Source organism: Salinimicrobium flavum (assembly GCF_042684505.1).
Taxonomy (GTDB): domain Bacteria; phylum Bacteroidota; class Bacteroidia; order Flavobacteriales; family Flavobacteriaceae; genus Salinimicrobium; species Salinimicrobium flavum.
The window spans coordinates 805905-863575 of the sequence record NZ_JBHULT010000006.1; the positions used below are offsets into that span (position 1 = coordinate 805905).

General features: G+C 41.6%; 59 protein-coding genes and 1 tRNA gene (2 of these 60 cut by a window edge). 12 read left to right on the forward strand and 48 right to left on the reverse strand.

Annotation, left to right across the window (positions count from 1 at the left end; genetic code table 11):
- A protein-coding gene (rpsI, locus tag ACFSTG_RS07100; protein WP_380750233.1) for a 30S ribosomal protein S9 crosses the window boundary here: on the reverse strand, positions 1-10 show its 5' portion. The gene continues 377 nt to the left of window position 1, outside the view; the window shows 10 of its 387 coding nt (coding positions 1-10); its start codon is at positions 8-10; its stop codon lies beyond the left edge, outside the window.
- On the reverse strand, positions 10-465 hold the full coding sequence (gene rplM, locus ACFSTG_RS07105) for a 50S ribosomal protein L13 (RefSeq protein WP_380750236.1): 456 nt from the start codon (positions 463-465) through the stop codon (positions 10-12). Before rplM ends, rpsI begins: the two co-directional genes overlap by 1 nt.
- Positions 466-817: 352 nt before the next feature.
- Here rplM and ACFSTG_RS07110 point away from each other — a divergent pair, with 352 nt between their 5' ends.
- A complete protein-coding gene (locus tag ACFSTG_RS07110; RefSeq protein ID WP_380750239.1) occupies positions 818-1420 on the forward strand; it encodes a hypothetical protein in 603 nt (200 codons plus the stop codon).
- A 296-nt stretch (positions 1421-1716) separates the two neighbouring features.
- Here ACFSTG_RS07110 and polA read toward each other — a convergent pair whose 3' ends face one another.
- Positions 1717-4548, reverse strand: coding sequence for a DNA polymerase I (gene polA / locus ACFSTG_RS07115; protein WP_380750242.1), 2832 nt, complete (start codon positions 4546-4548; stop codon positions 1717-1719).
- An 80-nt stretch (positions 4549-4628) separates the two neighbouring features.
- A complete protein-coding gene (locus ACFSTG_RS07120) occupies positions 4629-5600 on the reverse strand; it encodes a N(4)-(beta-N-acetylglucosaminyl)-L-asparaginase (RefSeq protein WP_380750245.1) in 972 nt (323 codons plus the stop codon).
- A 171-nt stretch (positions 5601-5771) separates the two neighbouring features.
- On the opposite strand from ACFSTG_RS07120, the gene ACFSTG_RS07125 reads away from it, so the two are divergent.
- Both ACFSTG_RS07125 and ACFSTG_RS07130 read left to right on the forward strand, forming a co-directional pair.
- The gene (locus tag ACFSTG_RS07125) at positions 5772-6995 is read left to right on the forward strand and encodes a metallophosphoesterase (RefSeq protein WP_380750248.1); all 1224 of its coding nucleotides are present in this window, start codon (positions 5772-5774) and stop codon (positions 6993-6995) included.
- Between the two features lie 84 nt (positions 6996-7079).
- Entirely contained in the window at positions 7080-7376 is a 297-nt protein-coding gene (locus ACFSTG_RS07130; RefSeq protein WP_380750251.1) for a thioredoxin family protein, read from the forward strand.
- On the opposite strand, the gene ACFSTG_RS07135 is transcribed toward ACFSTG_RS07130, so the two are convergent.
- The gene (locus tag ACFSTG_RS07135; RefSeq protein WP_380750254.1) at positions 7373-8038 is read right to left on the reverse strand and encodes a polysaccharide deacetylase family protein; all 666 of its coding nucleotides are present in this window, start codon (positions 8036-8038) and stop codon (positions 7373-7375) included. The two genes, ACFSTG_RS07130 and ACFSTG_RS07135, sit on opposite strands and share 4 nt — an antisense overlap.
- A 39-nt stretch (positions 8039-8077) precedes the next feature.
- Positions 8078-11347 (reverse strand): protein O-mannosyl-transferase family, encoded by a 3270-nt coding sequence (locus tag ACFSTG_RS07140; RefSeq protein WP_380750257.1) that lies wholly within the window; start codon positions 11345-11347, stop codon positions 8078-8080.
- A gap of 285 nt (positions 11348-11632) precedes the next feature.
- Here ACFSTG_RS07140 and ACFSTG_RS07145 point away from each other — a divergent pair.
- Positions 11633-11705, forward strand: a tRNA-Gln gene (locus ACFSTG_RS07145).
- A gap of 349 nt (positions 11706-12054) precedes the next feature.
- On the opposite strand, the gene ACFSTG_RS07150 is transcribed toward ACFSTG_RS07145, so the two are convergent.
- Positions 12055-12384, reverse strand: coding sequence for a hypothetical protein (locus ACFSTG_RS07150; RefSeq protein WP_380750259.1), 330 nt, complete (start codon positions 12382-12384; stop codon positions 12055-12057).
- A gap of 314 nt (positions 12385-12698) precedes the next feature.
- Between ACFSTG_RS07150 and ACFSTG_RS07155 the strand changes: the two genes are divergently transcribed.
- Positions 12699-14219 (forward strand): hypothetical protein, encoded by a 1521-nt coding sequence (locus ACFSTG_RS07155; protein WP_380750261.1) that lies wholly within the window; start codon positions 12699-12701, stop codon positions 14217-14219.
- 121 nt (positions 14220-14340) lie between these two features.
- On the forward strand, positions 14341-15705 hold the full coding sequence (gene hemN, locus ACFSTG_RS07160; RefSeq protein WP_380750264.1) for an oxygen-independent coproporphyrinogen III oxidase: 1365 nt from the start codon (positions 14341-14343) through the stop codon (positions 15703-15705).
- A gap of 76 nt (positions 15706-15781) precedes the next feature.
- Here hemN and ACFSTG_RS07165 read toward each other — a convergent pair whose 3' ends face one another.
- From ACFSTG_RS07165 to ccoS, 17 genes are all read right to left on the reverse strand, one after another.
- Entirely contained in the window at positions 15782-16165 is a 384-nt protein-coding gene (locus ACFSTG_RS07165) for a group III truncated hemoglobin (protein ID WP_380750267.1), read from the reverse strand.
- 10 nt (positions 16166-16175) lie between these two features.
- Positions 16176-16466 (reverse strand): hypothetical protein, encoded by a 291-nt coding sequence (locus ACFSTG_RS07170; protein WP_380750270.1) that lies wholly within the window; start codon positions 16464-16466, stop codon positions 16176-16178.
- Positions 16467-16590: 124 nt separating this feature from the next.
- Positions 16591-17187, reverse strand: a complete 597-nt coding sequence (locus tag ACFSTG_RS07175) for a Crp/Fnr family transcriptional regulator (protein ID WP_380750273.1) — start codon at positions 17185-17187, stop codon at positions 16591-16593.
- Positions 17188-17194: 7 nt separating this feature from the next.
- Positions 17195-17494 (reverse strand): thioredoxin, encoded by a 300-nt coding sequence (gene trxA, locus ACFSTG_RS07180; RefSeq protein WP_380750276.1) that lies wholly within the window; start codon positions 17492-17494, stop codon positions 17195-17197.
- A gap of 66 nt (positions 17495-17560) precedes the next feature.
- Positions 17561-18193: a YceI family protein gene (locus ACFSTG_RS07185; protein ID WP_380750279.1), complete on the reverse strand. Its 633-nt coding sequence runs from the start codon at positions 18191-18193 to the stop codon at positions 17561-17563.
- A gap of 101 nt (positions 18194-18294) precedes the next feature.
- Complete coding sequence (locus ACFSTG_RS07190; protein WP_380750282.1) at positions 18295-19569, reverse strand: acetyl-CoA hydrolase/transferase family protein; 1275 nt, start codon at positions 19567-19569, stop codon at positions 18295-18297.
- A gap of 13 nt (positions 19570-19582) precedes the next feature.
- Complete coding sequence (locus tag ACFSTG_RS07195; RefSeq protein ID WP_380750285.1) at positions 19583-20158, reverse strand: YceI family protein; 576 nt, start codon at positions 20156-20158, stop codon at positions 19583-19585.
- 71 nt (positions 20159-20229) lie between these two features.
- Positions 20230-21534: a hypothetical protein gene (locus tag ACFSTG_RS07200; protein ID WP_380750288.1), complete on the reverse strand. Its 1305-nt coding sequence runs from the start codon at positions 21532-21534 to the stop codon at positions 20230-20232.
- Between the two features lie 54 nt (positions 21535-21588).
- Complete coding sequence (locus tag ACFSTG_RS07205; RefSeq protein WP_380750291.1) at positions 21589-22179, reverse strand: YceI family protein; 591 nt, start codon at positions 22177-22179, stop codon at positions 21589-21591.
- Positions 22180-22559: 380 nt separating this feature from the next.
- Complete coding sequence (locus ACFSTG_RS07210) at positions 22560-23261, reverse strand: sulfite exporter TauE/SafE family protein (RefSeq protein ID WP_380750294.1); 702 nt, start codon at positions 23259-23261, stop codon at positions 22560-22562.
- Positions 23261-23707: a FixH family protein gene (locus ACFSTG_RS07215; RefSeq protein WP_380750297.1), complete on the reverse strand. Its 447-nt coding sequence runs from the start codon at positions 23705-23707 to the stop codon at positions 23261-23263. Before ACFSTG_RS07215 ends, ACFSTG_RS07210 begins: the two co-directional genes overlap by 1 nt.
- 20 nt (positions 23708-23727) lie before the next feature.
- Positions 23728-24030: a hypothetical protein gene (locus ACFSTG_RS07220; protein ID WP_380750300.1), complete on the reverse strand. Its 303-nt coding sequence runs from the start codon at positions 24028-24030 to the stop codon at positions 23728-23730.
- Positions 24031-24078: 48 nt separating this feature from the next.
- The gene (ccoG, locus tag ACFSTG_RS07225; protein ID WP_380750303.1) at positions 24079-25497 is read right to left on the reverse strand and encodes a cytochrome c oxidase accessory protein CcoG; all 1419 of its coding nucleotides are present in this window, start codon (positions 25495-25497) and stop codon (positions 24079-24081) included.
- A 14-nt stretch (positions 25498-25511) separates the two neighbouring features.
- A complete protein-coding gene (locus tag ACFSTG_RS07230; RefSeq protein WP_380750306.1) occupies positions 25512-26387 on the reverse strand; it encodes a cbb3-type cytochrome c oxidase N-terminal domain-containing protein in 876 nt (291 codons plus the stop codon).
- Complete coding sequence (locus ACFSTG_RS07235) at positions 26384-26569, reverse strand: CcoQ/FixQ family Cbb3-type cytochrome c oxidase assembly chaperone (protein WP_380750309.1); 186 nt, start codon at positions 26567-26569, stop codon at positions 26384-26386. Before ACFSTG_RS07235 ends, ACFSTG_RS07230 begins: the two co-directional genes overlap by 4 nt.
- A 6-nt stretch (positions 26570-26575) precedes the next feature.
- A complete protein-coding gene (ccoN, locus tag ACFSTG_RS07240) occupies positions 26576-28774 on the reverse strand; it encodes a cytochrome-c oxidase, cbb3-type subunit I (protein WP_380750312.1) in 2199 nt (732 codons plus the stop codon).
- A 9-nt stretch (positions 28775-28783) separates the two neighbouring features.
- Positions 28784-28960 carry a cbb3-type cytochrome oxidase assembly protein CcoS gene (gene ccoS, locus ACFSTG_RS07245; protein ID WP_380750315.1) on the reverse strand — a complete coding sequence of 59 codons (177 nt, stop codon included), beginning with the start codon at positions 28958-28960 and terminating at the stop codon, positions 28784-28786.
- Positions 28961-29141: 181 nt separating this feature from the next.
- On the opposite strand from ccoS, the gene nirK reads away from it, so the two are divergent.
- The 4 genes from nirK (at position 29142) to ACFSTG_RS07265 (ending at position 33015) form a co-directional block, all read left to right on the forward strand.
- Entirely contained in the window at positions 29142-30596 is a 1455-nt protein-coding gene (gene nirK, locus ACFSTG_RS07250; protein ID WP_380750318.1) for a copper-containing nitrite reductase, read from the forward strand.
- Positions 30597-30611: 15 nt separating this feature from the next.
- Positions 30612-31391, forward strand: coding sequence for a formylglycine-generating enzyme family protein (locus ACFSTG_RS07255; RefSeq protein ID WP_380750321.1), 780 nt, complete (start codon positions 30612-30614; stop codon positions 31389-31391).
- 9 nt (positions 31392-31400) lie between these two features.
- Positions 31401-32030, forward strand: a complete 630-nt coding sequence (locus ACFSTG_RS07260; RefSeq protein WP_380750324.1) for an SCO family protein — start codon at positions 31401-31403, stop codon at positions 32028-32030.
- Between the two features lie 178 nt (positions 32031-32208).
- Positions 32209-33015 carry a DUF7282 domain-containing protein gene (locus ACFSTG_RS07265; RefSeq protein WP_380750327.1) on the forward strand — a complete coding sequence of 269 codons (807 nt, stop codon included), beginning with the start codon at positions 32209-32211 and terminating at the stop codon, positions 33013-33015.
- A gap of 99 nt (positions 33016-33114) precedes the next feature.
- Here the strand turns inward: ACFSTG_RS07265 and ACFSTG_RS07270 are convergent, their stop codons facing one another.
- Together ACFSTG_RS07270 and ACFSTG_RS07275 are read right to left on the reverse strand one after the other, a co-directional pair.
- Positions 33115-35787 (reverse strand): cation-translocating P-type ATPase, encoded by a 2673-nt coding sequence (locus tag ACFSTG_RS07270; RefSeq protein WP_380750330.1) that lies wholly within the window; start codon positions 35785-35787, stop codon positions 33115-33117.
- 202 nt (positions 35788-35989) lie between these two features.
- A complete protein-coding gene (locus tag ACFSTG_RS07275) occupies positions 35990-36910 on the reverse strand; it encodes a GNAT family N-acetyltransferase (protein ID WP_380750333.1) in 921 nt (306 codons plus the stop codon).
- A gap of 228 nt (positions 36911-37138) precedes the next feature.
- Here ACFSTG_RS07275 and ACFSTG_RS07280 point away from each other — a divergent pair, with 228 nt between their 5' ends.
- Positions 37139-37348: a hypothetical protein gene (locus ACFSTG_RS07280; RefSeq protein WP_380750335.1), complete on the forward strand. Its 210-nt coding sequence runs from the start codon at positions 37139-37141 to the stop codon at positions 37346-37348.
- A 64-nt stretch (positions 37349-37412) separates the two neighbouring features.
- Here ACFSTG_RS07280 and ACFSTG_RS07285 read toward each other — a convergent pair whose 3' ends face one another.
- From ACFSTG_RS07285 to ACFSTG_RS07305, 5 genes are all read right to left on the reverse strand, one after another.
- On the reverse strand, positions 37413-38189 hold the full coding sequence (locus tag ACFSTG_RS07285) for an oxygenase MpaB family protein (RefSeq protein WP_380750337.1): 777 nt from the start codon (positions 38187-38189) through the stop codon (positions 37413-37415).
- 39 nt (positions 38190-38228) lie between these two features.
- Entirely contained in the window at positions 38229-39473 is a 1245-nt protein-coding gene (locus tag ACFSTG_RS07290) for a hypothetical protein (protein ID WP_380750340.1), read from the reverse strand.
- Positions 39474-39524: 51 nt separating this feature from the next.
- Positions 39525-39860 (reverse strand): potassium transporter KefB, encoded by a 336-nt coding sequence (locus tag ACFSTG_RS07295; RefSeq protein WP_380750342.1) that lies wholly within the window; start codon positions 39858-39860, stop codon positions 39525-39527.
- 74 nt (positions 39861-39934) lie between these two features.
- Positions 39935-40213: a winged helix-turn-helix domain-containing protein gene (locus ACFSTG_RS07300; RefSeq protein WP_380750344.1), complete on the reverse strand. Its 279-nt coding sequence runs from the start codon at positions 40211-40213 to the stop codon at positions 39935-39937.
- Positions 40214-40230: 17 nt separating this feature from the next.
- Positions 40231-40848: a hypothetical protein gene (locus ACFSTG_RS07305; protein ID WP_380750347.1), complete on the reverse strand. Its 618-nt coding sequence runs from the start codon at positions 40846-40848 to the stop codon at positions 40231-40233.
- A gap of 267 nt (positions 40849-41115) precedes the next feature.
- On the opposite strand from ACFSTG_RS07305, the gene katG reads away from it, so the two are divergent.
- Positions 41116-43377 (forward strand): catalase/peroxidase HPI, encoded by a 2262-nt coding sequence (gene katG, locus ACFSTG_RS07310; RefSeq protein WP_380750349.1) that lies wholly within the window; start codon positions 41116-41118, stop codon positions 43375-43377.
- Between the two features lie 62 nt (positions 43378-43439).
- Here katG and ACFSTG_RS07315 read toward each other — a convergent pair whose 3' ends face one another.
- The 17 genes from ACFSTG_RS07315 to ACFSTG_RS07395 form a co-directional block, all read right to left on the reverse strand.
- Positions 43440-43811, reverse strand: coding sequence for a DUF2255 family protein (locus ACFSTG_RS07315; RefSeq protein ID WP_380750352.1), 372 nt, complete (start codon positions 43809-43811; stop codon positions 43440-43442).
- 192 nt (positions 43812-44003) lie between these two features.
- The gene (gene rsgA / locus ACFSTG_RS07320; protein WP_380750354.1) at positions 44004-45071 is read right to left on the reverse strand and encodes a ribosome small subunit-dependent GTPase A; all 1068 of its coding nucleotides are present in this window, start codon (positions 45069-45071) and stop codon (positions 44004-44006) included.
- A gap of 120 nt (positions 45072-45191) precedes the next feature.
- Positions 45192-46661 (reverse strand): serine hydrolase, encoded by a 1470-nt coding sequence (locus ACFSTG_RS07325; RefSeq protein WP_380750357.1) that lies wholly within the window; start codon positions 46659-46661, stop codon positions 45192-45194.
- A gap of 144 nt (positions 46662-46805) precedes the next feature.
- Positions 46806-47150 (reverse strand): hypothetical protein, encoded by a 345-nt coding sequence (locus ACFSTG_RS07330; RefSeq protein WP_380750360.1) that lies wholly within the window; start codon positions 47148-47150, stop codon positions 46806-46808.
- Between the two features lie 13 nt (positions 47151-47163).
- Entirely contained in the window at positions 47164-47571 is a 408-nt protein-coding gene (locus tag ACFSTG_RS07335) for a hypothetical protein (protein WP_380750363.1), read from the reverse strand.
- Between the two features lie 163 nt (positions 47572-47734).
- Positions 47735-48439: a VIT1/CCC1 transporter family protein gene (locus tag ACFSTG_RS07340; protein WP_380750816.1), complete on the reverse strand. Its 705-nt coding sequence runs from the start codon at positions 48437-48439 to the stop codon at positions 47735-47737.
- Between the two features lie 142 nt (positions 48440-48581).
- Positions 48582-49088 carry a nuclear transport factor 2 family protein gene (locus ACFSTG_RS07345; protein WP_380750366.1) on the reverse strand — a complete coding sequence of 169 codons (507 nt, stop codon included), beginning with the start codon at positions 49086-49088 and terminating at the stop codon, positions 48582-48584.
- A 225-nt stretch (positions 49089-49313) separates the two neighbouring features.
- Positions 49314-49676 (reverse strand): hypothetical protein, encoded by a 363-nt coding sequence (locus ACFSTG_RS07350; RefSeq protein WP_380750368.1) that lies wholly within the window; start codon positions 49674-49676, stop codon positions 49314-49316.
- A 232-nt stretch (positions 49677-49908) separates the two neighbouring features.
- Positions 49909-50139: a putative signal transducing protein gene (locus ACFSTG_RS07355; protein ID WP_380750371.1), complete on the reverse strand. Its 231-nt coding sequence runs from the start codon at positions 50137-50139 to the stop codon at positions 49909-49911.
- Positions 50140-50235: 96 nt separating this feature from the next.
- A complete protein-coding gene (locus tag ACFSTG_RS07360; protein WP_380750373.1) occupies positions 50236-51333 on the reverse strand; it encodes a serine hydrolase domain-containing protein in 1098 nt (365 codons plus the stop codon).
- A 688-nt stretch (positions 51334-52021) separates the two neighbouring features.
- Positions 52022-52507 (reverse strand): DUF2306 domain-containing protein, encoded by a 486-nt coding sequence (locus ACFSTG_RS07365; protein ID WP_380750376.1) that lies wholly within the window; start codon positions 52505-52507, stop codon positions 52022-52024.
- A gap of 147 nt (positions 52508-52654) precedes the next feature.
- On the reverse strand, positions 52655-53269 hold the full coding sequence (locus ACFSTG_RS07370) for a hypothetical protein (protein WP_380750379.1): 615 nt from the start codon (positions 53267-53269) through the stop codon (positions 52655-52657).
- A gap of 222 nt (positions 53270-53491) precedes the next feature.
- Positions 53492-53923 carry a DUF3788 family protein gene (locus tag ACFSTG_RS07375; RefSeq protein WP_380750382.1) on the reverse strand — a complete coding sequence of 144 codons (432 nt, stop codon included), beginning with the start codon at positions 53921-53923 and terminating at the stop codon, positions 53492-53494.
- Between the two features lie 117 nt (positions 53924-54040).
- On the reverse strand, positions 54041-54946 hold the full coding sequence (locus tag ACFSTG_RS07380; RefSeq protein ID WP_380750385.1) for a CPBP family intramembrane glutamic endopeptidase: 906 nt from the start codon (positions 54944-54946) through the stop codon (positions 54041-54043).
- 312 nt (positions 54947-55258) lie between these two features.
- On the reverse strand, positions 55259-55918 hold the full coding sequence (locus ACFSTG_RS07385; protein ID WP_380750388.1) for a hypothetical protein: 660 nt from the start codon (positions 55916-55918) through the stop codon (positions 55259-55261).
- A gap of 354 nt (positions 55919-56272) precedes the next feature.
- Positions 56273-56935 (reverse strand): CPBP family intramembrane glutamic endopeptidase, encoded by a 663-nt coding sequence (locus ACFSTG_RS07390; protein ID WP_380750391.1) that lies wholly within the window; start codon positions 56933-56935, stop codon positions 56273-56275.
- A 124-nt stretch (positions 56936-57059) separates the two neighbouring features.
- Positions 57060-57671: the 3' portion of a LytR/AlgR family response regulator transcription factor gene (locus ACFSTG_RS07395; RefSeq protein ID WP_380750394.1), read on the reverse strand. The gene runs 225 nt beyond the window's last position; 612 of the gene's 837 nt are visible here — the last part of the coding sequence; its start codon lies beyond the right edge, outside the window; the stop codon is at positions 57060-57062.

A 57671-nucleotide genomic window follows, 5' to 3' on the forward strand; every position in this document is an offset into this window, starting at 1 on the left:
TAACTTCCATTACTTAAGATCGTTTAAGTTAATAGTTTTTGGTTTTTGCGCTTCCAGATCATGGGTTGATCCCGCAAAAACTCTTAGGTTACGGAAAAGATCAGCTCCAAGTTTGTTCTTTGGAAGCATTCCTTTTACTGCATTTTCGATAAGTCTCTCAGGACCTTTACCAAATAATTCCGAAGCAGTTAAACTTTTTTGACCCCCAGGATAGCCGGTGTGGCGAATGTACTCCTTAGAGTCCCATTTCTTTCCTGTTAAGTTGATCTTTTCAGCATTGATAACAATTACGTTATCTCCGCAATCAACGTGTGGGGTAAAATTCGCCTTGTACTTCCCTCTCAGTAGTTTCGCAACTATAGATGAAAGGCGGCCAAGGGCTTGTCCTTCAGCGTCTACAACAACCCAGTTCTTATTGACTGTAGCTTTGTTGGCAGAAACTGTTTTGTAGCTTAATGTGTCCACACTAATTAAATTTACTTAATAATTAAACATTCCATTCCCTGCATAAAACAGGGGTGCAAATGTACAATTATAAATTTATATTACAAATGGCAAATCATTAATTTGGAGGAGTAAAAGAATCTGATTTTCAGGCTGCTCCATTTTGGCTGAAAATCTCCGGTTTTGCTCCTGTTAACTTTCCGGAATTCTGCCCTGAATTGACCTGCTTCCCCACCTGTTCTTGTTCCCTTAATAGTCTATTTTATCGACGAAATACATGTAATACCGACTAATGGGAAAATAAGTGTTAAAAAATTATTAAAATAAATTTTCCTCTCCTACATTTGTACCCTCAAAATGAATGACTTAACCTATGAAGAAAATTTTACTTAATGCAGTGGCCGGAATTATGATGGCGCCACTTTTTATTGCATGCTCGGCAGATGAAATGAGCAGCGACGTTAATGAATTGAATGTTTCAGGAACCGCAAGCGGGGAGGATGTTCAGATAATGACCTCAGATCTGGTGGGAATCTGGAACATGTATTCCATGTCTTCTTTGGAAGACACCGTAGATTTTGATCAGGATGGAAATTACACCAATGATCTTTTAGAAGAAACAGATTGTTTTGATGCCATGTATTTCGATTTTGAAAATACCGGTAATGTGACAACCACCCAGTCCCGATTATTCTTTAGTGCTGCAACCGGGATGTTTTCCTGTCAAACCACAAAAAATTATTCTGCCACTTATAGTGTAGAGGAAGGGAATATCCTTACCATTAACTTTACGGTAAACAATGTTGATTACACAGAGACCAGATCGATCTCTCTTTATACAGAGAACGGAATTCAATTTTTAAAGGTGACCCTTACAAAAGCTGAAACCAATGCTGCTGTTTATGTAGCTCCCGATCCCGGGAACACGGTGGCCTCAGAGATCCAAAAGATCGAAATGATCTACAAAAAACAATAAGACTTTTTTTGCCCCCCGCAGTGATTGAACCCCTGAAACCTACTTTCAGGGGTTTTTTGTTTTGATATAAGAATGCAATCTGGCAGGATTGATTTGCCTTGGGCTCAGCCCGCGGTTCATATGAAGGAATAAATAAGGATATTATATCAGCATCGGCCGTCCCTACGGCATTTTAAATCTGACACCTCTTATTTCCACGGAATAAATTCCGGGGCTATGGATGTTTTCGTGCCGCTGGCACCTGTACAATTTCGAAGGTTTAATCTCACATCTAAGATCTCACGTCTATAGTCTATCTAATGTGCCTCCAGCCAATTAAGGCCTACTCCCAACTCTACTTCAAGCGGGACCTCCATTATAAAGGCGTTCTCCATTTCTTTTTTCACCAGTCCTTTGATCTCCTCTAGTTCAGGTTTGTAAACATCGAACACCAGTTCATCATGTACCTGAAGCAGCATTTTTGTCTGGTATTTACCTTCGTTTAGTTTTTTATGGATATTGATCATGGCCAGCTTGATGATATCTGCGGCACTTCCCTGAATGGGGGCATTCACGGCATTTCTTTCGGCCGCACCCCGCACCATCTGGTTTTTTGAGTTGATATCTCTTAAATATCTTCTTCTTCCCAAAACCGTTTGGACATACCCGTGTTCCCGTGCAAAATCAATTTGCTCGCTAATGAAGTTGCGCAGTTTTGGATAAGTCTTATAATAGGTGTCGATAAGTTCTTTGGCTTCACTTCTCGAAAGGTTGGTCTGGTTGCTAAGGCCAAACGCAGAAACCCCGTATACAATGCCAAAGTTTACTGTCTTGGCGTTGCTTCGCTGCTCCCTGGTTACTTCATCTATTGGCACGTTGAAGACGTGGGCCGCGGTAGAAATGTGGATGTCCTGGCCTTCTTTGAAAGCTTTGATCATATTATCTTCCTTGCTAAGGGAAGCTATGATACGCAGTTCTATCTGAGAATAATCTGCAGCCAGCAATAGATGATTTTCGTCCCTGGGTACAAAAGCCTTTCTTACCTGCCTGCCCCTTTCGGTCCTGATAGGAATATTTTGCAGGTTTGGATTGTTGGAACTAAGCCTTCCTGTAGCAGCGACCGTTTGCATATAATCTGTATGAACCCTGCCGGTAGTTTCATCCACCTGCATAGGTAAAGCATCTATATAGGTGTTTTTCAGTTTAACGAGTCCGCGGTAATCCAGTACCTGTTGCACGATCTTGTGCTGGGGTGCCAGGGCAGATAAGATTTCTTCTCCCGTAGAATATTGCCCCGATTTGGTTTTTTTTGGCTTTTCGATAAGCCGAAGCTTTTCAAAAAGGATGATTCCCAGCTGCTTTGGAGATCCAATATTAAATTCTTCTCCTGCAGTTTCAAAAATGCCTTTCTCGAGTTCGATTATATCTTTTTCAAGTTCTTCAGAAAGACTTGCCAGAAAATCTTTATCCAGCCTTATTCCCTCCAGCTCCATATCTGCCAGTACTCTCACCAGCGGAATTTCAATTTCATTGAAAAGTTTCTCTGTTTTTGCTTCTTTTAATTCGGGTGTAAAATGCTGTTTTAGCTGCAGGATCACATCGGCATCTTCCACACTGAATTCCGTTTGTTTCTCCAGGGGAATATCACGCATCGATTTCTGATTTTTGCCTTTCCCCAATAGTTCTTCAACAAAAACAGGAGAATAATTAAGGTATGTTTCAGCAAGCACATCGAGGCTGTGGCGCATATCGGGATTGATAAGGTAATGAGCCAGCATAGTGTCAAACAAAGGTCCTTTGAAACTGATGTCGTATTTCGCCAGGACCTTAATATCATATTTCAGGTTCTGGCCTACTTTTTCAATGGTTTCAGATTCAAAGAAGGGGCGCAGTTTGTCTAAAGTATCCTTAGCAGCAGTTCTTTCTTCGGGAATAGGCAGATAAAACCCTTTTCCGGCTTCCCAGGAGAAAGCAACTCCAATTATTTCTGCGGAAAGTGGATCAAGGCCGGTAGTGGTGAATTCAAAACAGACACATTGCTGTTTCATTAAATTCTGAAGGAACAGCTGCATGGCCATTCCTGAAGCCACGCTCTGATAAACATGCGGTACTTCTTTAATGGTTTTCCTGCCCGAAAAAGATTCAAGGCTCTCTGAAGCTTCCTCTCCAAATAGGGAAAATTGGCCCGCTCCTGCCGGCTGGGCCTGTGCCTGTGCCTTGGCTGTAGGGGAATTTGTTACCTGTGTAGGCCTGGCAGTTTCCTCACCTGAAAATATCTTCAGGAATTGATCTTTTAACCTGCGGAATTCCAGTTCCTCGAAGATCTCCTGAACCTTTTCTGAATCGGGTTTAGAGAGTTCATAATCCTCGGCATGAAATTTTACATCACAGTCTATCATGATGGCGGCGAGCTTTTTTGACATCCTGCCAAGTTCGGCATTGGCTTCGACCTTTTCCTTCATCTTTCCTTTAAGCTTGTGGGTGTTCGCTAAAAGCTCTTCCATACTACCGAATTCCTTCAGGAATTTTTTGGCAGTTTTTTCACCCACTCCCGGTAGTCCCGGAATATTGTCTACCGCGTCACCCATCATTCCGAGGAAATCGATCACCTGTTCAGGCCGTTCAACCTCAAATTTTTTCTGAACTTCAGGTATCCCCCAAATCTCGATCCCGTTACCCATCCTTGCCGGGCGGTACATAAAGATATTTTCTGAAACCAGCTGCGCAAAATCCTTATCGGGCGTTACCATAAAGACCTTATATCCTTCTTTTTCGGCTTGCTTGGCAAGGGTTCCTATAATATCATCTGCTTCGCAACCCGGAAGCACAACTACCGGAATATGCATAGCTCTTAAGATCTGCTGAATGTAAGGAATTGCCGCAAGAATTGGTTCGGGGGTCGCATCCCGGTGAGCCTTATAGGCTTCAAACATTTCTGTACGTGCATCACTTCCTTCTTTGTCAAAACACACCGCCAAATGGTCGGGCCGCTCCCGTCTTATTACATCAAAAAGGGAATTCATGAACCCCATTATCGCTGAAGTATCAAGGCCTTTGGAATTAACGATAGGGTTGTTTATAAAAGCATAATAACCCCTGAAGATGAGGGCATATGCATCGAGAAGGAACAGACGTTTTTGTTCAGCCATTTTTAATTTTTTGATGGGACCTCAAAACTACAAAGATATTGCCAGAAAAGAACCCGTAGATGGAGGGGAATCTGAAAAGCTTAAAGATAAAAATCACTGGAAAAGTTCACATTTTTACCCCCGTGATATTTCATGTAACTAAATCCTTCCTGTATACAATAGGAACCTACTTCCCCCTTTTTATTTACCGCGATGACAGCGGCCTGGAAGTCTTTATGATTTGGACTGCCGGCAATGATCCTTTTTATGGCTATTTCGCAGGATTCCTGTGGAGGCTTTCCCTGTCTCATGAGTTCCACCACAAGAAAACTGCTCACATTCTTCATGATGGCTTCTCCCATTCCAGTGGCCACCGCACCACCCACTTCATTGTCAAGGAACAGTCCTGAACCAATAATGGGAGAGTCACCCACGCGTCCGTTCATTTTATAGGACAGGCCGGAGGTGGTACAAGCCCCCGAAATATCTCCTTTACTGTCAATACACAGCATCCCTATGGTGTCATGATTCTCTATATTGATCAAAGGTTTGTATTCTTTTTTTTCCAACCATTTTAAATAATCTGCTTTGGAATCATCTGTAAGCAACTCCTCCTTTTTAAAACCCATTTGCTGTGCAAAACGGTCGGCGCCATCGCCCACCAGCATTACGTGAGGTGTCTCTTCCATCACCTTACGGGCCACTGCAACGGCGTGGGTATTGTTTTTTAAATAGGCTACTGCACCTGCATTGCCCCCAGGATCCATGATACAGGCGTCAAGAGTGACATTCCCATCACGGTCTGGTCTGCCTCCTTTACCTACCGTAGTGTTCTTCAGGTTGGCTTCCTCTACCATAACACCCTGTTCTACTGCATCAAGGGCAGAAGCACCGGCGGCAAGCATTTCACCGGCCTTTTGGCTGGCATTAGGAAAATTCCATGTAGCAATGGTGACAGGCTCAAAAGACATATTAAAGGGTTTTAGGTTAGAGGAGAGGAACGGGAAGGTGGACATGGCACTGAGGCCAATGCCGCTAAGACTTGTATTCAGTATGAACGTTCTTCTTTTCATTATACAACAAAAGGTAAGTTCTAAAAATAACAAATTCCGGTAAAGTTCTGGCCTTAATTTTGATCATAGGGCGTTGAGTGAATAAACAGGGTCTATGAACGCATCAGTTAAATTCACTGTAATAAAGATTTTTAACCCTTCCTTAGAAGTAACTTCGCCAAAATTTTGCCCATGCGCTGGATTGTTTTTGTGATCATTTATTTAATTCTGGATATTTATGCCTTTCAGGCATTTAAGACCATTTCCCGCTATACCTGGATTTACTATATCTATCTGTTCTTTTCGCTTCTGGTGCTGGCCAATTTGTTATACCAGTTCAATATTCCCGAGAAACAGGGATGGGCGGGAGCCAGAAGCTACTCGGTAGGGTTCTTCCTCGTTTTCTTTGTGCCAAAGCTCCTGGTGTTCTTCCTGTTGTTTGGGGAAGATCTGGTAAGACTGGTAACAGGAACAGTACACAAAATAGCCTATACCGAAAAGGATTTTTCCATTCCCTCACGTCGCAAATTCATTAGCCAGATCGCCATGGGAGTAGCGGCTATCCCCTTTGCTTCTCTGCTCTACGGAATGTACCAGGGACGCTACAATTATAAGGTCCTTAAATATGTATTGTATTTTGATGACCTCCCGGAGGCGTTTGACAAATATCGTATTACCCAGATAAGCGATATTCATGCGGGAAGCTTTGATAATCCTGAAAAGATACAATACGGTATTGATCTTATCAACGAGCAGGGTAGTGATGTCATTACCTTTACAGGAGACCTGGTGAACAATAAAGCTTCGGAAATGGAAGACTGGAAAGGACTCTTCGGAAGCCTGAAGGCTAAAGATGGGGTTTATTCGGTTTTGGGGAACCATGATTATGGTGATTATGTGGAGTGGGAGTCTTCCGCAGCAAAAAGGGAGAACCTTGAAGCCCTCAAGGAAGTACATTCCGCAATGGGGTGGAATTTGCTTCTGAATGAGCACCGATACCTTGAAAAAAACGGGCAACGAATCGCGCTGGTTGGGGTAGAGAACTGGGGTGCCGGAGGTTTTAAGAAAAAAGGAGATCTGGATAAAGCTGCCACAGCTATAGTCGATGATGATTTTAAGGTGCTGCTTTCGCACGACCCTTCTTTCTGGCAGGAAAAGATCAAAAATGATCCCAGAAAATACCATCTTACTCTTAGTGGTCATACCCACGGAATGCAGTTTGGTATAGAGATCCCGGGTTGGTTCCGTTGGAGCCCGGTACAATACCGATATGAGAACTGGGCCGGAATCTATGAAGAAATGGGTAGGTATATCAATGTAAACCGGGGATTCGGCTTTCTTGCCTATCCCGGGCGGGTAGGCATTTGGCCTGAGATTTCTGTAATTGAACTAAGAAAAGGAACTGCACCCGCATAATTCACAGAATTCCCTATATTTGAGTAAGGCTGCAGATGAAGCCCTTTCTAAAAGCTTTTTTCAGCTGCCAGTAAAATTTGGGTTATGTCAAAATTTGGTGAATTAATTGACCTGCGCATTCCGGTCCTGCTGGATTTTTATACGGAATGGAATGAAGCCTCCGTCGCTATGAATCCCGTTCTTAAAGATGTCGCTGCTGCTCTTGGAGACAAGGCTAAAGTGATCAGGATAGATGTTGAGAAAAATCAGGATTTAGCAGATGCCTTGCGGGTAAAAGGCCTGCCTACGTTAATGATCTATAAGCAAGGAGAAATGAAATGGAGGCAAAGCGGGGAGCAGGACGCAAATACCCTTATTGGCCTGCTGCAGGAATATGTTTAGGCTTCCAGCCTTTCAAAACTATATCCTTCTTTTGAAAAGTGCTCCAGGGACTTCGGAAGTGCGTACTCAAGATTTCTTCTTGCCTTCTGGCTGTCATGAAATACGATGATACTGCCGCTTCCGGCATTTTCCCGAACATTCAAGTAGCATCTCTCAGGAGAGATATTGAGGTTATAATCCATGCTTACAATATCCCACATCACGATCCTGAAACCTCTTTTTTGAAGCTGTCTTGCCTGGCTCTCCCTTATCTTTCCATAGGGAGGTCTGAAAAGCACGAGGTGTGCATCCAGATTTTCCCCCGTAGTGAGTTCCTGCCGGGGGCTGTTCCTTTCCATTATCTCCCGGGCTAAAAGTGTGTTTTCAAGATATCTTTTACCGGTGGTCTTCCATCCGTTCAAATGGTTGTAGGTATGGTTTCCTGTCATATGCCCTGCGGCAATGACCTCGCGGAAGATACCCGGATTTTTTTCCACGTTTTCCCCTATGCAGAAGAAGGTGGCTTTGGCATTGAATTGTTTAAGTTGCTCCAATACCCAAGGTGTAACCCCGGGAATGGGCCCGTCATCAAAAGTGAGGTAGATCTTTTTACCCGTTGCAGGTCCGTCCCAAACACGTTTAGGGTACAGGCGTTTGATTATGTTCGGGATCTTGACTATCATAAAACAGATCTTTTTCCCCGGGGAAGAAGATCGTGGGTTTTAATTCAGGGTATCTACCACCTCTTCCGGTACCATTTCTTCCTGAAGATCTGGCGCCAGATCTTCAGGAGCTTCAGAGCTTCCGTAGAAATGTTTGAACAGCATGAGGTAATTGTTGAATTCTGAAGCTTTTTCTTTGGCAAGCTCCTGGTCATCATTAATGATCAACAGGTCAACCAGGCTTCGGTATCGTTCAATATCGGTCACGATCTCACTGCCGCGGTTGTATTGCCGGTCAAGGTCAAGGGTGCTGTAGTAGGTGAGGTTCTCCTGGTACTTTTCTGCCACATCCTCCCAAAGATCTCGTGCTTTTTGTTTTTCGCCTACTTCATAGTAACCTGAGATGAAAGGCTCCAAAAGGGTATAGTATTCAAACAGGTCAACCGGCATTTTCTCCATGGCAAGATCCAGGACATCTTCAGCCTTTTCCAACTTACCTTCCTGTATCAACACTTCTACCAGGCGGGCGAGATTGCTTCGGTAGGTGATCGCATTCTTTCGGGTCTCGGGATCATGATATACAGAAGGGTCTCCTGATTTGCCCCAGTACCATCCCATCACTATATCATACATTTTATCTGAATCTATCCTTCCCATATCAAAAGGATTGTTCCTGTTGACGGGTGTTCTGATAGGTACAAGTTTGTAGGTCACCCCATCCAGCTGCAGATAATCCTTCATCCACAGGTAATCATCATCACCAAAACTACCACCGGTAAAATAGATGGGCCTTTCCCACTCATTGTTCGCTATGATGTCGAGCATCAAAAGACGGTTCTTGTATAGAATGTCTCCCGTAAGTTCAATATCTATATGATCAACGATCTCATCGGCATTTTCGGGTTTCACTATTCCATTTTCAAGTACATTTTCCTTGTTTACAGGAATCCTGATATTTTTAGTAGGGAAAGTGCTTACGAACTGGCCACTCATGAGTTCCGCCTTGGTACGCGGGTCACTGCTGGCTATCCAGTTCACCCAGTTTTTGATCATCATGGTGTCCTTCGTTATAGGCTGATACCAAACGGCATCATTTGTACCATAACTATATTGTGAATGTACCAGTTGCCCCGGGATAGGATCGCTTTCCCAGGCCTTGTGTTTCATTTGATCGATATACCAGTCTGTAGCAAAAAGGCTGGTGTTGACCACCCTTACATCTGTCCGGTATTTTTCGATCTGTTGGGCATACCAAAGCGCAAAAGTGTCATTATCACCTATGGTGAATAAAATGGCATTTTCATCTACACTATCCAGGTACATCTTAGCCATTGCAAGTGCAGTATACCTGCCCGAACGGTCATGGTCATCCCAGTTCTCTGAGGCCAATAGTACCGGAACAGCCAGGAGCGAGATGATCACAACCAGGGGAGCTGCAATTTTGGGTTTAAGATAATCTTTGAGCATATCAAAAAGTGCGTACACCCCGAATCCTATCCAGATGGCGAATACATAAAATGATCCCACCAGGGCATAATCTCTTTCCCTTGGTTCAAAAGGTCTTTCATTAAGGTAGATCTTCAGGGCGATCCCGGTAAAAAGGAAGAACACCAGTAAAACCCAAAAATTCTTCTTGTCTTTGGTGAACTGGAACACCAGCCCGAGAAGCCCCAATATCAACGGAAGGAAGTAATAGGTGTTTCTGGCCCTGTTGTTCTTCACATCAGAGGGAAGCTGGTCCTGGGAGCCCAGCCTTGCTTCATCAATGAATTCAATCCCGCTAAGCCAGTTTCCATGCTGGTCTGTATATTTACCCTGCACGTCATCCTGGCGGCCCACAAAGTTCCACATAAAATATCGCCAGTACATATACCCCATCTGGTATTCAAAGAGATAGTTGATATTGGAGGCAAAAGAGGGTTTTTCAACTTCAATATATTCCCTGAATTGCCTCAGGAAGGTATCATATTGCTGATTGTCTATTTCTCCCCTGTTATACTGTTGTTTAAACTCATTTACGGCGGCTATAAGCTGGTCCTCCCCCTGGTATTCTGGTTTTATGGTAAAATCAAGAGGCCCGGTAAAATCGAGGTAGTTGGCGGCATGTTCAGTGCTCCACATGCGGGGAAGAACGGCCTTGTGATTGTCATCTGTATTTTGTTTGGCATTCTCGTAGTCATTGACGATCACATACTTACCCTTTTTCTCATCTTTCTCATATTTAGGTTTATCGTCTATGTAAGGATTATTCGCGTCGAGTCCGCTGTAGATCTCTGTGAACTGTGGTCCATAGAAAAGGTGGGTTTCAGGATATTGTTCCCGGTTGTAGTAAGCCAGCAATTCCCGGGCGTTATTGGGATTGTTCTCATTGATCACCGTATTGGCATTGGCCCGTATGGGCAACATCATCCAACTGGAGAAACCAATAAAGATGAACAGGATGCATAACAGTAAGGTGTTGAGCTGGTAGTAATGTTTTTTGCGGGTATATTTTATTCCGAAGTAAAAAAGGGCGATAAGGGCAACAGTCGCAAAGATGGTTCCCGAGTTAAAAGGCAGACCCAGGGAATTCACGAAGAATACTTCTGTAGCCGAAAACAACTTAAGTGAATACGGAAGCAGCATTTTAAAAATGAACATTAGCACAGCCACCACTACCAGGTTGGCCAGGATAAAGTTCTTTATGGTGATCTTTGAAAAGTTCTTGAAATAATACAGGAATCCTATGGCCGGAATGGTAAGCAGTCCCATGAAATGAACTCCAAAGGATAATCCTATGATAAATGAAATAAGGATCACCCAACGGTTCCCGCGCGGGGCGAACATGTCCCGTTCCCATAACAACCCAAGGTAAAACAATACAGCCATTAGGAAGGTTGCCATTGCGTAAACCTCGGCTTCTCCCGCGTTGAACCAAAAACTATCGGTAAACGCGAAAGCCAGGGAGCCGACTAAGGCACTTCCAAGAATGGCCATTTTTTTGCCTGCCGTAATTTCCTGCGGCTTACCTGCAATTTTAGAGACGAGTATGACAATTGACCAGAACATGAACAGGATGGTAAATGCGCTGGCAAAAACAGACATGAGGTTGATCATCAAGGCTATTTGCGAGGCTTCACTCGCAAAAATGGAGAAAAAAGCACCCAGCATCTGGTAAAGAGGAGCCCCGGGGGGATGCCCCACTTCGAGGTTTGAGGATGTTGAAATATATTCCCCGGCATCCCAGAAACTTACTGTAGGTTCAACAGTTAGCCAGTAAGTGGTAAGGGAAATAAGAAAAACTAACCAGCCCAGAATTTTGTTCCACCTGGTAAAGTTAAGATCTGTCATATGAATTGAAATTGAGAACTGTGGCGAATTTAAGAATAATTATAGAACCTATGCCACAACGTATTTTAAAACCGAATATTTTGAAGGATAGGATAGTTCCCTGCGGAAAGTGCATAATTAGGATCAATTTTTTTACTTATTCCGGATGCTTTATTTCTGAAAGTCAATAGATTAAAAGCATCAAATTCTGAAGCCGGAAGAAACATGAGTGAATTATCAAATAAATGGGAAAAAATATTTGTACAAGCGAAACTTTGTTTTAAATTTGCATCCGCATTACAGCAATGGCCTATGGTGTAACTGGCAACACGTCTGGTTTTGGTCCAGAAGAGTCTAGGTTCGAGCCCTAGTAGGCCAACAAAGTTAATGTGAAAACCGAATTGTGAAAACAGTTCGGTTTTTTTGTTTTATAGAGGAAACGGCGAGAATCCCGAGGTTTCGGGACCGGGCAGCCGACGAAGGAGGTGTGACGACCGGGCGTAGGAGAAGGGGAGTTTTGGTCCTTTCCTGGCGCATAGTCGAAGGGAGGCCAGTAGAAATGATAAAAGCTCCGAACGAGTTCGGGGCATTAATCAGTGAGAGAGAGGCAGTGGGAGAAAAAGGAGGATCTTATTAATTCAGATCTTTAATTCCTTGATCCCGTAAATAGAAAAAGCCCCGGGAATGCCGGAGCTTTTAGGTTTTGATCTAACCACAGACTATACTTCTTAAGCAACCTGAGACAGGCTGTAGTAGTTTAGTGAACTTCTATAGAAATTGAGACTTCTTTTGTCATTCTTAATGCATGAACTCAAAAATCTCTCAAGATCAATACATTCAAAGCTAACAGTGGTATATTCTTTTTCTGTCACCGGGATCTCTGCGGTTACTACTTGTTTTTCATAGTCAATCTCCACATTCCTTGCCTGAAAATACATTTTTATAATGCCTTTATGCAGGGAACTGTAGGTGGCTGAAGTACCGGGAAAATCTGAACAGCTGGTACGAATAAAATTTTTGAATTCCTGAAGGATCTGGGAGGGTTGAAGTGTAGTCATGAGGTTATATTTAGGTGGTTAATTATTTTTGTTTACAGGGCCTAAATTAAGATAAAGGGGTGTTAAAATAGTTTTAAGGAAATGTTGATTAGCATAGAATTAACAATGACCAAAGGGCTTTATGAAAAAATTCTGAAAAAATAGATTTGCGAAGGAAAATTCTGATATTTTTTTTAACAAATATTACCGTGCATCCCGGGTAACCCGGTTCATATTTTCTCCCAAGAAAAAAACGAAAGACTTGTTAAATCCTATAGGAGCTTTGAAATTTCAGAGTAAAACCATGTATCTTAAAAAGGTAAAAACCATTTATCTTGAAAAAAAACAAAAAGATTCCCTTATTAATATTGGCGGTTCTTGCCGTACTTGCTTTCCTGGCATTTCTCCTGAGTTATTACGTTTCTCAAGAGATAAGAAACCAGCTGGAGAATAATGCCGGCAATTCTTTTTCTTATGAAAATCTGGATGTTGACCTTCTGCGGAAGAGAATCGATCTTACCGGTTTTGAATTCAACCGAAACGGCACTTCAATTTCATCTGCTGAAATAAAATTGAAAGGGTTCAATTATTTTCAATATCTCGTTAATGATAAGATCATCATAAACGAACTAATTATTTTTAAGCCGGTTTACAGGATCAACAAGGCTTCCCAAAAGGACGAAAATGATAATTCGGGCAGAGAGGATTTTAACAGGAGCATCAGGATCAATAAAACGGAAGTGAAAAACGGGACCTTCGCTGTAAGGGAAAATGATTCAGCACAAAACATCGTTTTTATACGCGTACCCCATCTTTCAATAAAACGTACAGAATTAGATTCTGCTTCCGTCAGGGAAATGATTCCCTTCAGGTACAGTTCCTATTCCGCAGTTAGCGATTCCATCAGACTGCATATAAACACCGAACAATATCTTACAGTAGAGCACCTGGAGGTGCAGTCCGGAAAAACTTCCGTAGAAAATTTTAAGATCCTTCCCTACTACGGTAAATCGGAATTTGATCAACGCATTCCATATGAAAAAGACAGGATCGCGTTGGGAGTGGAAAAAATCCACCTTGAGGATCTCTTTCTCACATTTCAAAATGACACTCTCTTACTAAAAAGTCCGTTCATAAAAGTAACAGGTGGAAATCTGGAAATATACCGGAACAAGCTGCTTCCTGATGATGAACGGGTAAAAAGCCTGTACAGTAAAAAGTTAAGGGAATCGCCGGTGAAACTGGACTTCCCATTGATCGAAATTATCCGCACCACCATTGTCTATGAGGAAAAGACAGCAGAAGACAGGCCGCCGGGTACCGTAGAATTTGGAAAGATTGAGGGAGAGATCACCAACCTCACCAACCTTGACCTGCAACGGGAAGATTTCCCGGCTACAGTGATCTCGGCTAAAGCTCTTTATATGAACGCTTCGCCGGTATCCATGGATTGGCAGTTCAGGGTGCCTAATGTCATTGATAAATTCAGTTTTTCAGGCAGGTTTGAAGAAGTAGGCAGCCGGGAAATAAACTCTTTTCTTAAGCCTTCCATGAATATGGAGGCAGAGGGAGGCCTCAAAAAAGTCTATTTCACCTTCTCTGGTAACAGTAACACGGCCACGGGCGATGTGCAGGTTGATTATGATCAATTTAAACTTAATGTGCTGCGGAGTGACGGCAGCCAGAAAAATAAACTGCTCTCGGCAATCGTTAATCTGTTCGTGGAAAACGAAGGCATTTCCAAAGAAGCCACTTTTAACGATGTGGAATTTTCAAGAGATAAGACCAAGTCTTTCTGGAATTTTATGTGGAAGGGAGTAAAAAAAGGGGTGATAGAAGAATTAGGTCAGTTATAACTTTTCTTTCCGCGGAAGCAGGTAAAATCGGGCTTTTTCATAATTCAGACAAAATTGACCTGATTAAAATCATATTAAAGAAGAGTCTATTTGGATATTTTTGCAATCTAAATTATTAGGAATGAGCAATTTTTTAATCAACAAATACAATGTGGCGGGGCCGAGATATACCAGTTACCCCACTGTGCCGTATTGGGACGAGGGGAATTTTTCTATTGAGGAGTATAAAAAAAGCCTGAAAAGATCCTTTGCAGAGAGCAATAAGAGCGAAGGGATAAGTTTATATTTTCATTTACCTTTTTGTGAGAGCCTTTGTACGTTTTGCGGGTGCAATAAACGCATCACCAAACGCCATGAGGTGGAGTCACCATATATTGCTGCAGTCCTTGAAGAATGGGACATGTACCTGGAGCTTCTGGACGAAAAACCGGTGATTAGGGAGATACATTTAGGAGGAGGGACGCCTACCTTCTTTTCGCCCGAAAATCTAAAGATCCTTATCAACGGGATCTTTGAAAAAGCTGAAAGAGCAGAGGAATTCGATTTCAGTTTTGAAGGACATCCGAATAATACCAAAAAGGACCACCTGCAGGCCTTGTATGATCTTGGTTTTAACCGGGTGAGTTATGGCGTGCAGGATTATAATATGGTGGTACAACAGGCTATTCACCGTTTTCAGCCCTTCAAGAACGTGAAGAACGCGACAGACCAGGCCAGGGAAATAGGATATGATTCGGTAGGGCATGACCTTATCTTCGGATTGCCGTTCCAGACCGTAGAGCATATAAAAACCACCATTGAAAAGACCAAAGAACTGATGCCCGATCGTATCGCTTTCTACAGCTACGCGCATGTGCCATGGATAAAAGGGAACGGCCAGCGCGGATTTAAAGAGGAGGATCTTCCTACCGCCGATGTGAAGCGGGAAATGTACGAGACCGGGAAAAGGATGCTTTCCGAGGCAGGTTATGTGGAAATTGGAATGGACCACTTTGCCCTGAGATCTGATACGCTCTACAAAGCTGTGGAAAACAAGAAACTTCACAGAAATTTTATGGGATATACCTCGTCCAAAACCAAAGTTATGATAGGGTTAGGGGTTTCAGCGATTAGTGACAGCTGGAGTGGCTTTGCGCAAAACGTAAAGACTATCGAAGAATATTATGAGATCCTTGAAAAAGGGGAACTGCCTCTTTATCGTGGCCATATTTTAACTGAAGAGGATGAAAAAATGCGACAGCACATCCTTAATCTTATGTGTAATCTGGAAACTTCCTGGAGTGAGGAGAATATGTATTTCCCCGAACTTCCCGATGTCCTGATAAGACTGAAGGAAATGGAGGCTGACGGACTCGTGACCATTGAGAAGGATAGGCTGATCATTAAAGAAGAAGGCCGTCCATTTGTTCGGAATGTGTGTATGGCATTTGACCTGTTGTTGCAGCGCAGTAAACCTGAAACCCAGCTTTTCTCTATGACCATATAGGCTTCAGGGGTGATAATTAAAAAGGCTCCAAAATCTGGTTTTGGAGCCTTTCTTATTATTTGAACCAGAAGTTATCCTAATGTCTGCTCTGGTACATATTCATAAATATATTTCCTGCCATATTTCGGGCCCTGTTCTTGGCAATATTCGCTCTTTCACCTTCAAACAACTCATCTATGGTTTGAAACCACATATTGAGCCACTCCCCAAAATGTTTTTGTTCAATACTATGGTTGAATTGAGAGTCGACCTCTTTATGGGCACGCATGGGATTTCCCCTGAATTTGCTTACCATAAAAAGATTGGTTTCCCAAAAGTCTGTAAGCTTCTCCAAATGAGAAGGCCAGTCATCGATAACCTCGTTAAAAAAATGGCCTATTTCGGGGTTCTTTCTTACCCGGGCATAAAAAGAAGAAACAAGGAGGTAAACATCCTCCCTGTTCTTTATATCTGATTTCATTATAGTCTTTTTAGTATCTCATTGCCACGTTGATGAGCAACAGGATTGAACTTACCAGCAAACTTACAATTAATGTATTGAATACGAATTTAGGTTTCATTTGCGCCAGTACCGTTGCATTATAGGTTAATGCCACTGCTACTACCAGGAACAACTGGAACATTTGCGTAAGGTCATGTCCATTCATTAAAATGACCATGGCCGCCGCAGATCCCAGGCAGCTTGATAAAATTATGGCTACTGCCGAATATCCCACATAAAGTTCCTCAAAGTCTTTGTAAAGTGCATTGTAGATTCTCATAACTTGCTCGTTTTTTGTTATGGTACAAAACTAAGAGGAAGCCGGGGCAGAGAATATGATTTGGATCATAAATGAGGACATTTATGTCCTCATTAAGTTTCACAAGTAATTGATCCACGGGTGTTTAACGATAAACTTTACGCTTTTTTATCTGGAGTTCCCCTTTTTTCTCCAGAGATTTGGTGGCGCGAATGACGGTTTCCACCCTAAGCCCGGTGAGATCGGCAAGTTGCTGCCGGGTAAGGTCTACTCTAAAGGAGAATTGACCTTCTTTCTTATGGACGTATTTTTTAAGGTAATCCAGGATCCTGAGAATACGGTGTTCGGGTTCCTGACTGGAGATCTCAGAAACCATAATAGCTTTGTAAAATAGTCTTTTTGCCAGGGTTTCAGTGATCTTGAGGTGAACCTTTGGATTGGAGGAGAGTAGCTCGAGGAATTGCTCCTTAGGTACCTGTAAAACTTCAGCGTCGGAAATGGCTTCGGCATTTGCAGGGTATTTAACATTAGCGAACAATGGAGGTTCTCCAAAGCTCTGTCCAATAGAGAAGATCCCCTGAATGAATTCCTTACCGTCTTCGTTATAGTTGTTCATCTTGACCTCGCCAGAGATGATCTGGTAAAAGTTCAAGGCACTTTCACCTTCCCGAAACAACTGATCGCCCTTTGAATAAGATACTTTTCTGGCACCATAGTCCAGCAGCAGGTTCTCGTCTATCATAGGGAACCTACTGGTGAGACCTTATCAATTTAACAAGATCTGATTTGGGTACAACGCCCGACTGTCGCCAGAGTTGATTGCCGTTTTTGAACAACACCAGGGTGGGAACCCCACGTACCTGGTATTTTGCTGCCAGTTCCTGGTTCTTGTCCACATCGATCTTTACGATCTTCACGGCGTCTCCAAGTTCTGCTTTGGCATCTTTTAAAATAGGAGCAAGGGTCTTACAGGGACCACACCAGTCTGCAAAGAAATCTACAAGAACCGGTTTACTATCATTTATGATCTCGCTAAAATTACTTTTCATTGCTAAATTTTTTTTAGGTTACTCCAAACGCTAATTTAAAGATGATTTCGGTATTTAATGCTTAGATCACGGAAAGAAGGAAAAATTTCCTTTCATATTCCTGTTTTCCAATGCGGTAGTTTCCTTTCTATACTTAATTATCAGGTTGAACCTTATCTCAATGACATCCTGTACCTGGATGAGGCCCAACATCTTTTTTATCGGCTTCAAATCAAAATCCCGGACATTCAGCCTAAAACGCCCCCTGAAGTGGCTAATTTCCTCCCCAAGTAACTCAACCGGGACCGTGTAGGTATTTTTTTCCCCTGCTATAGCAATCTCCACTGTGATACTGGCAAGGGAATCAGTCTTTAAAACGGCTTTTTTAAGAGTCAGGCTAATTTTTGGATATTTCCGGGTCTTTAACATACGGTGAAGATCCCTGTTCCGTCCTTTCTTTTTGCAGTCAAAACCTCTGTTCCTTAATATCAGGTTTGCATCCTTGAACCGGTACTGTGAATCTTCTGTTTCAAAAGAAATCATTTCCTCTACCTCCAATTCCTCTATATCAAAAAGGCAGGTAAAGGTCATAATTTTTGCATCGCCAAAAATGCTGATGCTGCTTCCGGGCAGGACTTCAATTTTGCTGATCTTTACTTCCTGTGCAAAACCCAGAGCCGCAGATAACAAAAGGAAGAAGCAAAACATTATTTTTTTCATCTTTAAGAAAGTTTCATCAATTAAAGACCTGACTTTCCTAAAGTTATAAAATTAATAGTTAGCCCTGGTTCCTAAAGCTTTTTAAAGATGATTTTGTTTTGTTACCGGGATTTGTTCAGTCTTAAAAATGCTTCTTTTTCCAGCTGCTCCCTGTGATCAGGGTGTGCAATAGAGATCAGGGCCTTGGCCCTTTGTTTTAAATTCTTCGCATAAAGGTTGACCACCCCATATTCCGTAGCGATATAATGCACATGGGCCCGGGTAGTGGTAACTCCGGCTCCCGGCTTCAGGTAGGGAACGATTTTCGAAATTCCTTTGTTGGTTACAGAGGGCAAAGCGATAATCGCTTTTCCACCTTCAGAAAGTGAGGCTCCTCTAATAAAATCCATTTGGCCGCCTACTCCGGAATACTGGTAATTCCCAATAGTATCTGCACATACCTGGCCTGTAAGGTCAATTTCTATCGCACTATTGATGGCCGTTACTTTTGGGTTTTGCCGAATAATGGCAGTATCATTGGTATAACCGGCTTCCTTAAAATGCACTTGTGGGTTATCGTCCACGAAATCATACAATTTCTGGGAACCAAGGGCGAAGGTAGTTACGATCTTTCCGGTTTTTATCTCTTTTTCCTCCCCGGTGATTATCCCTTTTTCAACCAGAGGCAAGATCCCGTCAGAGAACATTTCGGTATGTATTCCCAACCTTTTATGGTTCATCAAATTTGAAAGGACCACATTCGGTATCCCGCCAATTCCCATTTGCAGGGTGGCACCGTCCTCGATAAGTCCGGCCACGTGTTTCCCTATTTGTTTCTCAATTTCAGAAGGTTCCTCCATGCCGTGGGAATGAATGGGAAGGTCCACTTCTGTAGCCGCATGTATCTTGCTAATGTGAATGATCCCGTCTCCATGAGTACGGGGCACCTGCGGATTAATCTGGGCGATCACTTTTTTAGCTGTTTGTACGGCAGGTAAGGTAATGTCTACGGAAACTCCCAAAGAACAGAATCCATGTTTATCTGGAGGGGAAACCTGGATGAAAGCAACATCCAGAGGTAAAATATTCCGTCTGAAGAGAAGATGGATCTCACTCAGGAAAATAGGAATATAGGCACCATAACTGGAATTAATAGCATCCCTTACATTACTTGAAGCAAAACAACTGTTGGTAAGGAAAGCCTCCCGGAAGGGATCTGTAGTGTAGCGTGCAGGTCCTTCGGTATGGATCTGGAACAGTTCGACATTCTTTAATTCATTATATCTTTCAGTAAGGGCTTCAATTAATATTTTCGGGGTCATGGCGGCACCCTGGAAAAATACCCGGTCGCCAGATTGTACATGTGATACTGCTTCTGCAGCTGATACGATCTTCATTACTATTGGTAGATTAATTTTTAACCTTAAGGTTAAATTTTATTTCGATCTCGTCTTTCACCTGGATCATCCCGAATAATTTCTTTGGAGGCTCCAATCCGTAGTCATTGATGTTAAGCTCCAGCGTACCTGAGAATTGAGCGATCTCGTCATTTTTTATCTGCACCGGTACGTCATAGACCTTTTGCCGGCCTGCAATGGTTATGCAAACATTGGCTATACCACTTGTTTGAGAATCGATCTTCACTCTGTTCACCTCCAAAAGGATCTCGGGGTGCCGGTCTGATTTCACCAGGGAATTGAAATCTTTGTTGATCGCTTTGTTGCCACAATCAAAGCCCTTGGTGTCCAGTTTCAGAATAGCTCCGGTAAAATTGATCTGGGATTTGTTCTGGGAATAAAATATCTTTTGTGCCTCGCTGGTATAAGAGGCATTGAACTCACATTCAAAAGTATTGATGTTGGTATCTCCCGTAATACTTAATTCGCTTGCCGGGATTACCTGGATCTGGGTGGGCTGATAACTGCCTTGTGCAAAAGAAAATGCACCCGTCAACAGTATCATAAGCATAGGCATTAACTTTTTCATAATTGTAAATTTAAGTAAAAAGAAATGGGGGAACAAGGTTCCCCCATTTCGGGCTATGTTCAAACGAAACCTTAGAAGCTTATTGCCGCCTCAAGCGTAATTCCGTTGAATTGTCCTCCTGCGTGGATGTCACCAGTAGGGTAGTCGCTGTACTCCTGATTAACATACTCCAATTTGGCTAAAATATTTTTGGTCATGAACCAACCAGCACCAACCTGGAATCTGTCCACAGAGATCTCATTAGAATCTGTAAGGTCTCCTGTAACGGTACTGTAACGTCCTCCAAGGTAGAAATCTTCTTCAGCGCCAAATCTGTAGATAAGCTCCCCGGCATAGTGGTTGTATGTCTTGGTATCAGTATCGTCTTTATCCTGACCTGAGATAGTTTCAATGATTCCGAAGAACTCAAGTCCACCATATTTGATGAATGGGTTGATCATGATAGAGGTCATCTCATTTTTGAAAGAAGTTCCGATACGACCTCCTCTAAAGGTATCCCCTTTTCCGTCAACATCAGTCATTACGTTGTAGTAACGAGTACCTGCACGGTCTGCTGTGTAAAGGTAGTTACCACGAGCATAGTTGTGACCGCTGTAGAAAAGAGATCCTGTTAATCTGAACCTTAAGTCTTCGTTGAACTGGTTGTCATAACCAACTTTCGCAAGGAAAGAAGGGTCAGTTTCTCCATCACCGGCTGTAGACTGGTTTAATTTACCGTTTGTGAATCCAAGCATACCCAACCATGGTCCATTGAAAAGATACACCTCTGCACCAACTTCTGTGGTAAAACTGTCCATCAGGTAGTTTCCTACGAATGGGTTGTGAAGCGCATGAGCGTTGTCTGTTCTTCTGAAGTGAGCATCACCATAGTTGTTTTCCATGTGACCAATCTTGATTCTCATGTGGTCCATAAGGCCGGCAGCGAATCCTTCACTGATGAAGTCAAGCTTGTCGATCTGGATGTATCCACCTTTTACATAAGCTTCGGTATGGTGTTGAGAAGAAAGATAAGTTCTTAAGTGCATTCTCACACCGTCATAAAGTAAAACATCGAGGTCAAGGTTGGCAGTAGCCAGGTTGAAGTTTCCTTCAAGTTCTGGAAGAGAGTTTAGATCATTTTCATGTTCTAAAGACTGGAACTGGATAGTAGATGCCCCTCCAACTCTTACCTGAACACCGTCAAAGTAAGTCTCAGTGTCTTTTGGTGCTTCGAAATCATTGATTCCGCGTTGGTCAGGATCTCTGAAGTTAGGAAGATCCCGGTCCCAAATGGTTTTATTTTGTTCCTGGTCTTCTGCTTCCACTTCTTGTGCCTGAACCTGGAAACCCATCGCCATTAAGAGGGCGATTCCTGAATATTTAATTAAATTTTTCATTTCTGTAAATTAAAGAGTTGATAGTTAAATTGTTAATCTGTTTTTGTTAATTGATTATTTTGAAAAAGCCGCTTGAAATTTAATATTTACATCATCTCCGGTGGTAATGGTACCGAACATGGCTGTTGGAGGATCTACTTTGAAATCGGTCATCTTGATCTTCTTACTTCCGCTAAGGACGATCTTGTCACCGTTAACTTTAGCGTCAAATACAAGATCTACCAACTTTTTAGTTCCTGCAATGGTAAGGTAACCGCTGGTGCTAACTTTACATGAGCTGGTTGAAGTACAGTCAATGTTATTCACCTTTTCCAGTCTGTAGGTTATCCTTTTGTGATCATCTGTATTTAGAGCTTTATAAGTGTTCTTGTCCATTCCACTCTTTCCACTCTTAAGGCTTTCGGCAACTACAGCAAAATCCAGCTGATCTATCTTAACTAATTGCCCGCCTTCCATCTCTACCTTCATTGTTCCGTGAAGCTCTTTTGCTGAAAGTTCCCAGTCGTGAATGTTTGAAGTTCCTTCTACTTTTAAATCAGAAGCTGAGCTATTAATGTTGTAAGACTGACCCATGGTAACCTGGGTAGAAAAGATCATTACTAGAAAGCTTCCAAGTACTAACCAAAAGTTCTTTGTTGTGTTCATGATTTCTGTTTTTAATTATGATACAAAGTTGGCACATAAAAGGAGGTTTAAGTATGACGCACGTCAGCTTTCAGATAGTTTCCTGTGCGTGAATAAGAAAAAATTAATCTTTCTTTCACATTACGGTCAACCCTCCTGAAATTAGGAGTTTAGCGTCCGTTTTAAAAATTCCTCCACTTCAAAAAATGATCATTCTCATATTTTTATGCGCCATTGTCTATCAAAAAGTTCTGAAACAGCGACTCTTCGTCCAAAAGAGGGAATGGTATTAACGTTAATTTAGGTGTTAAACAGGTTTAAACCGGATAAATTAGTCCTGTTTCGACGAGAAAAGAGGATTTTTCAGAGAAGTTTTTTTAAGATAGATTTAAGAACCTGTTTTAATGACAAGTAGCAGATGCTCCCACAAATTCAGTGACCGGGGCAGGAGAGATATAAGGTATTCCAAGACCCATTCCGCGAAGTATGAACAGCACCCCCATCATCACCACTACTACCGGGATAAGTCGTTGCACTTTTTGTCTCATCACCCTATTGAACAACCCGCTGAAATACACCGCTGAGGTCATTAAAGGAATGGTACCCACCCCAAAGAGGAGCATGTAAAGACTGCCCTCAAGAATTCCTCCAACAGCTATAGCCCCGAAAACAGCCATATAGACCAATCCGCAAGGAAGGAATCCATTCAGGAAGCCAATGGTGAAAAAAGTATCAGGTGTTTTCTTCTTTAGTGCAGCGCCCAGGGATGATTTTATCTTACCAATCAGCCTGTACATAGGCCGGGAAAAATTGTATTTCGAAAACCTTTCCGAAGGTATTACGATCACAGCGATCATGAGTGCTCCTGCAGCAATTGACAGGTATTGTTGAATTCCAAATAGATTAAGGCTTTTTCCCAGCATTCCAAAGGCAAAGCCAATGATGCTGTAGGCTAGTAGCCTCCCAAAGTGGTAGATGAAGATCTGCAGGAACTTCTTGACCGGGTTATTGCGTGAAACCGGCAACATGAAGGCAATTGGCCCACACATGCCCACGCAATGGAAACTTCCCAGTATTCCGAAAATTAAAGCAGATAACAGCATTAATAAGTGATCTCTTCTTTATAGAAATATGATTGACCTGCATAGGTCCAGTCTACATTAATGTTCCAACGGCCGCCAGCTAAGCGCTTATCAGGTACGAGCAATTGATGAGAGGATAGCAAAAGAGGAAATTCACTATCCAGTTGCTTGTCTGACGGCCTGTAAAGGAACATTGTGCCTGCAATTCCTGTATATTCTAATTCATCGGGAAAGGTGATCACCAATCCTTCAGGTGTTTTTTCTGTTTTAATGTTCTCAGTTAAATTCTGAGCGTTTATCTCCTTGTCCAGCTGTTGCTGAAAGGAAAGTTCTGTCTTATAATATTCTTCTGTAACCAGGTCATGACTGAATTTTTCATCTGTACTCATGGTGACCACCAGGAACAGGATAAAGGTCATAAAGCTTATTATGGCCAGAACGATAGCAGTACCCCAGGAAATTTTCATGTTTTAGCTCTTTTTTGTTACTAACCTTTGATCACTATAAAAAGACTGTCCTCTATTGCTTCTACACGATGAATCTCCCCAACAGGAATGTCATATTCGTCTAAAGCCTGCAATACTACTTTGGTGTCCTTTTCTTTATACACCATCTTCCCTTTCAGCACAACTATTTTTGCAGGAATGTCACTTTTGTGGTCTCTAAGTACCACCTCTTTTCCAAGGCCTATTGCAAGCACATGTGAGTCTGTAGCTTTTCCCTGCTGTAGTTTTCTTACTACCGGTTTCCCGGCGGTCCCTGTTTCTGAAAGTATTTCCTTGAGTATCATAGTCTTCTTTTTTTCATTTTCCCGAATTTTCCTCCCGGGGTTCTTTATTTATCTGAAACTTCTCGGTCCCATAAAATTGGTGCGGGTGGTTTCAATTAATTTATCTCCGCTATAGATCCCTATCTCCACATCGCTTTTCTCATTGTCGAGCAAAGCCTTATTGATCTCGATAAATAAAGTACCTTCTGCAAGGCCTTTTTCAGGAACTTTAATATTTTCATGTGTGACAGATTCAATGCTTCCGTCATGGGAAAGCAATTCGAAATGAACATTTTCAAAACTTCCCGAGGTCTTATTGATCAATTTGAAGGTATAAACATTGCTTATCATGTTGTTCTCCTTGGTTTCATACAACTGCCCGGGTAATCTTAGTACTGTCGCCTCTACATCGCTTCTAAGGAATAGCATCCCTGAAAGTATTCCCACCAGCACGAAAAGGATGGCAGAATAACCCTTCATTCGGGGAGTTAAGCTGAATTTTTCCCCTTTTTCAATATTCTCTTCAGAATAGTAACCTATCAATCCTTTTGGCAGGTCTACACTTTCCATCATGGCGTCACAGGCATCAATGCATGCGGTACAGTTGATACACTCCAACTGTGTACCGTTCCTGATATCTATCCCCGTAGGGCAAACGTGAACGCATTGAGAACAGTCTATACAATCCCCTTTTCCCAGTTCCGCACGGTTCTCGTTCTTTTTGAATTTGGAACGACCCAAAGATCTTTCTCCCCGCTTGTGGTTATACGCCACCACTACAGATTTCTTGTCAAGCAGTACACTCTGAAGCCTTCCGTAGGGACAAGCTATGGTACACACCTGTTCCCTGAACCAGGCAAAAATGAAATAGAACACTCCTGTAAAGATCATCAACGCCGTGAAGGTGCTGAGGTTCTCAATGGGACCGCGGGTCACGTACTGCAGCAGTTTTTCACTTCCTACCAGGTAGGCGAGGAATACATTGGCGATCCCGAAAGATATCAGGAAGAAAAGAAACCATTTGAATCCCTTTTTCCAAATCTTGACGGCGTCCCATTCCTGCTTGTCCAGCCGCATCTGTGCACCACGATCACCTTCTATCCAGTATTCAATTTTCCTGAACACCATCTCCATAAAGATGGTCTGGGGGCAGATCCACCCGCAAAATATCCTTCCGAAGGCATTGGTGAAAAGGGTGATAAACAGTACACCAATGATCATTGCCGTTACTCCCAGGTAAAAATCCTGCGGCCAGAAAGGAAACCCGAAAACATAGAATTCCCGCTGCAGCACATTGAACATCATGAACTGGTTCCCGTTAATGTGAATGAACGGGGAAAGAATAAGGAAAGCCAGTAAGAACCAGGTGAACCAGGTGCGGTACTTATAAAAGTTACCTACGGGTTTTTTGGGATATACCCAGGCCCTTTTACCTTCTTCGTTTATGGTTCCTATACGGTCCCTGTAGCTATCGCTTTCTTTCAGCACTTACTTTTTCTTTTTTATTCTTCTGTCCACTCCTCGCCTTCGGCTTCCTTGGGATTTGCCGGGGTAGTGCCCTGCAGGCTTAGAATGTAACTGGCTACCTGCTGGATCTCTGCAGGTTTTAACGATGACTTCCAGGCGATCATTCCTTTCCCGGCACGTCCACCTTCGCTTATCGTGTGGTAAATATTTTTGATACCGCCTCCCAGTATCCAGTGGGCATCTACCAGGTTAGGCCCTATACCTCCACCGCCGTCACCGGCATGGCAGGCCATACAATTGGTCTGGTATAATGCGGCACCCTTTTCAAGGTCGGCAGGGTCTGTTAGGAATGTGACACTTTCAGCATCAACAAGATCGGGCGCGTTCTTTTTATACTCTTCCACCGCAATTTTGGCAGCCAGCATTTCCTTTTCAAATTCATCCAGCTGACTGTCTCCATCCATCATGTGATAGTACACCATGTAACCAAAGGCAAAAACAATGGATACATAAAAAGAATATAACCACCAGGGTGGTAACTTGTTGTCAAGTTCCTTAATTCCGTCATAGTTATGGTCCAGTTCCAGGTCTCTTTCTTCGGAAATGGGACGGGTTCCCATCAGCTTTCGGTAAATGACCTTTAGATCATACTTCTTCATTCTTTGCTCATGAGCAGCCATATATCTTTCTTTGGCTTCAGGAGAAAGGGATTTGAAAAGGATATTTTCAAAGGCTGCGAGCACCACTTCCGCAGCTATAAGAAACAACAGGATGATCAACAGGACCAACTGAAGTATGGGATATTCGACAAAGGCAAAATTCTTTCCGGAGTCGATAAAATACTCCATTCCACCCACGATTATTAAAAATATTACCGGTATTCTTATCCAGGCCGGGATTGCATGTCTCATAGTGTCTGGTCTTTTTCGTTGTCTAAAGGAATTTGTTCCATATTGCTGATGTAATCTTTCTTCGCGGTGAACACCCACAAGAAAAGCATTACGAAAAACAGGAAGAAGATAAGCAGGGAAATGATCGGGTAGATCTCAATTCCTGCTATGGTCTCCATATGTCCTTTTATGAATTTAAACATGATGTTTTAGTTTGATGAAGTTGAAGTTTCAGGTTCTTTGATCTTGATATCGGTTCCCATGCGCTGAATGTAAGCTATGAGGGCAACGATCTCACGGTCTTTCATTTCCACGAAGTCAATACCGTTCTCTTCTGCAAGTTTTTTATCGGCTTCATAGGTAGCTACAAAATCGGGGTCGTTATAAAGATTCTCCTGGATCTTCGTTGCCTGCACATCCATTGAATGCTGTGCGTTTGCGATCTCTTCCTCTGTATAAGGTACTCCCAGTTTTACCATGGCTTTCATTTTAGCTTCTGTAGATGAACGATCGTGCTCATCTGTTATAAGCCATTTGTAACCCGGCATGATAGAACCTGCAGAGGTGCTTTGAGGGTCATACATGTGGTTGAAGTGCCAGTTATCTGAGTACTTTCCACCTATCCTCATCAGGTCAGGCCCAGTACGTTTACTTCCCCACAGAAACGGGTGGTCGTAAACATATTCCCCGGCCTTTGAATACTCCCCGTAACGCTCCACCTCACTTCGGAAAGGACGGATCATTTGAGAGTGACAGGAAACACAGCTCTCCCTGATATAGATATCACGTCCTTCAAGTTCCAGCGGCGTATAAGGCTTCACAGTGGTTATGGTAGGTATGTTAGATTTTACCAACAGGGTTGGGACGATCTGGATGATACCTCCAATCAGGATGGCGATTGTAGCCAGGATGGTCAACTGTACCGGTTTCCTTTCCAGCCAGGTGTGGAATCCTTCACCTGCAAGCCTTCTCTTACTTATCTTTTGAAGAGCAGCTGCTTCAGCAAGCTCATCGGTCACATCAGACCCTGATCTTATTGTTCTGAAGACGTTGTAAAGCAGGATGAACATACCAAGAATATACATACTTCCTCCAATCGCTCTGAACCAGTACATAGGCATGATCTCGGTAACTGTTTCCAGGAAATTTCCGTATACCAGTGTGCCGTCAGGATTGAATTGTTTCCACATTGATGCCTGTACAAAACCGGCAACATACATAGGTAGCGTATAGAGAATGATCCCCAGGGTACCTACCCAGAAATGCGCATTAGCAAGTTTTACAGAAAACAGCCTGGTCTTGAACATTCGGGGCACAAGCCAGTAAACCATCCCGAAAGTAAGGAACCCGTTCCATGCGAGTGCACCCACGTGAACGTGGGCAATAACCCAGTCACTAAAGTGAGCGATGGCGTTCACATTCTTCAGGGAAAGCAAGGGGCCTTCAAAAGTGGCCATCCCGTATCCGGTTATCGCTACCACCATAAATTTAAGAACAGGATCTGTTTTTACCTTATCCCATGCCCCGCGAAGGGTAAGAAGTCCGTTGATCATCCCACCCCATGAAGGCATAAGGAGCATAACAGAGAAAGCTACCCCCAGGTTCTGAGCCCAGTCTGGTAAAGATGAATACAATAAATGGTGAGGTCCTGCCCAGATATAGATGAAGATGAGCGACCAGAAGTGGATAATTGATAATTTGTAGGAGTACACCGGCCGGTTTGCAGCTTTGGGTACGAAATAGTACATGAGCCCCAGGAAAGGTGTGGTAAGGAAGAATGCTACAGCGTTGTGGCCGTACCACCACTGCACTAAGGCATCCTGCACCCCGGCATACACTGAATAACTTTTAAACAGGCCTACCGGAATAGCAAGGCTGTTAAATATGTGCAGAACGGCTACCGTCACAAATGTGGCGATGTAGAACCAGATAGCTACATATAAATGTCTTTGTCTTCTTTTAAAGATGGTGGCGATAAGGTTCCATCCAAAAACTACCCAAACTATGGCAATGGCAATGTCAAAAGGCCATTCCAGCTCTGCATATTCTTTGGAACTGGTAAATCCCATAGGAAGGGTAATGGCGGCACCAACTATAATGGCCTGCCAGCCCCAGAAGTTGACCTTGCTCAGAATGTCACTATACATTCTGGCTTTTAACAAACGCTGGGTGGAGTAGTAGACTCCGGCAAAAATAGCGTTACCAACAAAAGCGAAAATTACCGCATTGGTATGTAAAGGACGAAGACGACCAAAACTAAGCCAGGAGATACCATCGGTAAGGTTTGGAAAAATAAATAAGAAAGCCAGTAATAAGCCGACTGACATACCTATGACGCCCCAGAAAAGGGTGGCATAGAGAAAGTTTTTTACGATTTTATTATCGTAGTAGAACTGTTGCAATTCCATACTCGTCTTTTAATTTTTTTTGGATTTGTTTGTTTTTTCTTTTACAAGCTCATCTTCAAACAGCATCCGTACAGATGGGGTATAATCATCATCAAACTGGCCGTTTTTGACAGCTATGATAAATGCAATGAAAAAGAATACCGCCACAGTAATACTTACTGCCAGTAGTAAATAGATTACGCTCATACCTATTTAATAAGGGGGCAAATCTATAAGCTTAGGGTTTTCCTAAATATGATTTCAATCAGGTTTTGGGGAAATATGAATTTGTAAAAAATTCAGCCATATATGATTACGCTCATACATCGATTTGAACCTAATTAGGACATTTGTGTCTGAAATTAAAATTGACTTTAAAATTCTGATCATGAAAAACTTTAAGAAATCTAAAATGAAACTTGTCTATGTATTCTTTGCGGCTGCATTAATGGCCGGTGTACTTTCTTCCTGCGAGAAAGCCGTTGCGGCAAAAGAAAATCCTGAATCAATGAAGGTATATGGTGAAAGTGAAGCAGAAATGACTGCTCCTCCAATGGTACCTAAGCCGGTTGGTAAAAGGGCTGCTACCAAATTGATCGTAAATATGGAGGTAGTAGAAAAAGAAATGGAAATGGCAGATGGGGTTACCTATAACTACTGGACCTTTGACGGGTCAGTTCCCGGAAGCTTTATTCGTACCCGTGTAGGAGATGAGATCGAATTCCACTTTAAGAACCACCCAGACAGTAAATTACCACACAACATTGACCTTCATGCTGTCACAGGACCGGGGGGAGGAGCTGAGTCTTCTTATGTAGCTCCCGGCCACCAGGCAACTTTCAACTTTAAAACCATGAATCCGGGGTTATATGTGTATCACTGCGCTACCGCTCCGGTTGGAATGCACATCGCGAACGGGATGTATGGACTTATCCTGGTTGAACCGGAAGGTGGGTTGCCTCCTGTAGATCGTGAATATTACGTAATGCAGGGAGATTTCTATACTGAAGGAGAATATGGGGACAGAGGTTTTCAGGCCTTTGACATGAACAAAGCAGTAGATGAAGATGCAGATTATGTAGTGTTCAACGGAAAAGTTGGCGGACTCACAGGTGACAATGCCCTGCACGCCAAAGTAGGTGAAACTGTTAGGTTGTATGTGGGTAACGGTGGACCAAACCTAATATCGTCCTTCCACGTGATAGGAGAGATCTTTGACAGGGTGTACGCTGAAGGAGGAACTACTATCAATGAAAACATTCAAACCACACTTATTCCTGCCGGTGGTGCTGCTATCGTTGAGTTCAAGGTAGAGGTGCCCGGAAATCTTGTTCTGGTGGACCACTCTATCTTCAGAGCATTTAATAAAGGAGCCTTAGGGATTCTGAAAGTGGAAGGGGAAGAGAATGAAAAAGTCTACGGCGGAAAGACAGCTGAAGGCGTGTATAATCCCGGTACGGTAGTATCTTCTGAAAGCGCAACTGAAGAAACTGATGATGCGCCGGTAGCAGAATTGTCAATGGCCGATAAAATGGAGAGAGGAAAACAGGTTTATACCCAAAACTGCCTCGCATGTCACCAGGCAACCGGTGGCGGAGTGCCAAATGCATTCCCTCCGCTTGCAGCTTCAGACTGGCTGAATGCAGATCCACACCGTGCTATTGATGCCGTGAAATTCGGACTCTCAGGTGAGATCAAGGTAAATGGTAATGTGTACAATAGTGTAATGCCTAAGCAAAACATTTCAGATGAAGACGTTGCAAGTGTACTTACCTATATCTATAACAATTGGGATAATAATAAAAGCGAAGTGACCACAGAGATGGTTAAATCGAGAAAATAATTAAAAGAGATTAATATGAAGACTATAATCAGATTGGCCATTTGTTTCTCAATATTGATTCAGAGCCAGGCATATGGCCAGTCTGGTTCCATGGTCAAAATAGAAGGAGGGGAGTTCGTTCCTTTGTACGGTACTGAGTCTGCAGTCAAAGTTGATGATTTTTACATGGATATCTACCCGGTGACCAATGCCCAATTTCTGGAATTCGTAAAGAAGAATCCAAAATGGAAGAGGTCACAGGTGAAAAAACTCTTTGCAGACGAAAGTTATCTAAAAGACTGGATCGATGATGAAACCCTGTCTCCAGATGATCTGCCTAATTCACCAGTTACCAATGTATCCTGGTATGCCGCGAAAAATTACTGCGAGTGTGAAGGGAAGAGGTTAGCTACCGTTGACGAATGGGAATATGCCGGTATGGCCAATGAAAAAAGCCCCGATGCACGGGAGGAAAAGACCTATAATAAATACATCCTCAGCTGGTATGAAACCCCCAACACCCATAAAAATGAGATTGGGAGCACTTTTGAAAATTACTGGGGAGTGTATGATATGCATGGCCTGGTATGGGAGTGGACCCTTGATTTCAACTCGGTAATGATTGGGGGGGAATCCAGGAAAGACAGTACGGGAGACAATAACCTGTTCTGCGGTGCGGCTGCGGTGGGAGCCACAGATCTCATGAACTATGCTGCATTTATGCGGTATGCCCTACGCGGAAGTATGAAGGCAAAATATTCCACTAAAAATCTTGGCTTTAGATGTGTACAGGATGTAGACAAAGAAGCTCTTTAAAATGAAAGAATGATGAGAAAATTGATTTTGATATTTGCGATCGCAGCTCTTTTTGCTGCCTGTAACAACAATAATGATATTGAGAACGCAAAGGAGCAGGAAGAAATTGCAGAAGCTAAAATTCCGGAGCTTCCGAAAGAGTTACCTGAACTTTCCATCTATAACCTGCCTTCTACCTGGACTACGCAGAATAATGAGAATATTGAACTGGAGGATCTCAGGGGCAACGTCCTGGTAATGGTGATGATCTATACCTCGTGTAAAGCAGCCTGTCCCAGACTGGTAGCAGATATGCGGAATATTGAAAAGCAGGTTCCCGAAAAAGACCTGGAAAAGGTGAAGTTCATCATGGTAAGCATCGATCCTGAGACCGATACCCCTGCTCGTCTAAAAAAATTCTCGAAAGAGAATGAAATGGGAGATGATCACTGGATGTTCTTAAGGGGAACGCCTGAAGATACGCGGGAATTTGCAGCTGTATTAGCTGTGAGCTATAAGAAGATCTCTCCAATTGATTTTTCACATTCCAACATCATAAGTGTTTTTGATGAAGACGGGGTGCTGGTTCACCAACAGGAAGGCCTTGGAGTAGATAATAAAGAGACCATTGCTTCCATTCATGAAGAAGTTTCCAATTAGAGATTAATTTTTTTCAGATTACAAGTTGAGCCGGGAGGAATTTTTCTTCCCGGCTTTTTTAGTTAAAAAGGTAGGATTCCACCTTCATGTCGATGCTCTTAAAGTATTAATTATGAGTAAATTAACCTTTACAATCCGAAGTATGAGATAAATTTATAGGTTTCTAAAATTTTAAGTCATGAAAAAGATATTACTACTGTGGGGGTTGTTGATCGGTACAGTATTTATTGGCTGTAGTGACGATGATGATAGTCGGGACACTCAGGATGATGTTCTGTCTGGGAGCTTAAGTGTACGGAATCAGGTGTACGGAAAGGGCGCCATGATGGTGGATGGGGTAGGGATCACTCAAAACGGTTGGATAGCGATTTATCGATATGGTTTAGAAAAGGGAGATTTAGTAGGTCTTACATTTATTGAAGCGGGGATACACCGGGATGTGGTTATCGAATTAGATGCAAATGTGGAAAATGGGGAAACCTTACTGGCCGTATTGCATCACGATACAAATGCAAACAAATTATTTGAATGGGAAGGAGACCAGGGAATTGACTTGCCTCTAACAATAGGATCCAGGGAAATGTCTAAAAAATTCACTTTCTATATTAGACCTGATTATGCCGATTACTGGATAACCATAGATGATCAATCTCTTAGTGCAGGTCCATTCTGGGATTTACTAAAGGTAAAAAACATTGATGTTGAGTCAATAGAGAAATTGCTTAAAGGCAATGCAGTATGGTTAGTGGCTTACACCTGGGATGTGGAAGGTCTTAATGAAAGGATCGGGTTTTCTGATAGGCTTGAGATCAAAAGCCATGATCAGGCATCTGTCTACATCGAGGGATTCGTCCCAAAAGGGGATACTATATGGCTGGTATTATTTGATGATACAGGGGAAGAAGGTGTATTTGAAGATACAGATGAAATGATATGGGATCCTGAAAATGGAGGATTTTTAATGACTCCTGTTACGATTTTATAATGGAGCTATAAAGATGATAGCCAACCGGCATTTTTGAAGAGGGTATCGATCGCCCGGTTTGGGATGAGGTAAATGATGATTTTGTAATGACTTCGATCTTTATTTTCGAATAACCAAATTCTTCTTTTTAAGATAGAGCTTAAAGATCTCCATAGCGAACAGGATGCTGGAGGCGGTAAGGAATAAATACAACCAGTGCTGCCATGCAATAGGGTAGAGGCTTAGGATGGTCTGCATGATTGGGAGTTGCAGGGCTACCACATGTATGCTCTGGGCGGCAAGTATTCCGAAGATCAGTACCAGATTCTTTTTTAGTGGTATCCGGAAAACCGAGCGGGTCTCAGACCGGCAGTTTAATGCATGGAAATTCTGAAGGAGGACCATTAGCATCAGTACGGCGTTACGCGCTATAGATTCTTCCCAGTGCAGGTGGTTGAGCAAATGATACCAAAGTCCAAATGCCAGCAGGCCTATTACAGCTGCTGAAATGAGTGTTTGCCTAATCATCAAAGGATCAAATATGGCTTCATCGGGCCTTCGGGGTGCCTGCCGCATTACCTTTTTCTCCCCGGCTTCGAACGCCAAAGCGACATCCTGGATTCCGTTGGTCACGAGGTTGAGCCAAAGTAGTTGGACCGGCAGAAACGGTAGAGGTAGCATGAACGCCAGAGCAAGACCAATGGTGATCAACTCGGCAGCCCCGGTGGAAATAAGCAGGTAAATGATCTTTCTCAGGTTACTGTAGGTAAAACGTCCTTCTTCGATTCCTGCGGCAATAGAAGCAAAATTATTGTCACTTATGATTATTGAAGAAGTGTCTTTTGCCACGTCTGTTCCATATCCCATGGCTACCCCAATATTAGCTGTTTTAAGGGCTGGGGCATCATTCACCCCGTCTCCCGTGACCGCAATAAAATGCCCGGCTTCCCTGAGAGATTCTACGATCACTTGTTTCTGTTGGGGCGATACCCTGGAGAATACACGTTTCGACTTTAGGATATCCAGAAACTCTGTACCAGCTTTAGAGGAGATGGCACTTAATTCATCACCGGTAATGAGCTCTTCCCGGGTTTTGGCGATACCTACCTCCCGGGCAATGGCAAGGGAAGTGGCGGGATGATCACCGGTCACCATTGCGACCTGTACCCCTGCACGGTGACAGGCCTCTACCGCAGCTGCAGCTTCGGGCCTAAGGGGATCAATGAGAGCTATGAAGCCAAGGAGCTCCATGAAAGGCAATTCTCCCACTGGCATTACTTCCTCTACAGGACCACCACCTACAGCAAGGATTCGGTAACCGTCTGCGGCATATTTGACGGCCTTCTCCAGCATTTCTGAATTTTTTTCAGCATCTATCCTCTCCCTTATTTTTTCAATAGCTCCTTTTACGCTTATCTGCAGCTGCTCTTTACCTTTTTCCTTATAATAGACCGCGGCATATTGTCTTTCAGATTCAAATGGCACCTCACTCACTTTTTCAACTTGCTCAAGGATCTTCATAGGGGTAGATCCGGCTTTATAAGTAAGGCATAAAAGAGCGACATCAATTGGGTCACCCGCATAACTCCAGCCTCCGTCATCCTGTGAGAGATCACCTTCATTGCATATGGTCACTGCCCTTATCAGATCTCCAAATTCGGGAGAGGTTTTGACGAAGGCCTTTTCTCCGTCCGGAGCTGTGATATCTCCTTTCCCATTGTATCCTTCCCCAGATACCTTGAAAGGAATGGCACCCGGCAATACGATTACCCTGGCCGTCTGCTGGTCAACGGTTAGGGTCCCGGTCTTATCTGTGGCGATAAAAGTGCAGCTTCCAAGGCCTTCAACAGCGGTAAGTTTCCTTATGATCACATTTCTTTTTGCCATTCTGGAAGCACCTATAGAAAGGGCCACGGTCATGGCAATGGGCAGGCCTTCGGGAATTGCCGAGACCGCGACCGCCACCACAAAAAAGAAAATTTCTTTGATGGGAATACCGCTGTAGTAACCGGTCACCCCCAGTACAAGGCACGCCCCCAGCACGATGAAACTTATTTTCCGGGTAAAAATTTCCATTCTTTTTACCAGCGGAGCCTTTCCTGTGCTGAGTTCTGTAAGGGAGGAAGCTATTTTTCCAATCTCGGTATCCAAACCTGTAGAAACCACCACCCCTGTGCCTCTCCCGGTGGTAATAGTGGTGCCGGCAAAAAGCATATTTGATCTTTCAGAAACGGCAGCTTTTTCTTTCTCCAGGGTTTCACTCTGTTTGTCTATGGCCATTGACTCCCCGGTAAGTATAGCTTCTTCGGCAGTAAGATTGTTCTCCCGCAGAATGCGAATGTCTGCCGGGACTTTATTCCCCGATTCAAGCATCACAATGTCTCCGGGAACCAGATCTTCACTGTCAATCACCCTGACCTTCCCATCCCGCATTGTCTTTACCTTAAGTTTGATGAGGTTCTCCAGGGCAGAGGCTTTTTCCTCAGCTTTCCATTCCTGAAAAGCTCCAATGACCGCGTTGATGATCAATACCAGAAAAATGAAACCTGCATCTGAATATTCTTCGAGAATAAGGGCAACGATTGCTGCGGCCAGTAAGACATAGATAAGGGAACTCATGAACTGGTCCAGGATGATCCTGAACAGGGTGAGCCTTTTCCTGGAAGGCAGAAGATTCTTTCCGTGCCGGGAAACCTTTTCTTCAACTTCGGCAGAAGAGAGGCCAGACGTTGAGGAGTCCAGTTTCTGGAGCGTTTCCTCTGTTTCTATAGTATGCCATAAGGTTGCTGACATAAGTGGTACTTTAAACGGGTGGTTCCCGGAATCTTATAGAATTCCGGAAGGGGGGAGGATCGGGATCACTTCTTATAAACAGACCCCGGCTGAGAATATTAGAGGAATAAATATAAGCATGTGAAATTCAAAAATTCATGACATTTTACAGTTTTTGAAAGATTTTTGAGAGAATTGCCTTCCCCTAAGAGTTATCAAAAATTCAATTTTTAAGCAGAAGTTCCAAAAGGTAAAGATCGAAGCTTCCTGCCCAATAATCTTTTACAGTAGAAACCAGTCTGAATCCTGTTTTTTGATAAAACCCATGGGCTTCCCGGGTGGTCCTTACCTGGACCTTTTTAACCTCCGGGTGTTTTTTTAACTCATCCAGCCTGAAAGCAGTTAATTTCCTTCCAACCCCTTTTCCGTGATAAGCGGGATGAACTATATCCCAGGACAACCTGGCCGCCTTTCCTTCTTCAAACCCCAAATTGTACCCGCCGCAGGCTATTATCCTTCCTGCTTCTTCCACTACAAAATAATGTTCTGCAAAGCGGTCAAAAAACGTTATCAGGTCTTTTTCTTCGGAAGGATGGAAATATTTAGGAGTATTCAGTTCCAGTAGTGTTAGTACCTGCTTTTGATCTAATGAGGTAAACCTTCTGATCTTTCTGCTGAAGGCAGGGCGGCAAAATTCTGCATAGATCATCTCCTCCTTTTCTTCCGTTTTACTGAAACCCAGTTGCTCCAGGAGTTGAATGGCTGCCTGATTTTGTGTTGAGGTCACCGCTGTAACTTTTTCCAGCCCCATGTCAAGAAATCCGAAATCCATTACCAGCTGCATGGCTTTGGTCATATAACCTTTTCCGCGGAAGGAGGGTAACAAGACACAACCCAGCTCTCCCGAAGCATTTTTGAAACCACGGTAATAGCCGCAGGTGCCCACTATACGTCCGGAAGTTAGATCCTCAATTCCCCAATGAATAGAAGTGCCGTCTTCATAATCCCGGTCTATCTTTTCCTGCATTGTCAGAGCCTGTTCCACAGATTCAGCTTTTTCCCCGTCATAAAAGCAGATATCCACGAGCTGCGGAATATCCAGATTCGTGACCCTTCTCAAAATGATCCCCTTTCCCGTTATCATGGGAAATTTAGAATATGGCGGTAGGTTCATTGCAGTCCTGAATTTTAAAATGATCAGGTTTTAAAGATACAAATAGGAAACCTGCTAACTAAGTTACCCAGATAGGTTTACAAGATAAAAATTCAATTTTCGGTGTAAATTTTTACGAATATTCTTTAGAGAATGTTAATAGGGATGTTGGTTTCGATAGAATGTATAACTTTATTCCCTTAACCAATAAATAATATTATGATAAAGATCTTAGCAGTTATCATGTTAATTGGCGGTGCCATTGCATTGATTCTTGGAGTTCTGGGGATCTTTGGCAGCGTAGCCCTAATGTTTAGTCCATGGGCCCTGGCAATTCTGGGTTTTGTATTCTTCATTGCCGGCATATCCATGCTTAAATACAGAAAAGATACAGACGAGGTTGCTGCCGAACACAGGAAGCATTCCTAATAAGATTTCAAAGGCTGCAATTATGCAGCCTTTGTTTTTATTACCTGTTTCAGCAACTTCACTTTTATTTTCTCGCTGCTTCGGGTAAATGATCGAGATCTTTAATCTCTTTTTTGTATCGGGAAGGCAGGATAAAGTATTTCAACAGCAGGTCTAATTTTAAGTTTCTGCTTAGCCTGTAAGGTCTTATCATAGGTTTTAACAGCGAGAACTTTTTCAGACCAAGTTGTTGACGAACCCTTGATGGCACTAGCAGACTTTGGGCTTCCAACAACACCGTGTATCTCATTTTTCCCAGATGTATTCGATACCGGTTGTAAAGGTCGGCGGTGTAATGGCTATATTCCAGGTCATTTTGCAGGTGTTCCCTTCGCATTCTTTGCCAATCCTTGAAGCTCTGCGGCAGGCCGCAAATCCCCATCCGGTTTCCCACTCTGTAAAAAACATCGAAAACCTCCTGCTTCTCTGTTTCACTTAACCTATGTTCCAGTAATTCATAAGATCTGATTGAGTAATCAATGAGCATAAAAAGTACATCCCTATAAGCCCAATCCGGGATCTTCCTGCCACGACCGGTTTCCACCCGGGCATGTATGGCGGCAATTTTATCAATAGCCTGCAAGGCCGGTTCTTCTTCAGAAAAAACAATTTTTCGGGCATAGGTTACCGTGGAAAAAAGCCGTCCCAAAGGATCTGCAGGAAGACGGCCGGTAAAATAAAGCCAGTCCACCGATTTATTGAGGGCAAACTCAGCAGCGGCTCCGGCAAATATCAGCAGGATAGTGTCTCCCTTCCCCCAGATCTTACGCACTATGGACTTTTTGTCAACGAAGTATTCCATCCTGAAAAATTAATTCAAAACTTCTTATTAGCAGAGAGGTTATCTAAAGTTGAAAAGCACCGGAAAAATAAAAGTCACCAGGATCGCCCACAGTACATAGATGGGCAAAAAGGAGGCGATACTGTTTTCAACCTGCTCTAATTTGCTTTGATCTTTAACGGCCTGATATTGCCTGTAGGTGACCAGGAGCAAATTTATAAGTATAAGCAGATTCCCACCCAGTACGGCAATGCGGTTGGGGGTTACTCCCCACTCTGAGATCCTGAATAAAATTGCCGTTAATGCTACTGCGTTCACAACGATGGTCACAATAGAAAGCCCCAGCAGCGTTAGAGCGCCAATACGGCTGGTGTTATTCCGTGAAGTTTCAGCAACAGAGAAAAGGATGATAGCCATTACCCCGATCAACAGTATATTGAAGATCATTAAAAACTCCCGGTCATTGTAGGGGTCTTTGCCCGTGAAGATCACTGCGCCCAGGTATATTATAAGCATTACAAGTAGCAGTGGGGTAAAGACCTTTGCGATCACAGGGGAGACCTTATTCACCAGGTGGGGATTGGTTTGTACCAGGTATGTTGCAATGACAGGGGCTGCGGCCAGACCCCATATGCCCAAATATTGAAAATAAAACTCTTCAATATTAAGATCAATTAATTCAAAAAGTCCTAAGGTCACAGCAGTCATAAGGCCTCCCGCTAAAAGTAAAATTGTGGTCATTACCACGAGGTCCCCATTATATCGAAGAAACTCAAGCCTCCGTTGGAGATCTTTCAGTTTTTGGCCTGTGAAAGTGAAACCGGTTACTGCCCATAGGATCAAAAGCAGGTGAATGCAGGCAAGGATAAGGGTGTCGCTGCCATCATCACCCGGCAGAAGGTTTATATAGATCGCTGAGATCAAATTCACCCCAAAAGCAATGAACCAGTGTTTGACCGGCATCTTCTGTTTCCACAAAAAATAGGCTGCTAACATGGGAAACACTATGAAACCGATATTCCGGGGATAGAAAAATTCAGGGTCCAGGCCTGTGAGGTTTGGGATCTTTGCGATAAGGCCGGCTATCAAAGAAACTGTGATCACAAAAATGAGTTCCTTTTTTGTGCCCCAGGAAATAGAGTCGGACTCGTAGTTCAACCTTTCATTCCAAAAGTCGGCCAGGCTGCTGCCTTTTAACTCATGGTAAACGAGGTTGAACTCACGCCTGAATTTTACCTTATTGCTTCGGTACAAGGCTTCCAATTGACCGGGGTCGTTCTGATGTTTATAGATGTCAGCTTTCATTGGTAATTCGTTTTAAGATTAGCTTTTGATTATTAAGAAGGATCGTACGGATTAATCCCACAAGGTACCGTCAAGTCCCAACACCACTCCCAGCCATACTCCAATAATATAGACCAACAGGCTAATAAGGACTGCGGCCGTCCTGTTAAACCCTCGATTGACCCGGGACTGCATATAGGCATAAAATGCCCCGCCAACAGCTCCGGCCAAAGGGGTAATAATCAGAGGCCTTATTTTCCAGAATCTTCCCCATTCAGGAGCCGGGTTATTTAATCCAAAAACAAAAAAGGAGATCACCAGGAAGGCGACTACTGCACCTATTAAAATTGGTTTGATAAAGGATATCCACTCCATTCGGTGGTTTTCTAATTGATCCTGCTGTGTCATGATTTTAATTTTAAGTTATTAATTGGTTCTAAAGTACTTTGTATTTCAAAGTGTAAGTACAAAAAAAATTTCTGTTATTTCTGAGACCTGATCAACTTTTCCAAAATGCTTAGGTGATCCTCAAATGCTTTTTTTCCCTTTTTGGTCATATTGTATTTAGTATTCGGTTTTCGGTCAACGAATGACTTTTCAACTTCAATGAAATCTTCTTTTTCCAGGGCCTTCAGGTGGCTTGCCAGGTTCCCATCGGTCACCCCGAGATATTCCTTCAGGGAATTAAAATCGAGCATATCATTTACAGCCAGGGCAGACATGATGCCAAGCCTTATCCTGCTTTCAAATGCCTTATGCAAACCCTCAATTGATATTTTCACTTCTCGTACCTGTAATGCATATAAATGCCGTAAATAATATGAACTGCCCCGAATCCTGTCGCCCAAAAATATAATCCCCATTGCGGGAACCGGAAGCTCAGCAGACCCAGCACTATTTCTATAAGGCCCAAAAATTTCACTTCCGAATAGGTATATTTTCCGGCGTTAAACAGAGCAAGGCCATAAAATAACAGGGAGAAGGGGAGAAGCAGACCAATATAACCCAGGGAGATCGTCATTAAAATAAGGATCCCCCCCGTGATCAACGGCACTGCCATTTGTTCCAGAAGGCGTCTGGAGGTAGGATTCCATAATTTTTCCCCTTTTTCCGATGCCTTTCTTGAAGAAAGGAAGATGGCCGTACCCACAGCCAGGGCCAGAAGGATGATCCCTAATATGAGGAGCTCCCATAGTCCAGAGAAAGAACTTTCAGGATCTGATAAAAGCGCTTCCGGGGTGAGAGCAAGATATTCATACGCAATATAAACAGCGACAAGGGCATAGATCCCGGCTAATATACCCGCCCACCCGGCGAGAGACAGGAATTTCGAGCTGCGTTCCATCATGGAACGTATCTCTGCAATGTCCTGCATATAATCCTTTTCTTTTTTCATTTAAAAGTACTTTGTGATTCAAAGGTAAAACAAAAAAGTATAGATTTTACATTTCACTTAAAAAAGATGCAGTCCTGAAATGGGCAAGGAAGGTTACGTTTATTTCCGGGGTAACGCAAAATTCCTTAAATTAAAAGGCTAATTACTTTATTGCTGCCGCCTCCCTCTATAGTTTTTCTCTAACCACTATAGAAAATAAGAATGGAAAATAAAAATCCATAAAAATAAATTATACTAAATTAGTCATAACCACTAAAACTTCACACAATGGATAAGAACAAGCATACAAGCACGCCAGGCAATCACAAAGTATGGGAAGTGAACGAATCCCACAAATGCCCTTTTACGGGAGGGGCGCTTGACAAGACTGCCGGAAGTGGTACAACAAACAGGGACTGGTGGCCAAATATGTTGAACCTTCGCATTCTCAGGCAACACTCTAAATTGTCTGATCCTATGGGGGAGGATTTTAACTACGCAGAAGAATTCAAGAGCCTGGACCTGGCCGCGGTAAAAAGGGACCTTCATGAGCTTATGACCCAATCGCAGGAATGGTGGCCGGCAGATTATGGCCACTACGGGCCACTGTTCATTCGTATGGCCTGGCACAGCGCCGGGACCTATCGTATTGGTGATGGCCGTGGGGGCGCGAGTTCGGGTTCTCAAAGATTTGCACCCCTAAACAGCTGGCCAGATAATGCGAACCTTGACAAAGCCCGCCTGCTTTTGTGGCCTGTCAAACAAAAATATGGGAGAAAGATATCCTGGGCAGATCTTATGATCCTCACCGGGAATGTCGCCCTGGAATCCATGGGGTTAAAACCTTTTGGATTTGGCGGTGGCCGCGAAGATGTCTGGGAACCGGAAGAAGATATTTACTGGGGTTCTGAGGGCGAATGGGTCGCTAATAAGGAACGTTACGCTAAAGGGGACGCACTTGAAAATCCTCTTGCGGCTTCTCATATGGGCTTAATATACGTTAACCCTGAAGGACCTAATGGCAATCCAGATCCTCTTGGTGCCGCCCATGATATAAGGGAAACTTTTGGACGCATGGCCATGAATGATTATGAGACCGTCGCGCTTATTGCCGGGGGGCATACCTTCGGTAAAACTCATGGGGCTGCAGATCCTGTGGAAAACGTGGGTGTCGAACCGGCAGGTGCCGGCCTGGAAGAAATGGGCCTTGGCTGGAAAAACAAATTCGGGAGCGGTAAAGGGGCCGATACCATCACCAGTGGAATTGAAGGAGCCTGGACCCAGACCCCAACCCAATGGAGCAACAAATTTTTCGAGAACCTGTTTGGTTTTGAATGGGAATGCCATAAGGGACCGGGGGGAGCCTATCAATGGAAACCCAAAAATAATGCAGGTGCAAATACAGTGCCCGATGCCCATGATCCTTCAAAAAAACATGCTCCGTTCATGCTTACTACAGATATAGCGCTGCGGGAAGATCCTGCTTACGAAAAAATATCCCGACACTTTTTTGAGAACCCCGATGAGTTTGCAGATGCCTTTTCAAGGGCCTGGTATAAGTTGACCCATCGTGATATGGGACCTGTATCCAGATATTTGGGGCCAGAAGTGCCTTCAGAAGAACTCCTCTGGCAGGATCCGGTCCCTGAGGTAGATCACGAATTGATTGATCGGGAAGATATAGCTGAACTGGAGAAAATGATATTTGATTCAGGCCTAACAATATCCCAGTTGGTCTTTACGGCATGGGCCTCGGCATCAACCTTCCGGAATTCTGATAAAAGAGGAGGGGCAAACGGCGCCAGGATTCGCCTCGAGCCACAAAGGCACTGGGAGGTCAATGATCCGGCCCGTTTACAGAAAGTATTAATGAAGCTGGAAAAGATAAGGGATGAATTCAACAATGCTCAATCTGGTAATAAAAAAGTTTCCCTTGCAGATCTCATAGTACTGGCAGGCTCCCTTGCCGTTAAGAAAGCTGCGAAAGACGCAGGCTTTGATATAGGAGTCCCATTCGCGCCGGGACGCACAGATGCCACGGCAGAGCAAACAGATGTGGAGGCCTTTGAACCCCTGGAGCCCAGCGGGGATGGTTTTCGCAACTATGCAAGCAACAGAGACCATATATCAGCTTCTGCTGAAGAAAGGCTCGTAGACAAGGCTCAGCTGCTATCATTGACCCCACCTGAGATGACAGTACTGGTAGGCGGAATGCGCGTACTTGATACCAACTATGATGGTTCTAAGCACGGAGTGTTTACCCATCGACCGGGACAACTTACCAATGACTTCTTTGTGAATCTACTGGATATGGGGACAACATGGAAAGCCAGCCCCAAATCTGGAGACTTATTTGAAGGCAGGGATCGTTCCACCGATGAAGTGAAGTGGACGGGCAGCAGGGTGGATCTTATATTTGGTTCAAATGCTGAGCTCAGGGCTCTTGCTGAAGTATACGCCTGTAAAGATGCGCAGGAAAAATTCGTAAAAGATTTTGTAAAGGCCTGGGACAAAGTGATGAACCTTGACCGTTTTGACCTGAAAAATTAAGCTAAGGCAAAAAACAAAATGCTCATTAAAAGGTGGTCTGTGCTAAGATCACCTTTTATATTTTATATTCCTGTAAAAAATTCCATGGTATAATTAAAATATTCAGGTTGTGAAATGCCCTCAGAATACTTTAAATTTTGGGGTTGATCATATTTTTTAAGATATGCTTTGCTGATTCTGATATTAACAGGATCGTCCTCCTCGATTTTTCTGGCAGTTACATCCAGGATATTATCTCCGTATTTGATCTGTCCTATGCCTGAATTCCTGAATTCAGTAAACCAGCTTCTCTCACTTTTGTTCCAGCTTCTTGCAAAGATCCTGTTATCAACTTCCACCATCCAGATAGGCAAAAAGGTGGGGCGGGTATTACCCCCCTTGATCTCTATTAAGGTGTGGTCCTTTAAATATTGGTAAAAATCTTTTGGAAACATATTTTATTCCTATTTATATAAGCAATTTGTTTTCTACGGGATAAAGTTCAGGAAAAAATGGTTTAGTGTGATCTCAGGAGTCAAAAAAAAGTTGGTAAGTAGTTTTGGCAAAAGAAAGTGGTGTTATTTTATATATAAAAAGGGAAACCTATTGATAGGGGTATAGATGTTCTATTATAAGGAGTGTGATACTTAGTACTTTTTTTTATTCCTGGCTTTTTTATAGTTTTTCAGGGTTTTACCAAAATCTTTATCTTTTTTTCGTTTCTCTGCAATTGAAGATTCAAAATGAGTTTTCTCTCTCTCCATTTTTAGATAATTTTCGTAGGAGGCCTGGTCTATTTCTCCTTTTTCAAGAGCGTCAAGAACTGCACAACCAATCTCCTTTGTGTGGGTACAATCTTTGAATTTACAGCTTAGAGAAAGTCTGTTAATCATGTCGAAAGTGATCTCTAATCCACCTGTGGAATCGGTAATGCCTACTTCCCTCATCCCGGGGTTATCAATTAATATTCCCTCGTTTTCAAGAATACTTAATTGCCTGTGACTTGTAACGTGTCTCCCTTTATTTGTACTCTGGCTTATTGCATTTGTTCGCATTATTGTCCTGCCGGCAAGGTTATTTACCAGAGTAGATTTTCCTACCCCTGAAGAACCTAACATGCAATATGTTTTTCCTTTTTCAATAAACGGTTTAATTTTTTCGTATCCATCCAAGGAATTATTACTTAAAGCAATAACCGGAACATTTTTGATCCTGGCTTTTATTTTTTCCAATATCTCAGAAATTTGCTGCTCATTTATCAAATCAATTTTAGTGAGCACAATGATAGGACTAACCTTTGATGAATAACAAATGGTCAGGTATCTTTCAAGTCTGTTGATATTAAAATCCCTGTCAGCAGCCTGGACTATCAATGCATAATCAATATTGGTTGCAATAATTTGCTTCTCTCCGGTATGACCAACATTCTGTCTTGAAATTATTGAGAATCTGGGTAAAACTTTATGTATTTGGGAAACACCGGAATCATTGGTTACCAATGCCACCCAATCACCAACTGCTGGAAAATCTTCCCGATTATTTGATGAAAATCTTAAATTCCCTGTTATTTCGGCCTCCAATTCCCCCTTTTCAGTTCTTACAATATATCTTTCTTTGTGTTCTGAAACGACTCTTCCTATCTCCAGGTCCCCGAGGTTATTCTCAATCCTGAACTTTTCGAATTCGTCATTATATCCAAAATCTTCTAATTCCATTTCAGTTTTCTATTTGGCGTGAATTGTAAATGGTAAGTACCAGGTCCTGCCACTCTCAGGCAGGGATAATTTTGTTAACTCTGATTTCTTTATTTTAAGGGGTAGTTTCTCTAAGCCTTTTTATTTCGTCCGTATCTTTGCCAGCATCTTTTTTCCGTTTTCGTTTTCAGGATTCATCTCTATGGATTTTTCATAATTAATTATAGCCTTGTCTTTCTGACCATCTACCATATAGGCTTCCCCCAGGCTGTCATAGGTATTCCAGGAATCGGGGAATTCTTCAACATTAATCCTGAAAACTTCAATGGCTTCTTTGATTTTTCCGTTTTGAAGTAACCGATAACCAACCTGATTCATTTCCGGTTCATTGAGAGCATAGGTGTCATCGGCTTTCAGTTCCTTGTATCTTGCCAATCCCGCTTCAACACCGTCTTTTGAAAAAACGGGCAACACTTCCATAGCCAGGGACTTCCTGGGCATTTCAGCCTCTGCACCATGCAGGATGTTGGTGATTCCCATTGCTATGTCGTTGAGCCTGGTTCCGCCGGTATTATTCAGCAGCACCACAAGATCCTCCTCTTCGGGGAAACGAACTATCAGTGTATTGAAACCATTTATTCCTCCGCCGTGTACAACAATGGGCACGCTGTCTCTGGATTGGCCAATTGGCAATTTGTCTAAACTCCAACCATAGCCGTAGTGCGAATTTCCGGAGGCGATATGGGGAGTGAACATTAGTTTCTTAGATTTTTCAGACAGCACCTCGTTATTGTACAGGGCGCGGTCCCATTTGAACAGATCTTCTACAGTAGAATACAGGGAACCGCCTGCGTAGGGTAGGGACATGTCCAGGTAAGGAGCATTAACATAACCCCCGCCATTTTTCTCATAGCCCGAAGCCCTGTTCTTCAGGATGGTCTCATGGTGATCATAGCCGGTATCATTCATATTGAGGGGGGTGAAAATGTTTTCCTGCAGTACCTGCTCATAAGTCTTTCCGGTCACCTCTTCTATGATGTGACCCAGCAGGAAATAACCGGAGTTGTTATAGGAAAATCGCTCCCCGGGAGTGAATTGCAGGGTAGAATCTGAAAAGGTCTTCACGAATTCTTCCGGACTGGAAGGGTCCCGGCTTTGTTCCTGAAAAAATCCAGGAAAGGAAGTATAGCTGGGGATCCCCGAACTGTGGGTGAGCAGGTGGTGAATGGTCACCACATCGGCTGCTGGTCCTTTATAATCGGGCAGGTAAGTGGAGATGGGTTTGTCCAGCTCCAGTTTTCCCTGTTCCACCAATTGCAGGATAAGGGCTGCCGTGAACTGTTTGGTGATCGAGCCCAGCCTGTGTTTGGTATCGGGTTGGTTGGGAATATCGTATTCCATGTTAGCCATCCCAAAACCGTCGGAAAAAATGACCTCCCCGTCATCGGCAACCAGGACAGATCCGTTGAATTGTCCGTATTCATGATACTTGTTCAGGAGATCTTCGATCTGCCTGGCTTTGTCTTGAGCAAATAGGATCCCGGTGCTTAAAAACAGAAAGCCTCCAGCCAGTAATGCTGTTTTTTGAAGGTGTTGAATTACTTTTTTCATCTCTTATAATGGATAATTGGTTACTTGAGAATGCTTTGGGAAGGGAAGGTTCTAATTTAATTCAAAAATTTGAATTTCAGAGGGTTGTGAAGGTTTGTTCTTTACGGGAAAATATAAGTGTTTTTTAAATTCATTTTTTGCCGCTTATAATGCATCAAAGTGCCTTAAAAGTACCAGCACCAACCCGAAGAGGAAAATACTGGTAAAGATCAGTTTGTTATGTTTGGCAAGCCAATTAGGCAGGAAGATGTCGAAATTTTCCTTTTTTGAATCGGAATATTTCCTTGCGATCACAGTGAGCGGACAAAACATTTTAAAGATTAACAACACAAAACCTTCTCCAAATATCAGTCCTATTGAAATCCAGGTAAATGGGGTGATCCTGCCGGTAATTCCCGAGTAAACCACTAGAAAGATAATGCTCACAAAGAACAGCCAGACCAGCGTATGCAGTAGTTTAATTGCGAGCAATTTCTTCTGCCTTTCCATGACTCTAAAGATTTTAAGGGTAACCCGGCAGGCCTGGCCCTCCCGCCGCAAAGACGAGGATGGGGATAGTTATCGCAGTCAGTGGGATGAGAATACTTATTAAAATTGAAAGGGCGTCATTTCTCAATCGCAGTTCTTGAATATCATCTTCGAGGAGATTTACATGAAGGAACTTTCCTTTTTTTTCTACCGGCAAACCTGATATCTTCCTGGCAGTATTTGAACTGGTGTGAGCCAAACCCACTAAATGGGCGTTCTCCATTTGAAGCCGCCTGAATTTGTAGGAAACCCCCTTTTCGGTGATCACCTTTACCCTGTTTTTTGATTCCACCGCTTTTTCAAGGCTTACTGATCGGGAATGATAAACACTGCAGGAATTCAGAAAAAACAGGATGAACAAGAAACATAATATCTTTCTCATAACCGGCATGATTACCTGTTTGTCATGTAGCTTAAATAAATTACGTCTTATTGAAGACTTATTAATTTATTTCTTTGTTCAAAATCTGGGTCGTTACAGATATTCTCTTTTTGAAAAAAGTTATTTACAACAATAAAAGTTGACCCTGTTATTCATAGTTATTTCATCCCATATTAACATTGAACATATATCCCACCAAAGCTGTCAATCCCATTGCTACTGTTCCCCAAAAAGTAATTCTTAAAATTGCTTTTTTAATACTTGAGCCACCTGTTTTAGCTGCTAATGCACCTAATATTATTAAAAAAAACAGGGCGAAACCGTAAAGTGAATATTCCATGCTTTTCAAGGGAAGAAAGAGGGTTACAAGAAAAGGTAGTATTCCTCCAACTGTAAATGCTGCACCGGAAGCAAATGCAGCTTGCATAGGTTTAGCCTGACTTATTTCATTAATTCCCAATTCGTCTCTAATATGGGAACCTAACGCATCGTGCTCAGTCAATTCTTTAGCCACAGTCAGGGCGGTTTCTTTTTTCAGTCCTCGTTTTTCATAAATTTCCGCAAGCATTTGCAATTCACTTTCAGGCATTTCTTTCAGTTCTTGTTTTTCCCGCTGGATATCAGCTTTTTCAACATCTGTTTGTGAACTTACAGAAACATATTCTCCGGCTGCCATTGATAAAGCCCCGGCAACTAATCCTGCTAATGTTGCAAGGATAACCGGTTCTCGCATATCACTCGCTGCAGTAACTCCAATCGCGATACTCGCAGTTGATAAAATTCCATCATTAGCTCCAAGGACAGCTGCTCTTAACCAATTACTCCTGTGTATGTAATGGTTATCCAAATAATTGTCTAAATCATTCATTTTTTCTGCCATCTTTCTCTTTGATCAAATTACACAACGTTTCCGGCTAACGTAAGTGGCGGGTGACAGGTTCGTCTGCTTTCAAATGTAGCCGACTGTTTCAGCCACAATGTCGTTTGCTGCGAGAATCACAGTAGGGAAATTACAGTGCCTGATTTAATTTGTCCACGTTTTCATTCTCAGTGATGAAATTGTAACCGGTAAAACTAATTAGCCATTTATTTTCAGCTTTATTTATATATGTTATTTCACGCATCGGGATTTTTGGGCTTAGTTGAGTTACTAAGTATTGGTTCACAATTATTGCTGACATCCCATTAGGAGAAACCTTAATTTCCTGTTTATCAGGTGAAATATTCCAATTAAAAGAAGTGTCTGCAAATTGTTGTTTCATCAAATCAACAACTTCGTTTTTACTCCAAAATTCGTCCGGATCAGTTCCGCAGAATAATCCGTCATCTGCCAGAAGACTTGAATAAGCTTCAAGGTCTTTTGTGTTAATTGCCTTAAAGTAATTGTCCATAATAAGTGAAATACTATCCTTCACAGATGCAAGGTCAACAGGTTTATCCGGTTTATCCTGAACCTTGGGTTGACATCCCACAAAAAATACTATTGCAAGAAATACGAATAAAATGTTTGTTTTCATTTTTAAAGAATTTAAAGGGTTATAATATTGTTTGATTCGATCGGCAAAATTTTCGGCAGGTGTTATTCTATCAGTCAAATTTTAGTTGTTAAGGTTAATTCACCTGGTTTTCATCCTTTTGAATCTTGAAATTATAGATAAATAATTTGTCAAACAATGATATTTTACCTGCTTCACCTTTTTTAAGAATTAAACTTTATTAATGTTTGATAATGTGGTAACCGTTTATTCCGTTATATTGAAAGTGATCTTTACAACTTCTATTGTATTACCAGGGCTTGCACCGTCTGAACCTCTTCCCGTCCAAATTTCAACATAATCTTTGCCTTGAAAATTTGCCTGCGCTTTATATTGGTAAATAAAATCACCGGGAACCACATCATGGATTATTTCACTTAAGTCAGCATTCTCAGGATGCTTTTGGACAGTCGCTCCTTCTTCAACACCAAAATATCCTAAATTATAGTTGAAGGTTTCTGTATTGCTTATTGTGACTTCTTCAACAATTGTTTTTGCTTCAGGATTTTCATCATTACTACATGAGACAAGAACTCCGGTAAAAGTCAGGAAAAGCATGACTTTCTTCATAATCCTGAAATTTTATAGTTATTAATCAAATGGTTTTAATTGCTTACTCCGGTGCAATTAGTACGTGGTTGCTAAACACGTTGTTGGCCGGCAGTGCTTTCTACAAATTACCGTCAACTAAGTCGAATGGTTCTCGATAAGTAAGGTTAAGGATACATCAGTAATAAGTATTTCCTGATCTCCTTTTGTTATTTTATATTCTTAATCCTAAAACTAAAGGGGAAGATTGAAGTTAAGACGATTCAGGACTTTCAATGATAGTTCTGGCTTTATCAAAATCCTGTTGCCTAACTTTCAGTCGTACTGTTGTCGGCGTTCCTCCAAAAAATCCTCCCAGATTTCCTGAATGCAAATCATTTTGAATAATGGAAGGAATTTTTTCTTGCTCCAGAATGTCTTTTATTCGAAGTACCTCGACTTCGGTGCCAGAATAAAAATCGACGTAGTGGGTTGATCCGCTCATATAATTAAGGATTTAGTATTTATCTTTTATTCATATTTGTGTACAACGTCCCGTATAAATCAATGCTTACTGTTTTTAATATGTTTTTAGACCAGGTCAATTTTCCTCCATTTTACCTGCCAGTAATTCTTTAAAGAAGTCAGACACCATTGATTTCCCTGAGTCCATATTCGAATCCACGTTAGATAAAATTGTTATGGTAAAACGCGATTCTGGCAAGTAGATTATTTCACCACTTATTCCATACCATCCTCCACTATGGCCTAGAATAATTTCATCATACCGTTGATCTACATCTATTCCATAGCCTAAATGTGTATTATACCCTTTAACTCTTGGTTCGATCATTAAATCCAGGGTTTTTTTACTTATTAAATCGTGATTGAAAAGTGCATGGGTGAAATTAAATAAATCTTCCACAGTGGAATAATGGAAGCCTCCAGGTGAAGCTTTTGATAAATAGAAAATATTATTCCTTAAGAGTTGGGTTGTATCTCCGGCAAAAGTATATCCATTGGCTTTATTTTCTACTATTTTTTCGATACCAAAAGCTGAAGTATTAGGCATATTAGCTTTTTCGAAAATATTTTCTTCTAAATAGTCGTAATAATTGGAGCCCGTAACTTTTTCTATAATTAATCCCATTAATACATATCCAGCTGCATCATAATTGTATTCCGTTCCTGGTTCGGAAAGTAAGGTGTCATTTACAAATAAAGGTACAAAGTCCTTTACTTCTTCAAATCCAAATTTACATTTGTCTAAAAAGTTTGTTATATAAAAATTGGGTAGTCCGGCAGTATGAGTTAATAATTGAGATATGGTTACAGAATTTCTAACTTTCTCGTTAGGATAGTCTTTTAAATATTCTCCAATTGGTGTTTCCAGATCAATTTTCCCTTCTTCATATAGTTGAAGAATGGCAACTGCAGTAAATGTTTTTGTTATAGAAGCTATATTAAACTTTGTATCAATTTTATTTTTTACATCTAGTTCTTTACTAGCTAATCCATAAGCTCGTTTCTGGGTAATACTGTCACCTTTTGCTACTAATATTGTTCCTGAAAATTCCTCCCCGGTTAAATTACTTAAAAATGAATCTATTTTTTTATCGACCAAACGATGGTCTTGAGAATTGAAACTTTGAGTCGTGAAAATGAATAAAAGAAGAGTTAAGAACTTAATATGACGCATAATTGTGTTTTAATTAATTTGGTTTAACGTCTCGATTAACAACTGTATGGGCTGTCGGGCTTTCTGAACGCTTCGGGGGTCGGCAGGACCATTAAAGGAAAAAATTCATCCAAATAAATGTTCCCATATTTAACAAGATTGATATTACATAGAGGTAGCTTTTTTTGAATCTATTCACAATTATACCAAATAAAGAGGCAAGGGGAACAAGAAATAGCAATGGAATCATAAAAACCCATAGTAATTCATAAATGGCCCCAACGAATATATATGTATATACGTCAAAAGAATTCCCGAAAATCCAGTATCCGGAAGTAATTATACTGAAGAGAATAGCTACCTGTCCTGTATAGAAATTAGTAAAACGCTTTAATTCACCTTTCATAAGTTGAACTTCATACCGCTAACGGTTTCGATTATTGCAATTTGCGGGAGTAAGAAGGCTATTTTTTCTGATTAACGATTGGAAATCAACAAAAAGTTGCAATATTAAGGATTCAATAACCTCCCACGAAACCAATTTCTGAGATATCCTCCCATGGATTTGATTTAATTCGTTTGATCCACCATCCCTTGTCATAAGCTGAATTGTAATATAGGAGCCCCTCTATGTCCCCCTCTTCGTTCTCCAGGAATTCAAACCGGGAATGGAGCTATGGTTTCATATACCCTGTTAGCATTTCGTTTTTTATTCCTCATTTCCAAATAGTCCTGACCATTTTGATTTCTTAATGCTAAAGAATACAGCAGCTACAAGGATTATTATCACAAACGAAATTCCAATCATTCCGAAAAACGGGGTTTTGGGAATCCTTGTTAAAACTTCTGCTACAAATGCTGAGTACAACCCTATTACTGACCAATACATGAATGAAAAATGCATGTATTTCCACTTTTTGGCCGGCTTTTTAGTCCATATAGGTATCATCCCTAAACTAATTGTTAGAAAAATAACGATAGTGGTATAATGGAAAATTCCCCACCCATTAAACAGTCTATAAATCATAAAAGCAGTCAGTATTAATATACCCATACTTATCACATAAACATACCCAATTTGCTTATGTCGTATTGTTCCTTTTTTCATCATCAGGACTAATGTCCCTGTTACTAAAGCAACTATTGATGAAAGCAAATGGATTAACCCGTATGTATCACCGACTAAATATTCCATTTCTAATTTTAAATAATGCTAACGTCCCGAATAACGCAAGGTGCGGATTGGGACATTGAACCATCAGTTAAATAATGTTCTTTAAAAGTAGTTAGAATTGCCTTTTTTAAAAGGTGTTTCGCACTTTGTATTATTCAATGGTGATTTTTACTCACAATTAGGGGTCAGTTCGAAAGTTCCGTCAGTTTTTTTCTTCATTTCATATCCGTTTTCCAGCATATACTTAAAATCAGATCTTCCATTTAAATGCCATAGGAGATATCCATATTCACATTGATTTTTAAGATTTCCAGCTTTATATTCTCTGTCAATTATGGGAATCATTTTTTCTTTGAAACTGAAAGGTGTATGCACTAAAATTGTGCGGGCACTGAAATCTATTTTTTGGTCACTGTATTTCTGAAGTCTTTTTTCGGAAGGGAATCCGTATTTTTCGATGATCTCAATCATTCGATTTGCCTTAAGGGAATCCAAAGGGTTTAAAAAATTTTCCCAGATTTTAGATCTGGATGCCTTAGACAATTGCAATGATTCCTCAGCTACTTTTATTTCATCCTTACTTAATCCTTCAATACTATCGGTAAAACTTTTATTGAAACTACCGTAATCCAGATATTTTCTGGTTCCCTGATCCAGGCCGTGAATAAAGCGTAGTTCTTCTATTAGCAAGTCAGCGTCCTGAGCTAAAAGAGAGTCTTTATCTGCTTGAGCAAATGTGAAGTTTGAAACAAAAATCAGAAATAGAATGTAAATTTTCTTCATTAAAGAAACAGTTTTTGTTTAAATACACTACAACCTTGCGTATATGAATTGTGGTGGTTTTCGAAACACGTTCTTATTGGCCTGGACCAAACTTAATAAAAAGCCGAAAGTGACGTGTAGGGAAGGAATCACTTTCCTGCGTAACGGGTTTTTCTAAGGGAAATAAATGTAGGAAATTTATCTCTCAAAAAGCCATTTTTGATACTCGTTGTTGTGGTGCGTTTATTTGCCATTTTTTTTGAAGTTGAGCAGAGTTTTAAAGTCCTGATAGGTTTCTTCATCTTTTATGTCAAGGATCAGCGGAATGAGTTTTCCTGTTGGTCTTGTGCTTGAAAAAGCAGATTTAATTTTTTCGTTAAAACTTAAATCCAAAACGCCCGGACGGGTTTTTTCAGTAAAATAAAAACTTGCTTTAATGAAATTCGCCCAGATGGAAATCCAAACCATCGTTCTTTTCCTGTAAGTAGCTTTTCCCAACCAGGCTTTTCCGTCTTTATAATATCTCCATTCAAGGATAATTCCTGTTGTTATGAAATTCTGTTCAATCTTCTTCATGATCTCATAGAGGGACTCGTCCAGAATACTTTTAAATAAAGTATCAGAAGGCTCCTGGTCGGGATTTCTGAGCAGTTGATTGAAATTTTCTTCTTTCATTTTGTGCCTACTGTTTCTCTTATAATTATCCTTCAGCCAGGTTACTCTTACCGGTTGGCTAAAGCCTTAGTTCCCAAATGTTGTTTCAATTAGATAGTGAAAGTCTTTTTTCTTTGTCTATTGGAATGTTCGTTTCTTAGGTCTGTCTTTTCTATTACTATCCCATTTAATTACTGCCACAACCATCCAAAGCACAACAGCCCAGGCCAGATACCACACCACACGCTGTTGACCTGTCAGGACATTCGGCATGGATAATATCCAGAATATATCAAGACTTGCGTGCATTAGTATGGCTATTAAGAGGCTTCTTGTGTGTGCATAAACCCATGTCATGAGGATTCTAAAGGGGGGCAGGAAGGAAAATAGAAGTACACCCAGGTATAATGGTAAAGGGAAATTTCCTGCTTCAACGGCACTGCCTGTATAATTTGAAAGCAAGTGCCATAACCCCCACATCACACCTATATTAAGCCCTGTTGAAATGAAATTATGATTCCATCTCAGCTCATGAGTTACAAAACCTGTCCATCCAAGTTCCTCAACGAAGCCGTTAAAAAGGCCAATCAACAGTACAAATAGCACAAGGGTCATTTTGTTACTACCATCCAATCCGAACGAAGAAGCAACAGGACTATCACCGTAGGTAAATATACCGGGCAGGAATTCCGGGGAAAATAACCAGAGAACGAAAAGTGTGGCGAAGACCGTTACAGGTGCAGTTAAAAGGGCAATAGCGTACCATTTAATGTTCACGCGATATTTAAACAGGCGGGATATAAACTTCCGGTACCCTTCGGTTCCGTGGTATATCCCAATCAATAGGATTCCTGCAATACAAGGGCCGGAAACGGTTATTAAATACAAAGGCAAAAAAGGAACTTTGGTTGGCTGAGCAGTAATTTGATCAGGGCCACCTAAGAGTAGCGCGAGACCTCCCCAGGAAATGAGAAATGTTACCAGGTAAAAGATAATAACCGGATGCTCTTTTGCTAAATTTTTGAGCCGGTTCAGTTTGTGCATCTTCTATCAAATTAAACTTCAAAAGTTTCAGCCAACGTAAACGCTTATCCGGAGTGCGTTTAGGAACGGGGATCTTTCGGTTAAAAAGTTTATTTAAAGATAGTTAAGAAAATTTGGATGGACTGCCGCAATTGAATTGTTTAGTCGATCTTATATAATTTTGGTTCGGTTATTCCATTTTTTATTTTCTCCTGAAAATTCTCCGGTTAGACTAAAGTCTTGGCAGAAAGAAATTATAGGAAAAAGGATAAATAGAATTGAACTTGTGGTTTTCATAAATTTTGATTTTGCCTGTCTCCAACGTTCAACAGATTATTTTATAAACTGAATTTCAATTAAATAATAATGAGGAATAGCATATTCATTTCCGAACTGTTCCGGATCAATTTCTGATTGCGCCACCCTGCAATAGGACCCTGATCCATCCGGATTTCTATTAGGCGTGATTATAGACATGATATAGAAGGGGTCATTTGTATCTTCTTTGAGGATTTCTTTGCTTCCAAAAAAATCTTTGGCAACATACCGGCCGTTATCGTGAGTTAGGGGGAAATAGGATTGTTTGCTCCCAAATTTTCCACCTCTAATCCAAATTTTTAAATCCTCTTTATCAATTTTGCTAAGTAGTTTGAAAGAGGTCTTAGAGGAATCTATTTTAAAATATTGATTACCTCTTTCATCGAATAATGTGGTAGTATTGATCATTTCTCCATTCAAAAATTCTTTCATGGTGAGCACAAAATATTTCCCTTTGATTGATTCCCCATCAAAGAAAAATTCAGTTTGGTTTATATTTTCAAAATCAAACAGGGTTTGTAAATCTGTATTTCCAATTCCGGATTTTATGGATACATCTACTTTGGATGTATCAGGAGATAAAGGTTTGCTTTCTAATTCAGCCTGATCAATAGAATTGTTTTGTGCTTGTGTCAGAACTGATGCCAGAAAAATAAAAAGTAAAATTTTCTTCATAATGGAGTTATTTAAAATAGTTGCCAACGTTCCCGGTTAACGCAAGTGACGTGTAGGGAAGGAATCACTTTCCGGCGTAACGGGTTTTCTTATGGAAATAAAATTAGGAAATTAACTCTCAAAAACCCCATTTTTGTTAATCGTTGTTGCCTAAAGTCAAAACACATACTAAATGTAATTATCTCAATTATTTTTCGAGTCAGATTCAGCACAGCAATTTAGCCGAAATCTCAAAAATCCGTCAAGGTTAGCCCAGTACTGTTTTATTTTCATAACTAAATATAGTTCAAAAAGGCACAATTTATTGAGGAAAATTGAGGAAAATTAAGGTGTAAGTGTTATTAAATGGCAATGTTACGCCAAACCAAAATAAATACAAATTATGGCTATGGTGTCAAAAAAACCATGTACAGCAACAACGAACCACAAATCGTATTTACGCAGGTAGAAGATCAAGGCTAGGAGCCCTCCCACAATACCTGCAACAAGTTGCCCTGTAATTCCTTGATAACTATGCATAAAGCCAAAAAAACAAGCAAGTAGAACAATATTAAGCACAATACTGACTTTGTTTTCTCCAAAGAATTTTACGAATTGTCGCATAAAATAACCGCGAAAGATAATTTCTTCTCCAAACCCCGCAGTTGCCCATACTAAAAATAATGCAATTAAAGAGGCTGGAAGATTTCCTCTCAATTGATCAAAACTTGAATAATCGATAGGAACTCCAGTGAGTTTTGTAATTCCAGGAACCAAAGCGAAGACATAAAAAACAAAGAGTCCTAATGCAACTAATGGAGCAAGTACTAAAATGTTTTTGACTGTGAATTTTTCACGTTGAAACCCAAGTGCTGAAAACGGTTTTCCATCATATTCTACATAATTAGCTATAATGATTAATATAGAAATAATGATGTTTTCTACATAACTTAAACGGATGGGGCCAAACCATATAAAGCAGATGATTGCAATGGTAATTAATGGAACTAATGTATTACGTAAAGTGATTTTGTTCATTTTTTTTGATTCTAAATTCTAAGCGAAACAATGAACAAAATCTCTGAAAATTCCTTTAAATACTTACGTTTTTACTCAATGGTCTTAAATTTATAACTGAATGGTCGGTCGTTTTTGGGATCTATTATTGAAACCAATCCATAAATGCTTTTCGTTTGTAACGACTGATAATGATTTGAGCAATCGCATCGTTTTCAATGGAAGCTTTTAACCGAAGACGCAACTTCCCATTTTCAATCTTTTCAATTTGGTCTACAGCATCTTTGTGAATGATAATTTTTCGATTGGCTCTAAAAAACAATTGATCGTTTATTTTTTCTTCGAGCTCATTCAATGTGAAATCGGTATTAATTGTGGTGCCATCATTTTGAACCGTATACACAATTTTGTTCTCTATGAAAAAGCACAGAATATTTTCATAGGTAAGCTTCGTCATTTTCGCGCCGCTTTCAATAGTTATTTCAGCATCTTTTATAGATAACTTGTATAAATTGTAAAGGTCTCGCGCATACAATAAACCTACGAGAATAAAACTCAATAATAAGGTAAGGAGCAAACCAATTAATAAATAGTAGAACTCTGTCTCAGCACCTGCAACTATATTTATAATAATATTTAAAGGAATATACATCATTATAATATATCCCAGGGTAGAAGCCATAAACCATACGATTGTGGCAGTTTCTACCTTTTTCGAAAAATGCTTTCTCTTGTAAAATTTAAAATTAAGATCTGC

Bases quoted from the DNA above. Each gene is read 5' to 3' on its own strand.
- ACFSTG_RS07110 (WP_380750239.1), top strand. From the start codon at position 818: ATGAAGAAAATTTTACTTAATGCAGTGGCCGGAATTATGATGGCGCCA.
- polA (WP_380750242.1), bottom strand. From the start codon at position 4,548: ATGGCTGAACAAAAACGTCTGTTCCTTCTCGATGCATATGCCCTCATC.
- ACFSTG_RS07120 (WP_380750245.1), bottom strand. From the start codon at position 5,600: ATGAAAAGAAGAACGTTCATACTGAATACAAGTCTTAGCGGCATTGGC.
- ACFSTG_RS07125 (WP_380750248.1), top strand. From the start codon at position 5,772: ATGCGCTGGATTGTTTTTGTGATCATTTATTTAATTCTGGATATTTAT.
- ACFSTG_RS07130 (WP_380750251.1), top strand. From the start codon at position 7,080: ATGTCAAAATTTGGTGAATTAATTGACCTGCGCATTCCGGTCCTGCTG.
- ACFSTG_RS07135 (WP_380750254.1), bottom strand. From the start codon at position 8,038: ATGATAGTCAAGATCCCGAACATAATCAAACGCCTGTACCCTAAACGT.
- ACFSTG_RS07140 (WP_380750257.1), bottom strand. From the start codon at position 11,347: ATGACAGATCTTAACTTTACCAGGTGGAACAAAATTCTGGGCTGGTTA.
- ACFSTG_RS07150 (WP_380750259.1), bottom strand. From the start codon at position 12,384: ATGACTACACTTCAACCCTCCCAGATCCTTCAGGAATTCAAAAATTTT.
- hemN (WP_380750264.1), top strand. From the start codon at position 14,341: ATGAGCAATTTTTTAATCAACAAATACAATGTGGCGGGGCCGAGATAT.
- ACFSTG_RS07165 (WP_380750267.1), bottom strand. From the start codon at position 16,165: ATGAAATCAGATATAAAGAACAGGGAGGATGTTTACCTCCTTGTTTCT.
- ACFSTG_RS07170 (WP_380750270.1), bottom strand. From the start codon at position 16,466: ATGAGAATCTACAATGCACTTTACAAAGACTTTGAGGAACTTTATGTG.
- ACFSTG_RS07175 (WP_380750273.1), bottom strand. From the start codon at position 17,187: ATGATAGACGAGAACCTGCTGCTGGACTATGGTGCCAGAAAAGTATCT.
- trxA (WP_380750276.1), bottom strand. From the start codon at position 17,494: ATGAAAAGTAATTTTAGCGAGATCATAAATGATAGTAAACCGGTTCTT.
- ACFSTG_RS07185 (WP_380750279.1), bottom strand. From the start codon at position 18,193: ATGAAAAAAATAATGTTTTGCTTCTTCCTTTTGTTATCTGCGGCTCTG.
- ACFSTG_RS07190 (WP_380750282.1), bottom strand. From the start codon at position 19,569: ATGAAGATCGTATCAGCTGCAGAAGCAGTATCACATGTACAATCTGGC.
- ACFSTG_RS07195 (WP_380750285.1), bottom strand. From the start codon at position 20,158: ATGAAAAAGTTAATGCCTATGCTTATGATACTGTTGACGGGTGCATTT.
- ACFSTG_RS07200 (WP_380750288.1), bottom strand. From the start codon at position 21,534: ATGAAAAATTTAATTAAATATTCAGGAATCGCCCTCTTAATGGCGATG.
- ACFSTG_RS07205 (WP_380750291.1), bottom strand. From the start codon at position 22,179: ATGAACACAACAAAGAACTTTTGGTTAGTACTTGGAAGCTTTCTAGTA.
- ACFSTG_RS07210 (WP_380750294.1), bottom strand. From the start codon at position 23,261: ATGCTGTTATCTGCTTTAATTTTCGGAATACTGGGAAGTTTCCATTGC.
- ACFSTG_RS07215 (WP_380750297.1), bottom strand. From the start codon at position 23,707: ATGAAAATTTCCTGGGGTACTGCTATCGTTCTGGCCATAATAAGCTTT.
- ACFSTG_RS07220 (WP_380750300.1), bottom strand. From the start codon at position 24,030: ATGATACTCAAGGAAATACTTTCAGAAACAGGGACCGCCGGGAAACCG.
- ACFSTG_RS07230 (WP_380750306.1), bottom strand. From the start codon at position 26,387: ATGAGACATGCAATCCCGGCCTGGATAAGAATACCGGTAATATTTTTA.
- ACFSTG_RS07235 (WP_380750309.1), bottom strand. From the start codon at position 26,569: ATGTTTAAATTCATAAAAGGACATATGGAGACCATAGCAGGAATTGAG.
- ccoN (WP_380750312.1), bottom strand. From the start codon at position 28,774: ATGGAATTGCAACAGTTCTACTACGATAATAAAATCGTAAAAAACTTT.
- ccoS (WP_380750315.1), bottom strand. From the start codon at position 28,960: ATGAGCGTAATCTATTTACTACTGGCAGTAAGTATTACTGTGGCGGTA.
- nirK (WP_380750318.1), top strand. From the start codon at position 29,142: ATGAAAAACTTTAAGAAATCTAAAATGAAACTTGTCTATGTATTCTTT.
- ACFSTG_RS07255 (WP_380750321.1), top strand. From the start codon at position 30,612: ATGAAGACTATAATCAGATTGGCCATTTGTTTCTCAATATTGATTCAG.
- ACFSTG_RS07260 (WP_380750324.1), top strand. From the start codon at position 31,401: ATGATGAGAAAATTGATTTTGATATTTGCGATCGCAGCTCTTTTTGCT.
- ACFSTG_RS07265 (WP_380750327.1), top strand. From the start codon at position 32,209: ATGAAAAAGATATTACTACTGTGGGGGTTGTTGATCGGTACAGTATTT.
- ACFSTG_RS07270 (WP_380750330.1), bottom strand. From the start codon at position 35,787: ATGTCAGCAACCTTATGGCATACTATAGAAACAGAGGAAACGCTCCAG.
- ACFSTG_RS07275 (WP_380750333.1), bottom strand. From the start codon at position 36,910: ATGATAACGGGAAAGGGGATCATTTTGAGAAGGGTCACGAATCTGGAT.
- ACFSTG_RS07280 (WP_380750335.1), top strand. From the start codon at position 37,139: ATGATAAAGATCTTAGCAGTTATCATGTTAATTGGCGGTGCCATTGCA.
- ACFSTG_RS07285 (WP_380750337.1), bottom strand. From the start codon at position 38,189: ATGGAATACTTCGTTGACAAAAAGTCCATAGTGCGTAAGATCTGGGGG.
- ACFSTG_RS07290 (WP_380750340.1), bottom strand. From the start codon at position 39,473: ATGAAAGCTGACATCTATAAACATCAGAACGACCCCGGTCAATTGGAA.
- ACFSTG_RS07295 (WP_380750342.1), bottom strand. From the start codon at position 39,860: ATGACACAGCAGGATCAATTAGAAAACCACCGAATGGAGTGGATATCC.
- ACFSTG_RS07305 (WP_380750347.1), bottom strand. From the start codon at position 40,848: ATGAAAAAAGAAAAGGATTATATGCAGGACATTGCAGAGATACGTTCC.
- katG (WP_380750349.1), top strand. From the start codon at position 41,116: ATGGATAAGAACAAGCATACAAGCACGCCAGGCAATCACAAAGTATGG.
- ACFSTG_RS07315 (WP_380750352.1), bottom strand. From the start codon at position 43,811: ATGTTTCCAAAAGATTTTTACCAATATTTAAAGGACCACACCTTAATA.
- rsgA (WP_380750354.1), bottom strand. From the start codon at position 45,071: ATGGAATTAGAAGATTTTGGATATAATGACGAATTCGAAAAGTTCAGG.
- ACFSTG_RS07325 (WP_380750357.1), bottom strand. From the start codon at position 46,661: ATGAAAAAAGTAATTCAACACCTTCAAAAAACAGCATTACTGGCTGGA.
- ACFSTG_RS07330 (WP_380750360.1), bottom strand. From the start codon at position 47,150: ATGGAAAGGCAGAAGAAATTGCTCGCAATTAAACTACTGCATACGCTG.
- ACFSTG_RS07335 (WP_380750363.1), bottom strand. From the start codon at position 47,571: ATGAGAAAGATATTATGTTTCTTGTTCATCCTGTTTTTTCTGAATTCC.
- ACFSTG_RS07340 (WP_380750816.1), bottom strand. From the start codon at position 48,439: ATGAATGATTTAGACAATTATTTGGATAACCATTACATACACAGGAGT.
- ACFSTG_RS07345 (WP_380750366.1), bottom strand. From the start codon at position 49,088: ATGAAAACAAACATTTTATTCGTATTTCTTGCAATAGTATTTTTTGTG.
- ACFSTG_RS07350 (WP_380750368.1), bottom strand. From the start codon at position 49,676: ATGAAGAAAGTCATGCTTTTCCTGACTTTTACCGGAGTTCTTGTCTCA.
- ACFSTG_RS07355 (WP_380750371.1), bottom strand. From the start codon at position 50,139: ATGAGCGGATCAACCCACTACGTCGATTTTTATTCTGGCACCGAAGTC.
- ACFSTG_RS07360 (WP_380750373.1), bottom strand. From the start codon at position 51,333: ATGCGTCATATTAAGTTCTTAACTCTTCTTTTATTCATTTTCACGACT.
- ACFSTG_RS07365 (WP_380750376.1), bottom strand. From the start codon at position 52,507: ATGGAATATTTAGTCGGTGATACATACGGGTTAATCCATTTGCTTTCA.
- ACFSTG_RS07370 (WP_380750379.1), bottom strand. From the start codon at position 53,269: ATGAAGAAAATTTACATTCTATTTCTGATTTTTGTTTCAAACTTCACA.
- ACFSTG_RS07375 (WP_380750382.1), bottom strand. From the start codon at position 53,923: ATGAAAGAAGAAAATTTCAATCAACTGCTCAGAAATCCCGACCAGGAG.
- ACFSTG_RS07380 (WP_380750385.1), bottom strand. From the start codon at position 54,946: ATGCACAAACTGAACCGGCTCAAAAATTTAGCAAAAGAGCATCCGGTT.
- ACFSTG_RS07385 (WP_380750388.1), bottom strand. From the start codon at position 55,918: ATGAAGAAAATTTTACTTTTTATTTTTCTGGCATCAGTTCTGACACAA.
- ACFSTG_RS07390 (WP_380750391.1), bottom strand. From the start codon at position 56,935: ATGAACAAAATCACTTTACGTAATACATTAGTTCCATTAATTACCATT.